The 54601-nt window shown below is 63.3% G+C and carries 61 protein-coding genes and 1 tRNA gene (2 of these 62 cut by a window edge); 46 read left to right on the forward strand and 16 right to left on the reverse strand.

Annotated elements, in window-relative coordinates; all coding sequences use genetic code 11:
- The 7 genes from ACQRA4_RS00760 to hisH form a co-directional block, all read right to left on the reverse strand.
- On the reverse strand, positions 1-924 hold the 5' portion of the coding sequence (locus tag ACQRA4_RS00760) for a L,D-transpeptidase Cds6 family protein (RefSeq protein ID WP_427821164.1). Its footprint begins 1257 nt before the window's first position; 924 of the gene's 2181 nt are visible here — the first part of the coding sequence; its start codon is at positions 922-924; its stop codon lies beyond the left edge, outside the window.
- Complete coding sequence (pyrE, locus tag ACQRA4_RS00765; RefSeq protein WP_427821165.1) at positions 908-1465, reverse strand: orotate phosphoribosyltransferase; 558 nt, start codon at positions 1463-1465, stop codon at positions 908-910. Before pyrE ends, ACQRA4_RS00760 begins: the two co-directional genes overlap by 17 nt.
- Before the next feature lie 16 nt (positions 1466-1481).
- Entirely contained in the window at positions 1482-2792 is a 1311-nt protein-coding gene (gene purB, locus ACQRA4_RS00770; RefSeq protein WP_427821166.1) for an adenylosuccinate lyase, read from the reverse strand.
- A gap of 38 nt (positions 2793-2830) precedes the next feature.
- Positions 2831-3184, reverse strand: a complete 354-nt coding sequence (locus ACQRA4_RS00775; RefSeq protein WP_427821167.1) for an FmdB family zinc ribbon protein — start codon at positions 3182-3184, stop codon at positions 2831-2833.
- A gap of 686 nt (positions 3185-3870) precedes the next feature.
- Positions 3871-4749 carry a PP-loop family protein gene (locus ACQRA4_RS00780; protein ID WP_427821168.1) on the reverse strand — a complete coding sequence of 293 codons (879 nt, stop codon included), beginning with the start codon at positions 4747-4749 and terminating at the stop codon, positions 3871-3873.
- Positions 4743-5522 carry an imidazole glycerol phosphate synthase subunit HisF gene (gene hisF, locus ACQRA4_RS00785; protein ID WP_427821169.1) on the reverse strand — a complete coding sequence of 260 codons (780 nt, stop codon included), beginning with the start codon at positions 5520-5522 and terminating at the stop codon, positions 4743-4745. Before hisF ends, ACQRA4_RS00780 begins: the two co-directional genes overlap by 7 nt.
- On the reverse strand, positions 5512-6153 hold the full coding sequence (hisH, locus tag ACQRA4_RS00790; RefSeq protein ID WP_427821170.1) for an imidazole glycerol phosphate synthase subunit HisH: 642 nt from the start codon (positions 6151-6153) through the stop codon (positions 5512-5514). Before hisH ends, hisF begins: the two co-directional genes overlap by 11 nt.
- 225 nt (positions 6154-6378) lie before the next feature.
- Here hisH and ACQRA4_RS00795 point away from each other — a divergent pair, with 225 nt between their 5' ends.
- The 20 genes from ACQRA4_RS00795 (at position 6379) to ACQRA4_RS00890 (ending at position 21082) form a co-directional block, all read left to right on the forward strand.
- Positions 6379-7278 (forward strand): sulfite exporter TauE/SafE family protein, encoded by a 900-nt coding sequence (locus ACQRA4_RS00795; protein ID WP_427821171.1) that lies wholly within the window; start codon positions 6379-6381, stop codon positions 7276-7278.
- A 41-nt stretch (positions 7279-7319) separates the two neighbouring features.
- Positions 7320-8150 (forward strand): glutamate racemase, encoded by an 831-nt coding sequence (gene murI, locus ACQRA4_RS00800; RefSeq protein ID WP_427821172.1) that lies wholly within the window; start codon positions 7320-7322, stop codon positions 8148-8150.
- Between the two features lie 327 nt (positions 8151-8477).
- On the forward strand, positions 8478-8753 hold the full coding sequence (locus ACQRA4_RS00805) for an HU family DNA-binding protein (protein WP_154513258.1): 276 nt from the start codon (positions 8478-8480) through the stop codon (positions 8751-8753).
- A 116-nt stretch (positions 8754-8869) separates the two neighbouring features.
- Positions 8870-8959: transfer RNA gene (locus ACQRA4_RS00810), tRNA-Ser, on the forward strand.
- A gap of 173 nt (positions 8960-9132) precedes the next feature.
- On the forward strand, positions 9133-10362 hold the full coding sequence (locus ACQRA4_RS00815; protein ID WP_427821173.1) for a tyrosine-type recombinase/integrase: 1230 nt from the start codon (positions 9133-9135) through the stop codon (positions 10360-10362).
- 204 nt (positions 10363-10566) lie between these two features.
- Complete coding sequence (locus tag ACQRA4_RS00820; RefSeq protein WP_427821174.1) at positions 10567-11337, forward strand: hypothetical protein; 771 nt, start codon at positions 10567-10569, stop codon at positions 11335-11337.
- Positions 11338-11486: 149 nt separating this feature from the next.
- Positions 11487-11708 carry a helix-turn-helix transcriptional regulator gene (locus tag ACQRA4_RS00825; RefSeq protein WP_427821175.1) on the forward strand — a complete coding sequence of 74 codons (222 nt, stop codon included), beginning with the start codon at positions 11487-11489 and terminating at the stop codon, positions 11706-11708.
- A 250-nt stretch (positions 11709-11958) separates the two neighbouring features.
- Positions 11959-13248: a DUF927 domain-containing protein gene (locus tag ACQRA4_RS00830; protein WP_427821176.1), complete on the forward strand. Its 1290-nt coding sequence runs from the start codon at positions 11959-11961 to the stop codon at positions 13246-13248.
- A 59-nt stretch (positions 13249-13307) separates the two neighbouring features.
- The gene (locus ACQRA4_RS00835; protein ID WP_427821177.1) at positions 13308-14726 is read left to right on the forward strand and encodes a DUF927 domain-containing protein; all 1419 of its coding nucleotides are present in this window, start codon (positions 13308-13310) and stop codon (positions 14724-14726) included.
- Positions 14727-14832: 106 nt separating this feature from the next.
- A complete protein-coding gene (locus ACQRA4_RS00840; RefSeq protein ID WP_427821178.1) occupies positions 14833-15174 on the forward strand; it encodes a hypothetical protein in 342 nt (113 codons plus the stop codon).
- Entirely contained in the window at positions 15168-15644 is a 477-nt protein-coding gene (locus ACQRA4_RS00845; protein ID WP_427821179.1) for an ERCC4 domain-containing protein, read from the forward strand. The genes ACQRA4_RS00840 and ACQRA4_RS00845 overlap by 7 nt, the downstream gene beginning before the upstream one ends.
- 168 nt (positions 15645-15812) lie before the next feature.
- Positions 15813-16142, forward strand: coding sequence for a hypothetical protein (locus tag ACQRA4_RS00850; protein ID WP_427821180.1), 330 nt, complete (start codon positions 15813-15815; stop codon positions 16140-16142).
- 13 nt (positions 16143-16155) lie between these two features.
- Positions 16156-16623: a DUF5681 domain-containing protein gene (locus tag ACQRA4_RS00855; RefSeq protein ID WP_427821181.1), complete on the forward strand. Its 468-nt coding sequence runs from the start codon at positions 16156-16158 to the stop codon at positions 16621-16623.
- Complete coding sequence (locus tag ACQRA4_RS00860) at positions 16595-16987, forward strand: hypothetical protein (RefSeq protein ID WP_427821182.1); 393 nt, start codon at positions 16595-16597, stop codon at positions 16985-16987. Before ACQRA4_RS00855 ends, ACQRA4_RS00860 begins: the two co-directional genes overlap by 29 nt.
- Before the next feature lie 575 nt (positions 16988-17562).
- Entirely contained in the window at positions 17563-17730 is a 168-nt protein-coding gene (locus ACQRA4_RS00865) for a helix-turn-helix domain-containing protein (protein ID WP_427821312.1), read from the forward strand.
- Positions 17731-17805: 75 nt separating this feature from the next.
- Entirely contained in the window at positions 17806-18492 is a 687-nt protein-coding gene (locus ACQRA4_RS00870; protein ID WP_427821183.1) for a hypothetical protein, read from the forward strand.
- Entirely contained in the window at positions 18485-18751 is a 267-nt protein-coding gene (locus ACQRA4_RS00875; protein WP_427821184.1) for a hypothetical protein, read from the forward strand. The genes ACQRA4_RS00870 and ACQRA4_RS00875 overlap by 8 nt, the downstream gene beginning before the upstream one ends.
- On the forward strand, positions 18744-19016 hold the full coding sequence (locus ACQRA4_RS00880) for a hypothetical protein (RefSeq protein ID WP_427821185.1): 273 nt from the start codon (positions 18744-18746) through the stop codon (positions 19014-19016). The genes ACQRA4_RS00875 and ACQRA4_RS00880 overlap by 8 nt, the downstream gene beginning before the upstream one ends.
- 954 nt (positions 19017-19970) lie before the next feature.
- On the forward strand, positions 19971-20378 hold the full coding sequence (locus ACQRA4_RS00885; RefSeq protein WP_427821186.1) for a thioesterase family protein: 408 nt from the start codon (positions 19971-19973) through the stop codon (positions 20376-20378).
- A gap of 155 nt (positions 20379-20533) precedes the next feature.
- Positions 20534-21082 carry an NADPH-dependent FMN reductase gene (locus tag ACQRA4_RS00890; RefSeq protein ID WP_427821187.1) on the forward strand — a complete coding sequence of 183 codons (549 nt, stop codon included), beginning with the start codon at positions 20534-20536 and terminating at the stop codon, positions 21080-21082.
- 83 nt (positions 21083-21165) lie between these two features.
- Here ACQRA4_RS00890 and ACQRA4_RS00895 read toward each other — a convergent pair whose 3' ends face one another.
- Positions 21166-22086, reverse strand: coding sequence for a DMT family transporter (locus ACQRA4_RS00895; protein WP_427821188.1), 921 nt, complete (start codon positions 22084-22086; stop codon positions 21166-21168).
- Positions 22087-22326: 240 nt separating this feature from the next.
- Between ACQRA4_RS00895 and ACQRA4_RS00900 the strand changes: the two genes are divergently transcribed.
- From ACQRA4_RS00900 to ACQRA4_RS00935, 8 genes are all read left to right on the forward strand, one after another.
- Positions 22327-23154, forward strand: a complete 828-nt coding sequence (locus ACQRA4_RS00900) for a glycosyltransferase family 8 protein (RefSeq protein WP_427821189.1) — start codon at positions 22327-22329, stop codon at positions 23152-23154.
- 83 nt (positions 23155-23237) lie between these two features.
- Positions 23238-23729, forward strand: a complete 492-nt coding sequence (locus ACQRA4_RS00905) for a chemotaxis protein CheW (RefSeq protein WP_427821190.1) — start codon at positions 23238-23240, stop codon at positions 23727-23729.
- Positions 23730-23948: 219 nt separating this feature from the next.
- Positions 23949-25094, forward strand: coding sequence for a DegT/DnrJ/EryC1/StrS family aminotransferase (locus ACQRA4_RS00910; RefSeq protein WP_427821191.1), 1146 nt, complete (start codon positions 23949-23951; stop codon positions 25092-25094).
- Positions 25095-25138: 44 nt separating this feature from the next.
- Positions 25139-26095, forward strand: coding sequence for a glycosyltransferase family 2 protein (locus tag ACQRA4_RS00915; protein ID WP_427821192.1), 957 nt, complete (start codon positions 25139-25141; stop codon positions 26093-26095).
- A complete protein-coding gene (locus ACQRA4_RS00920) occupies positions 26092-26562 on the forward strand; it encodes a GtrA family protein (RefSeq protein WP_427821193.1) in 471 nt (156 codons plus the stop codon). The genes ACQRA4_RS00915 and ACQRA4_RS00920 overlap by 4 nt, the downstream gene beginning before the upstream one ends.
- Positions 26559-27521 (forward strand): glycosyltransferase family 2 protein, encoded by a 963-nt coding sequence (locus tag ACQRA4_RS00925; RefSeq protein WP_427821194.1) that lies wholly within the window; start codon positions 26559-26561, stop codon positions 27519-27521. The genes ACQRA4_RS00920 and ACQRA4_RS00925 overlap by 4 nt, the downstream gene beginning before the upstream one ends.
- Positions 27522-27525: 4 nt before the next feature.
- A complete protein-coding gene (locus ACQRA4_RS00930; protein WP_427821195.1) occupies positions 27526-28812 on the forward strand; it encodes an RsmB/NOP family class I SAM-dependent RNA methyltransferase in 1287 nt (428 codons plus the stop codon).
- Positions 28813-28829: 17 nt separating this feature from the next.
- Positions 28830-29252 carry a winged helix-turn-helix domain-containing protein gene (locus tag ACQRA4_RS00935; RefSeq protein ID WP_427821196.1) on the forward strand — a complete coding sequence of 141 codons (423 nt, stop codon included), beginning with the start codon at positions 28830-28832 and terminating at the stop codon, positions 29250-29252.
- Between the two features lie 269 nt (positions 29253-29521).
- Here the strand turns inward: ACQRA4_RS00935 and ilvD are convergent, their stop codons facing one another.
- Positions 29522-31204, reverse strand: a complete 1683-nt coding sequence (ilvD, locus tag ACQRA4_RS00940) for a dihydroxy-acid dehydratase (protein WP_427821197.1) — start codon at positions 31202-31204, stop codon at positions 29522-29524.
- Positions 31205-31419: 215 nt separating this feature from the next.
- Between ilvD and ACQRA4_RS00945 the strand changes: the two genes are divergently transcribed.
- The 6 genes from ACQRA4_RS00945 (at position 31420) to thiF (ending at position 36531) form a co-directional block, all read left to right on the forward strand.
- Complete coding sequence (locus tag ACQRA4_RS00945) at positions 31420-32970, forward strand: lipopolysaccharide biosynthesis protein (RefSeq protein ID WP_427821198.1); 1551 nt, start codon at positions 31420-31422, stop codon at positions 32968-32970.
- A gap of 259 nt (positions 32971-33229) precedes the next feature.
- The gene (thiS, locus tag ACQRA4_RS00950; RefSeq protein ID WP_427821199.1) at positions 33230-33430 is read left to right on the forward strand and encodes a sulfur carrier protein ThiS; all 201 of its coding nucleotides are present in this window, start codon (positions 33230-33232) and stop codon (positions 33428-33430) included.
- Between the two features lie 188 nt (positions 33431-33618).
- Complete coding sequence (locus ACQRA4_RS00955; protein ID WP_427821200.1) at positions 33619-34389, forward strand: thiazole synthase; 771 nt, start codon at positions 33619-33621, stop codon at positions 34387-34389.
- Between the two features lie 27 nt (positions 34390-34416).
- A complete protein-coding gene (thiH, locus tag ACQRA4_RS00960) occupies positions 34417-35532 on the forward strand; it encodes a 2-iminoacetate synthase ThiH (protein ID WP_427821201.1) in 1116 nt (371 codons plus the stop codon).
- A gap of 84 nt (positions 35533-35616) precedes the next feature.
- Complete coding sequence (locus ACQRA4_RS00965; protein WP_427821202.1) at positions 35617-35877, forward strand: hypothetical protein; 261 nt, start codon at positions 35617-35619, stop codon at positions 35875-35877.
- A gap of 36 nt (positions 35878-35913) precedes the next feature.
- Positions 35914-36531: a sulfur carrier protein ThiS adenylyltransferase ThiF gene (thiF, locus tag ACQRA4_RS00970; RefSeq protein ID WP_427821203.1), complete on the forward strand. Its 618-nt coding sequence runs from the start codon at positions 35914-35916 to the stop codon at positions 36529-36531.
- 17 nt (positions 36532-36548) lie between these two features.
- Here thiF and ACQRA4_RS00975 read toward each other — a convergent pair whose 3' ends face one another.
- The 7 genes from ACQRA4_RS00975 to ACQRA4_RS01005 form a co-directional block, all read right to left on the reverse strand.
- A complete protein-coding gene (locus ACQRA4_RS00975) occupies positions 36549-37004 on the reverse strand; it encodes a (deoxy)nucleoside triphosphate pyrophosphohydrolase (RefSeq protein WP_427821204.1) in 456 nt (151 codons plus the stop codon).
- A gap of 3 nt (positions 37005-37007) precedes the next feature.
- Positions 37008-39011 (reverse strand): ABC-F family ATP-binding cassette domain-containing protein, encoded by a 2004-nt coding sequence (locus ACQRA4_RS00980; RefSeq protein WP_427821205.1) that lies wholly within the window; start codon positions 39009-39011, stop codon positions 37008-37010.
- Positions 39008-40063 carry an NAD-dependent epimerase/dehydratase family protein gene (locus ACQRA4_RS00985; protein ID WP_427821206.1) on the reverse strand — a complete coding sequence of 352 codons (1056 nt, stop codon included), beginning with the start codon at positions 40061-40063 and terminating at the stop codon, positions 39008-39010. Before ACQRA4_RS00985 ends, ACQRA4_RS00980 begins: the two co-directional genes overlap by 4 nt.
- Complete coding sequence (locus ACQRA4_RS00990; protein ID WP_427821207.1) at positions 40060-41190, reverse strand: hypothetical protein; 1131 nt, start codon at positions 41188-41190, stop codon at positions 40060-40062. The genes ACQRA4_RS00985 and ACQRA4_RS00990 overlap by 4 nt, the downstream gene beginning before the upstream one ends.
- 6 nt (positions 41191-41196) lie before the next feature.
- Positions 41197-42123, reverse strand: a complete 927-nt coding sequence (locus ACQRA4_RS00995; protein ID WP_427821208.1) for a dihydroorotate dehydrogenase — start codon at positions 42121-42123, stop codon at positions 41197-41199.
- Positions 42124-42301: 178 nt separating this feature from the next.
- On the reverse strand, positions 42302-43111 hold the full coding sequence (locus ACQRA4_RS01000; RefSeq protein WP_427821209.1) for a dihydroorotate dehydrogenase electron transfer subunit: 810 nt from the start codon (positions 43109-43111) through the stop codon (positions 42302-42304).
- A 275-nt stretch (positions 43112-43386) separates the two neighbouring features.
- Positions 43387-43872, reverse strand: coding sequence for a bacteriohemerythrin (locus tag ACQRA4_RS01005; protein ID WP_427821210.1), 486 nt, complete (start codon positions 43870-43872; stop codon positions 43387-43389).
- 277 nt (positions 43873-44149) lie between these two features.
- Here ACQRA4_RS01005 and ACQRA4_RS01010 point away from each other — a divergent pair, with 277 nt between their 5' ends.
- From ACQRA4_RS01010 to ACQRA4_RS01065, 12 genes are all read left to right on the forward strand, one after another.
- On the forward strand, positions 44150-45223 hold the full coding sequence (locus ACQRA4_RS01010) for an aminopeptidase P family protein (protein WP_427821211.1): 1074 nt from the start codon (positions 44150-44152) through the stop codon (positions 45221-45223).
- 28 nt (positions 45224-45251) lie between these two features.
- A complete protein-coding gene (gene aroL, locus ACQRA4_RS01015; protein ID WP_427821212.1) occupies positions 45252-45788 on the forward strand; it encodes a shikimate kinase AroL in 537 nt (178 codons plus the stop codon).
- Between the two features lie 20 nt (positions 45789-45808).
- The gene (locus tag ACQRA4_RS01020; protein WP_427821213.1) at positions 45809-46849 is read left to right on the forward strand and encodes a glycosyltransferase; all 1041 of its coding nucleotides are present in this window, start codon (positions 45809-45811) and stop codon (positions 46847-46849) included.
- A 208-nt stretch (positions 46850-47057) separates the two neighbouring features.
- The gene (locus ACQRA4_RS01025) at positions 47058-47477 is read left to right on the forward strand and encodes an ATP synthase F0 subunit B (RefSeq protein WP_427821214.1); all 420 of its coding nucleotides are present in this window, start codon (positions 47058-47060) and stop codon (positions 47475-47477) included.
- A 148-nt stretch (positions 47478-47625) separates the two neighbouring features.
- Entirely contained in the window at positions 47626-48198 is a 573-nt protein-coding gene (locus ACQRA4_RS01030; RefSeq protein ID WP_427821215.1) for a F0F1 ATP synthase subunit B, read from the forward strand.
- Entirely contained in the window at positions 48195-48746 is a 552-nt protein-coding gene (gene atpH / locus ACQRA4_RS01035; protein ID WP_427821216.1) for an ATP synthase F1 subunit delta, read from the forward strand. Before ACQRA4_RS01030 ends, atpH begins: the two co-directional genes overlap by 4 nt.
- A 3-nt stretch (positions 48747-48749) precedes the next feature.
- Positions 48750-50258 (forward strand): F0F1 ATP synthase subunit alpha, encoded by a 1509-nt coding sequence (atpA, locus tag ACQRA4_RS01040; protein WP_427821217.1) that lies wholly within the window; start codon positions 48750-48752, stop codon positions 50256-50258.
- A gap of 23 nt (positions 50259-50281) precedes the next feature.
- Positions 50282-51166: a F0F1 ATP synthase subunit gamma gene (locus ACQRA4_RS01045; RefSeq protein ID WP_427821218.1), complete on the forward strand. Its 885-nt coding sequence runs from the start codon at positions 50282-50284 to the stop codon at positions 51164-51166.
- 10 nt (positions 51167-51176) lie between these two features.
- Positions 51177-52598 (forward strand): F0F1 ATP synthase subunit beta, encoded by a 1422-nt coding sequence (gene atpD, locus ACQRA4_RS01050; protein ID WP_427821219.1) that lies wholly within the window; start codon positions 51177-51179, stop codon positions 52596-52598.
- A gap of 34 nt (positions 52599-52632) precedes the next feature.
- Positions 52633-53034: a F0F1 ATP synthase subunit epsilon gene (locus ACQRA4_RS01055; protein ID WP_427821220.1), complete on the forward strand. Its 402-nt coding sequence runs from the start codon at positions 52633-52635 to the stop codon at positions 53032-53034.
- A 273-nt stretch (positions 53035-53307) separates the two neighbouring features.
- Positions 53308-54015 (forward strand): molybdopterin-guanine dinucleotide biosynthesis protein MobB, encoded by a 708-nt coding sequence (locus tag ACQRA4_RS01060; protein ID WP_427821221.1) that lies wholly within the window; start codon positions 53308-53310, stop codon positions 54013-54015.
- Between the two features lie 100 nt (positions 54016-54115).
- A protein-coding gene (locus ACQRA4_RS01065; RefSeq protein ID WP_427821222.1) for a sulfite exporter TauE/SafE family protein crosses the window boundary here: on the forward strand, positions 54116-54601 show its 5' portion. The gene runs 312 nt beyond the window's last position; the window shows 486 of its 798 coding nt (coding positions 1-486); its start codon is at positions 54116-54118; the stop codon falls past the right edge of the window.

Below are 54601 nucleotides of genomic sequence, written 5' to 3' on the forward strand. Positions count from 1 at the left end.
CAGACGACGCACGCCCTCAGTGGAAAGATTGGACGCGGTATAGAACTGCTCGGCCCAGGTCACCCAGTAGCCCGGCCCCTCCAGGGCATGAATTTCGCGGTTGTAAATCTTGATGAAGCCGAGCGATTTGAACAGGCGTTCCTTGTTCTGGCGGAAAGCCGCGAAACTTTCAGTGGCCTTGGAATAGGACTCAGGATCGTAATAGTCGAACATTCTGTGCGAGCGCGCGGCCCAGGCGCTGCTCCAGGCGTGCATCAGGCGACGCAGCTCGCGCGCCGTGCCGTTGTCCGGCAGGGGGGCCTTGCTTTCATCCAGCCGCTCGGCCAGCACCACCGCCGTGCCGGGCGTGAGTCGCGGCCCCACCATGTCTATTTCTTTCAGCCCGATGGCCACGCAGCCGCGGGTGGGCACCAGACCGAAACCCTTGCTGTGAATCCAGATGCCGTGCCCGGTCTTGCCGCGCAGCCGGTCCACGGGGTTGGGATAGTTGAGAGTATAGGCGATGCCGCCGTATTCTTTGAAATCCAGGCCGCTGGCGATTTTGTATTCCACAAAATAAATGCCCTCGGGCGTGCGCAGATCGTTGAGCTCCTGCTTGTCGCCCGCCAGCTGGCCCGTGACGCAGGGGAAGGAGTACTTGAGCTTGAGAGGACTTTTTTTCTCGAAAAAGAGAAAGGTCTGGCGGTTTTTATCCACAGCCACCAGATGGGAGGGCAGACCCTCGTCGTACAGGTTGGCCCGCCAGTTCTCGGCCCGGACGGGAGAGACCGGGGCGCATATGACGGCGACAGCCAGAAGCAGGGCCAGCCCCGCCGAAAGGCCGCCCGCGGACGCGCCGAAAGACGCCGCAACGGCGGCGCGCAAGAGACGCCGCAACCTCGGCGCGCAAAAGACGCCGGTTCCGGCCTCAGCGGGCCAGTTCAACCAGCTCCTTGCGGGTGAAAAGCGCCAGCAGGTCGTACCCCGCTTCACGCAGCTTTTCACGTCCCCCCTCCTCCCTGTCCAGAATGGCGCAGACAGCGGCAATGGACAAACCCGCCGCGCGCACTCTGTCGCAGGCCTTGAGCAGCGAACCGCCGGTGGTCACCACATCCTCCAGCATGGCGACGGAGTCGCCCGCGCTGAAATTGCCGAGCCCTTCCACAAACTGTCCGGTGCCGTGGCCCTTGGCCTCCTTGCGCACCAGCAGGCCGTGCAGCGGCCGCCCCTGCTCGTGTGAAATGACCGTGACGGCCGAAACCAGCGGATCGGCGCCCATGGTCATGCCGCCCACGCCCCTGATGGACAGCTCTTTCAGCATATGATTGAACAGCGTGCCGATGAGCCATGCCCCTTCGGCGTGCAGGGCCGTGACCCTGCAATCAAAATAGTAGTCGCTCCTGCGGCCGGAAGCCAGCACAAAATCCCCCTCCCGGTAGGATTTTTCCACCAGCAGGCGGGCCAGACGACGCTTGAGTTCCAGCATGGCGCTTGCTCCAGGCTCAGTTTTCCGCCGCGTCGGCGCTGAACACGCGCGCGAAAATGGCATCTTCGTATTGCAGATAGTAGGCGGGATCAAACAGTTCCGCCAGAGCCGTCTCGCCCAGGCGGGCGCGCATGTCCGCGTCTTCCCGCACCAGATCGGGGAAGGGGCGGCGCGATTCCCAGCTTTGCATGGCCAGACGCTGCACCGCCTCATAGGCCTGCTGGCGGGGCAAACCGGCGGCAATGAGGCTGGTGAGCACACGCTGTGAAAAATACAGGCCGAAAGAACGCTCCATGTTTTCGCGCATGCGCTCGGGCTTGACCACCAGACCTTGCAGCAGGCGGGCCAGGCGGGTCAGCGCATAGTCGGCCAGAATGGTGGAATCGGGCATGATTACCCGCTCCACCGAAGAGTGGCTGATGTCGCGCTCATGCCAGAGGGCCTGGTTTTCCAGGGCGGCCAGGGCGTTGGAGCGCAGCAGGCGCGCAAGCCCGCTCATGTTTTCGGCGGAAATGGGGTTCTTTTTATGCGGCATGGCCGAAGAGCCCTTCTGCCCCCTGGCGAAGCCCTCTTCCACCTCCAGCACCTCCGTGCGCTGGAGGTGGCGCAGCTCCACGCAGAGTCGATCCACGCCGCCGGCCATGACGGCCAGAGAGGTGAAGAAATGGGCGTAACGGTCGCGCTGGATGATCTGGGTGGAGTGCGGATCCACCTTGAGGCCCAGACGGTCGAGCGCCTTGCGCTCCAGCTCGGGCGAAAGAAAGGCGTAAGTGCCCACCGCGCCGGAAATCTTGCCCACGCGCACGCTTTCCAGCCCGGCTTCCACCCGCTTGAGATGACGCGCAAACTCCGCGTGAAAACCGGCCATCTTCAGGCCGAAGCTGGTGGGCTCGGCGTGGATGCCGTGGGTGCGGCCCATGCAGAGCACGCCCTTGTGGCGGCGGGCCAGGTCTTCCAGGGTTTGCAGCAGGGCGCGCAGATCCTCGAGAATCAGCTCCCCGGCCTGAACCAGCAACAGGGCGTTGGCCGTGTCCACAATGTCTGAAGAGGTGCAGCCCAGATGGATAAAGCGGGCCTCAGGCCCCACCTTTTCCTCCAGCGACGTCAGAAAGGCGATGACGTCGTGGCGCGTGGTCTCCTCTATATTCAGGATGCGCTCCACGTCAATGACCGCCTTGTCGCGGATGGTCTTCACGGCCTCGGCCGGAATGCGGCCCAGTTCGGCCCAGGCCTCGCACACGGCCACTTCCACCGCGAGCCAGGCCCGATAACGGTTTTCCAGGGTCCATATCCGACCCATTTCCGGCCGGGTGTAGCGTTCGATCATGACTTCCTCGCGGGCGTATGACGACTGTTGACGACTGCCTATGACGCCGCCGGGGCGCTTTTGGCCCTGGCGGCCCTGGACGGCGGCGCGGCTTTGGCCGCCGTCTGCTCCGCCGGCGCGGGAGCGGCCTTGGGAGCTTCCGCCGCGCCGGTCTTGTCTTCTCCGGCGGGGGCGGAAGAGGCCGGGGCGCCGTCCTCGCTGATGCCCTTGCGGTAGCCGTAATCGCTTACATACCAGCCGCCGCCCTTGAGCACGAAGGACGTCTGCGAAATGATCCGGGACGAAGGCGTGCCGCAATGGGGGCAGGGCTCCTGCCCGTGCGCTTCCGACGCCTTGACCCATTCCTCAAACACACGCTGACACTTGGGGCATTGGTATTCGTAAATAGGCATGATAACGCCAGCATCAGACCGTCCCGCGCCGGCGGAACAGCCCATATTGATAAAGTGCGCGTCCTTTCGGGCCGGACGCAAAGGCTCACGGCGCGCGCCGTGCGGATATGCGGCCTTCAGATACGGCATTTCCGCCGCGCGTCAAGGGGCCGCCCCGCCAGCGCATGCCCGGACGCGGCACAAACCGGAAAAGCCGCGCGTCTCCACTTAACGCATGTTGCAATTTGAAAATATCCGCCAGCCAGACCCCATGTCCTGACCCGCTGCTTTCGCGCCTTTATCAAGGCGCAACGCCGCAAGCGCATTACGCCTGCTCCGATGTGGCGGCGGCGTCTCGCCCCGCCCGCCTCCCGGAAGCATCGCACGCGCGAAATGCTCTCGCGGGCGGAACGGCGCGAATGCGAAAGCCGGATTCAGACCCCAGCAAAACACCCGCGAGAAACCGGTTTTTCTGCCGACAAGACCAGCGCCGGCCGAAGCCGGACATGCCGCAAGGCCGCGAAAGGCCGCTTTGCGACAGGCGGATCAGTGGGGCCGGACTAGGCCTTGGCGGCCTTGGCTTCGCGCACGCGCTGCTTCAGGCGCTCGGCGCGGCGTTGACGGCGGCGATCCAGTTCTTTTTTCCGTTCAATTTTTTTATGTGCCATGACGCTCCTCCAGCGATCATATATTTTAAGAGCGCAATGTTAAACCCTTTTTGCCATGAAGTCCAGCCCCGGCTCGTTGCCAGAGCGCGCGGCGCACTGCGGCGCGTCAAAAAAGCCGCTGATGTCGTCCGCCCGGCGGATGTCGCAGGGCGCGAACCCATGCGCGGCCAGAAGCGCTTCAACCCGAGGCCGCAATGCCTCGGGCAGGCGCGTGACCTGAAGCAGCGGCGCGGGTCTGAGCCGCAGGCGAAAGTCCCCCAGCGCGGGCCAGCCATCCTCCGGCGCGGGCAGCCGCGCCAGGGCGGCCTCGGCCCGCGCCAGCCGCGCCAGCAGGGCCGCGTCGGGCGAAAGGCCGTAGGCCAGACGGGTCAGCAGACAGGGGCGGGCCTGCTGTTCCGGCCTGTCCAGCCCTGTGGCCGCGGCCAGCGCGCGGATGGCGGGCTTGCCCAGCCCGGCTTCAGCCAGGGGGGAACGCACCCGCGCTTCGGCCAGCGCCCGCAGGCCGGGCCGGAATGCGCGCAGGTCATCGGCATTGCTGCCGTCACAGAGCAGGCGGTCGCGGCTTTCACCCGCGCGCCGCTCCCGCAGAAGCGCGCGCAGGGCGGCAATCAGCTCTTTTTTGCAGCCGTGGCAACGTTCGCGGCTGTTGCGGGCCACTTCCGGCAGAGCCAGCGGATCAAAATCCAGCATCAGCAGCGGCAGACCGACGTCACGGGCCCATTGCGCGGCCTGCGCGCTTTCCTCCGGCGGGATGTGCGGCCCGCGCGCGTGCAGGGCCAGCACATCGCAACCGCAGAGCCGGGCCGCGTGGCAGAGAAAGCGGCTGTCCAGACCGCCGGAAAGGGCCACGGCCAGCGGCGGCAAGGCGCGCAACACCCTGACGAAATCTTCAGGCAGGGCCGCCGGGCCGCCTACCACGTCAGCCTGACCTTGGCCCCGTGCGCGGCCATGTACTCCTTGCACTGGCGGATGCTGTACGCACCGTAATGCACGATGGAGGCGATGAGCGCCGCCGACGCGCCGCCGGCGCTGACCGCCTCGTGCATGTGCCGGGGTTCGCCCGCGCCGCCCGAGGCGATGACAGGAATGGACACGGCGTCGGCGATGGCGCGAGTCAGCCTGAGTTCATAGCCGTCTCTGGTGCCATCGGCGTCAATGGAATTGACGCAGAGCTCGCCCGCGCCCAAAGCCTGGCAACGCCGCGCCCAGGCCAGCGCGTCCAGGCCCATGCGCGTGCGCCCGCCGTGAATCACTATCTCGTAGCCGGAGGGGATGGCTTCGCTCACGGGCGCGGCCAGCACATCCATGCCCACCACAATGGCCTGTGAACCGAAGGCGTCCGCGCCGTCACTGATAATGCGGGGGTTTTTCACCGCCGCCGAGTTGACCGAGACCTTCTCCGCCCCGGCCAGCAGCACGGCGCGCATGTCCGCCACAGTGGAAATGCCGCCGCCCACGCAGAAGGGGATGAAAATCTGCTCGGCCACCCGCTCCACCACATCCAGAAAGATGCCGCGCGCCTCGACCGAGGCCGTGATGTCGTAAAAGACGATCTCATCAGCCCCTTCTTCATAATAGCGGCGGGCGCTGGTCACGGGATCGCCGATATCCTCATTGCCCGCGAATTTCACGCCCTTGGTCAGCCGCCCGTTGCGCACATCCAGACAGGGAATCACCCGTTTACTGAGCATGGCGCGCCTCCCGGCAGTAATCGTAAAAATTGCGCAGCAGGGCCAGACCGGGGCGTCCGCTCTTTTCTGGATGGAACTGGGCGGCCCACAATCCTTCGCGCCCGTAGAGGGAGCAGAACTCCCGCCCGTAGACCGTGGTGGCCAGCACAAGGGCGGGATCCGGCTCCACATAATACCCGTGCACAAAATAAAATTCCGCCGTGGGCTCCACACCCTTCAGCAGACAGCAGGGCGCAACGGCGCGCAGGCTGTTCCAGCCCATGTGCGGCACGGGCGCGGGACTGCCGTCCTCCTGCCGCAGATTGTCCTCAAAACGGCGGCAGACGCCGGGAACCAGCCCCAGGGTGGGCGTGTCGTTTTCTTCGCTGCGCTCCAGCAGAATCTGGCAGCCCAGGCAGATGCCCAGCAGGGGCTGCCCCACGTCCACGGCGCGGCGCAGGGCCGCCGCCTGCCCGGCCTCGCCCAGAGCGCGCATGGCCTGACCGGCTGCGCCCACACCGGGAAAAATAATGCCCTGCGCGCTTTCCAGCAGGGCCGGATCCGCCGTGACGGCACAGGGAATGCCCATATGCTCCAGCGCGCGGCGCACGCTCGTCTGGTTGCCCGCCTTGTAATCCAGAATGGCCAGCATGTATGTTCCTTGGTTGCGGTGCGGCCCGCGCCGGGGCGGGCCTTGCGCGCCGAATATAGCTGTTTCGGCCCCGGCAGGCAATGCGCGCAGGCGGGGCATATGCCGCCGGCTCTGTCAGGGATGACAGGACCAGTAATCACGTTTACAGTAGAACCCGTGACTGTACGACGCGTATTTCCCGGCCTCCACCGGCCATGATCACCCCCAGCCACACGAGAGGCGGCCATGTATTTTCCCACCGCAGGCATTGAGTGCTCTCCCCTTGTTCCCTTTGCCGTGGCTTTGGGCGTTTCCTTTTTCACCTCCATGGGCGGGGTTTCCGGCGCGTTTCTGCTCCTGCCCTTTCAGATGAGCGTGCTGGGCTACACCAACCCCAGCGTCAGCGCCACCAACCAGTTTTTTAACGTGCTGGCCTGCCCCGCCGGGGTCTGGCGCTACTGGCGCGAAGGCCGTCTGCTCTGGCCGCTGACCCTGGTGGTGGCCCTGGGCACGCTGCCCGGCGTGTTCGCGGGTACGCTGATCCGCATCAACCTGCTGCCCGACCCGCGCCACTTCAAAATTTTCGCCGGGCTGGTGCTGCTGTATGTGGCGCTCAGAATGCTGCGCGATCTCACCCGCCGGCGGCAGGCGAAGGCCCCCGCCACAATGCCCCGACAGGAGAGATGGCGCGGCGGCGCGTGCCGGGTGCTGTCCTGGAACAGCCGCCTGCTGGTCTTCTGCTTTCAGGAGCAGGAATACCGCATTGCCTGTCGGGGCATCGCGCTGCTCAGCCTGGTGGTGGGTCTGGTGGGCGGCGTGTACGGCATTGGCGGCGGGGCCATCATGGCCCCCTTTCTGGTTTCCTTTTTCGGCCTGCCGGTGCATGCCGTGGCCGGGGCCTCGCTTTTCGCAACCCTGCTGACCTCCGTGGCCGGAGTCGTTTTTTACAGTCTGCTGGCCCCCCTGTATTCCGGGCTGGCCGTGGCTCCGGACTGGCGGCTGGGGCTTCTGCTGGGCCTGGGCGGCATGCTCGGCATGTATCTGGGCGCGCGCTGCCAGAAGCATGTGCCGGGCACGGTGCTGAAATACGCGCTGGCGGGCATTTTGCTCTTTACAGCGGCACGCTATCTGGGCCAAGCTTTCTGAGCCGCGCGGCGTCACCGCCGCCGTAAAGGACGATCACAAGCATGAAGGACGCTTCTCTGCTGCCCGTGGCCCTGTTTGATTCAGGCGTGGGCGGCCTTACGGTGCTCAAGGCCCTGGCCGCCCGCCTGCCCGCAGAGGATTTGATCTATCTGGGCGATACGGCGCGGCTGCCTTACGGAACCAAGGGCCGTGACACCATCATCCGCTATACCCTGCGGGCCGCACAGACGCTGGTGGACAATGGGGCGAAAATGCTGGTTGTGGCCTGCAATACCGCCACAGCGGCGGCCCTGCCCGCCCTGCGCGAACATTTTGCGCCCCTGCCGGTTCTGGGAGTGGTGGAGCCCGGTTCGCGCGCCGCGGCCCGGACCAGCCGCAACGGCGAAATTGTGGTCATCGCCACCGAAGCCACTATCACCGACGGCGCATATCAGCGGGCCATTGCCCGCATTCGGCCGGAAGCCCATGTGCGGGGCCGGGCCTGCACGCTCTTTGTGCCTATGGCCGAGGAAGGCTGGATGGACGGCCCCCTGGTGGAAGGCGTGGCCAGGCGCTATCTGGAAGACCTCTTCACCCCGGCGGTCACCGCCCCGCGCCCGGACACACTGCTGCTGGGCTGCACGCATTTTCCCCTTCTGCAAGCCGCCCTCCAGAATGTGGTGGGCCCCCAGGTGCGTATTGTGGACTCGGCGGCCACCACGGCCGAAAGCGTGGGCGAGGAGCTGGCGCGCCTGGGCCTGCTGCGCGCGGGGGCGCGCGCGGGCGACCGCCGTTTTATGACCACGGACAATCGGAACCGCTTTGCCCGCACGGGCGGGCTCTTTCTGGGCAGCCCCCTGAAAAGCTCGGATGTCGAACTTGTTGATTTGTAATGTTTACGCAGCGTTAGCACCTTGCCGGGTCTGACGCCGCCCGCGTCATCAGGCTTCGCACAAACGGTTTCTTGCCGGGAAAACAAGAACGGGCGGGCGATTTCCCGCTTTTTCTGTTGACATGCCCCTTGGCATTACTTAGAGAAATCAAAGTTATGGTCGCTGGCGCCGCACGCGGCCAACGTGGAGATTCCAGGGCACGCATGGCGTCTGCCGCCGAGCAAAAGCGCGCTCATTCCGGCCTTTCGCGAGGCGGCCTGCAAAAACCGCAATGCGTTGGCTTGGCACATAACGGGGCAACCCGAAAATCCTGAACGGAGAAACATCATGACTAAAGCTGAGCTTGTTGAAAAAATCCACGCCAAGGCCGGCCTGCCCACCAAAGCCAAAGCCGAGGAAGCCCTGGACGCCGTCGTGGCCTCTCTGCGCGAAGCCCTCGCCGCTGGCGAATCCGTGACCTTCACCGGCTTCGGCAGCTTCAAGGTGGTGGCCCGCGCCGCCCGTAAAGGCCGCAACCCCCGCACGGGCAAGGAAATTACCATCCCCGCCAGCAAGGTCGCCAAATTTACGCCCGGCAAGGGTCTGAAAGACGCCATCAAGTAAGGCACGCTGTCTGCGATTTTTCGGCGGCGTCTTTATTCCGGCAGGGAAAGACGCCGTCTTTGCGTTGCAATCCGCTCGTTCTTGCGCGGAGGGCGGTTGCATGCGCGTTCCCGTGCGGAAGGGTGGCAGAGCGGTTTAATGCGGCGGTCTTGAAAACCGTTGAAGGCGTGAGCCTTCCGGGGGTTCAAATCCCTCCCCTTCCGCCAAATTATTTTCCGTTTATGTTCAAGAAAGTCCGCAAAGCCTTGAGCCAAGCGGACTTTCTCCGTTTTATGTGTTCGCTACTGTTCGCCTAAATTCGTTGACAGCCGCGCAATTTGGGGGCAACAATGGGGGCAAGTCGTGACTGTACAAGTTGCCCCTTTCAGGAGTTGCCCCCATGCCCTTCAAGCTCACAGATACCGCCATCCGGGCGGCCAAGCCGAAGGAAAAGCGCTACAAGCTGGCGGACGGCGAAGGCCTGTATATCGAGGTTGCCCCCAGTGGGGGCAAGTGGTGGCGTATCAAGTACCGCTTTGGGAGCAAGGAGAAGCGGCTTTCCCTGGGCGTTTACCCTGCCGTGGGTCTGAAGGAGGCCCGCAGCAGGGCCGGGGAAATCAAAGACCTGTTGCGGCGCGGCATCGACCCCGGCGAAGAGCGGAAGGCAGCCAAGGCGGAAGCGGCGGCGGTGGAGATCGCCAAGGGCCAGACCTTTGAGGCCGTGGCGCGGGAATGGCACAGCAAGAAAAGCCCCGGCTGGACGCCCCGCTACGCTCGGCAGGTGATGGGAAGGCTTGAAGCGAGCATCTTCCCGGAGCTTGGCCCCCGCCCCATTGCAGAGCTGGGCGCGCCTGACTTCCTTGCGGTGATCCACCAGACAGAGGCGCGGGGGTGCATTGAAATGGCGCACCGGCTGGCGCAACTCTGCGGGCAGGTGACGCGCTATGCCCGCCTTGCCGGTATCGTCCAGGCGGATGCCGCCAGCGGGCTCACAGAAGCGCTTGCCCCGGCCCCTGTTCGCCACCATGCCACCATCACCAGCCCGAAAGAGATCGGAGCGCTCCTGCGGGCAATCGATGCCTACCCCGGCGAAGTGGTGACGCGCTACGCCCTGAAAATTCTCCCGTACGTCTTTGTCCGCAGTGGGGAACTACGGGCCGCGCCTTGGGCGGAAATCGACCTTGACGCCGCCACTTGGCTCATTCCTGCCGCGCGGATGAAGAAGCGCCGCCCCCATGTGGTGCCGCTTGCCCCGCAGGTGGTGCGCCTCTTTCGCGAGCTTAGGGAGTTCACCGGCCACGGGCCGCTTGCCTTCCCCTCCACCTTTTCCGCCACGCGCTGCCTTACGGATGTGGGCCTGCTCAATGCGCTGCGGCGCATGGGCTACGATAAAGAGACCATGTCCATTCATGGCTTCCGGGGGCTGGCATCCACGCTGCTCAACGAACAAGGCTACCGGCCGGACGTGATAGAGGCACAGCTTGCCCACGGCGAGAAGAATGCGGTGCGGGCCGCGTATAATCATGCCGATTATCTCCCGGAGCGCCGCGCCATGATGGAGGCCTGGGCGGACTACCTGGACGGCTTGAGAGAATCCGCCGGCCATTCGGCTGCCGAAGGTCAGCCATAGCCCACTATACCTTGCCGGGGGCAAGGTGTGGGCAAGCGTGCCGCGTAAAAAGGCATAGACGCCCGCGCGAATGCTGCGGAGGACAGGACACGGATTTCAGATTTCCCCGGCTAGGCATGGCGTCATGAACCATGTCGAAAAGGCGGATACCCTTGCCGCCCTGCCGGGGGATACTTCAAGGAATTGCCTACAAGGAGGCAAAATATGCAAAGCCATGATAATTGTACCTCCATAAGAAGATATGTCACTATCCGTTCTATTCAAGAATTTGCGGCTTTGTGGTGTGGGGCAACGGAAGAGGAATTACCAACAATATTAAATACCTCATTTTGTTGCGGTGGTTCAACAGCTATGGGCAGCCTTATTATAAGGAATGATGCATTTCCATGCCTTGAGCCTCGAATAAGATTTATTATTGATGCAATAAACGACAACCGAGTAGAAGTATGCGACGAGCTAGGAAATTTTAGAGGAAATGAAAATATTGCATGGAGCCGTAAATGTTTGCGTCTTGATAAGGCTAAAGAATGGTTAGAAAATTCTGCACTACCTCGCAATGAACTTCCAGATTTTTTGTTTCAAAGCCAAACAGAGGGTATACCTCAAACAATTGCCGGTCTTGAAGAAGCACTAGAAAAAATAAGAAAACTTGAAGAAACCATTAAAGAAAAGGATACTCGCATTGCTGAACTGGAGCAGCAAACAATCAATATTGATACGGAAGGTCCAATAAATTCTCAACGCTGGCAGCATTCATGCCGTGCCCTTGCAAAAACCTTTGCTACATACATAACCATGTCATACCCAACACCTATTACTAAAAACGATTTTTTGCGGTTTATGCAAAATCGTGTCGAAGGGTTTAGAAATCCCCTTGGCGTTGTGGAGAATATCGCTTGGCAAGAATTCCCTTCGCATCTAAAAAGCGGGCCGGGGAGACCCAAAAAACAAGATGATGAATTGGTGCCGTTTTAATACCGTTAAAATTCACCATATTGAGGGTTTTTAATAGTTTTCCGGGGAAACTGTTTAGGGTTTCCCCTCTTTTTTTGCACTTCCCGTTGTGTATCCTTCCTTCAAAGTTCGCGAACGTCCGTACTGAGCAACAGAACTTTGGAGGATATATGTCACAACACATTCCCGTCTTGCCGGAAACCGGCTTCATGCGCCTGAGTGATGTATTGAAGTTCATCCCCATAAAGAAAACACGGTGGTATAAGGGGGTAAATTCCGGAGAGTTCCCCCGGCCCATAGCCTTCAGTTCTCGCGTCAAGGTGTACCGTGCCGAAGACATCCGCGCCCTGATTGAGCGCATGGGTTCCCAAGCCACCAAGGGGGCGGAGTAATGGCCGCCCCTCAGAAAAACCGAAACCGCCCGGCGGGGGACCGGGCGGCAAATAGGGGGAAGGAAAAAACGAATTTCCCTGACGTCCATTCTGCCGGAATCCGCCCCGGCGCGCAACCTGCTTCCTGCCGTTCCTGCATCTATTTTCATGAAGTCCGTCTGCCTTCCGGCGGGCTGCGGCGGTTATGCCGCTTCACCGGGGAAAAGCGGCCCTCACCCTGCCGGGAGTTCCATAGCGTGGAGGTGCTGCCATGACCACCGGCTTTCTGCAAGAAATCATGGCGCGCATGGTGAAGGATGGCCTTGCGCCCGGCGACTCGCTTCAGGCGGACGGCGCTTTGCACCGCTGCGGCGTGTCCGGCAAGGAGCGGGGCAAGGATGGCGCGTACAGTGTCCATCTTGACGGGCCGGCTTCCGCATGGTGGCGCAACTGGCGCAGCGGCGCGGAGGGCACATATTGCGGCAAGGCGGACAATGAACTGACCGCCGCCGAACGCAAAGCCCTGCGGGAACGCATTGACGCTAACAAGGCCGCCCGGCAGGCGGAGCAGGAAAGGCACCATGCCGCCGCCGCAAGGCTGGCCCGCTCCATCTGGAACGCCGCGCCTCCGGCCACGGATGCCCACCCATACGCCCAGCGCAAGGAAGTGCCCGCCCTTGGGCTGCGCCTGACCAGAGACGGGCGGCTGATTGTCCCGGTGCGGGACGCTGCGGGGAAGATTGTCAGTCTACAATTCATCCTGCCGGAAAAGCCAGCCAGCGGCCCGGACAAGCTCTTTCTGAAGGGCGGCGGGACGGCGGGCGGCTTCTTCAGCATCCCGGCCAGTGACGGCGGCAAGGACGGCCCCCTGCTCATTGCCGAGGGCTACGCCACCGCCGCAAGCCTGCATCTGTCCACCGGCCATGCCTGTCTTGTGGCCTTCAACTGTGGCAATCTGGAAGCCGTGGCGCGCATGGCCCGCGCGCGGTATCCGGAGCGGGAAATCATGCTTTGCGCGGACAACGACTGCGAAACCGTCAAACCCGATGGTACGCCGTGGAATCCCGGCATAGAGGCGGCCACCGCCGCCGCGCGGGCCGTGGGCGGCAAGCTGGCCGTCTGCCCGGCGCATGACGGCAAGGCAACGGACTTCAACGACCTGCACCGCCTGCGCTCTCTTGAGGCCGTCCGGACTGTGGTGGAGGCGGCGTTGGAAGCAGGTTCGCCAGTTCCGGAAGACAAATTGCCATCTGGCTTCAGTATCCGCAAGGGCGGCTCACTGCCGGGCCTCTGGCATGTGGAGACAAAGGAAGAAGGCGACCCCGTGGAAACATGGGTCGGCGGTCTGCTGTCCGTGCTTGGGGCTACAAGGGATGAAAACGGCAATGCCTGGGGGCTGCTGCTGGAGTGGCCGGATGATGACGGCAACCTGCACACTTGGGCCATGCCCAAGGCCATGCTGGCCGGGCGTGACAGTTCCGCCGTGCTGGCCCGCCTAGCTGATGAGGTTGGCGTTTTGCGTCAGGCCAAAGGACGCGCAATCTCTTCTATAGATTCCTGACCGAATACCGAACAACGCGCCGGGCACGGTGTGTTCCACGCACGGGCTGGCATCGGGGCGTGTTCGTCTTTCCCGACGCTATTGTCCAGAATTTTGCTGGACGTGCTGGACATGCTGGACAAGCCTATGGGCATAAGGATTTCCAGTCGTCCAGCAACGATGCTGGCCTGCTGGACATGCTGGACAACGAGCGGATTGTTTTGCAGGTGCAGGCCGCGCACAATCCCTTCCGCATGGCGGGTTCTCTGGAGGGCTGGCGCTCCACCATAGGAGAATGGACGCGGGGTAACAGCCGACTTATGCTGGCCGTATGTGCCTCTCTGGCCGCGCCACTTCTGGAGACAACCGGGCAGGAATCCGGGGGCTTCAACTGGATGGGGCAAAGCTCCACAGGCAAAACAACCGCCCTTGTGTCCGCAGGCAGTGTATGGGGCAAGGGCACGTCTGCGGGCGGCTATGTGCAGAACTGGAGATCCACGGCTAACGGGCTTGAAGGTTTGGCGGCGCTCCATTCCGACACCGCCTTGTGTCTTGATGAAATCGGGCAAGCCCCTGGCCGTACCATTCAGGAGGCGGCCTACATGCTGGCAAACGGTATGGGCAAGGCCAGAGCCAGCCAGGACGGAAGCGCGCGGGCTGTCAGGTCGTGGCGGTGCATGATTTTGTCCACTGGCGAAAAAGGGCTTGCCGAAAAAATCGCCGAAGAAGGCGGGCGCGTTCAGGCGGGTCAGATGGTGCGCCTGATTGACGTACCTGCTGATGCGGGCGCGGGCATGGGCATCTTTGAAGACCTGCACGGGCACGAATCCCCCCGCGCCTTTGCCGATGCCCTCAGACACGCCGCCGCCACGGATTACGGCCATGCAGCACGATTCTTCATCAGCAAGATTCTAGAAACTCCCGATACCGCCGCCCAACTGCATGCCGCCCTGGATGCCGGCCTCTCCATTCTCTGCCCTGCGGAGGCATCCGGACAGGTCCAGCGAGTGGCGCGGCGTTTCCTGCTCTGTGCCGTGGCGGGGGAAATGGCTACTGATTGGAAACTGCTCCCCTGGGGCAACGGTGAAGCGCTGCAAGCCGTAAAAGCCTGCTTTGATGCGTGGCTTGCCGTGCGTGGCGGTTCCGGAGCGGCGGAGGATGACGCCATCATTGCTCAAGTGAACTTATTCATAGAACAGCACGGGGCAAGCCGCTTTCAGGACGTGGACAATCCAGACGCCACCTGCATTAACCGAGTGGGCTTCCGCCGCAACGTCGGGGCCGGCATAGAGCTCTATATCCTGCCTGAGAGCTTCAGGGCGGAAGTCTGCAAAGGGGTCAACCACAGGCGGGCCGCTTCAGTTTTGTTGGACAGGGGGATGCTCTTGTCTGGGGACAGCCGCAGCTATACGCGCAGGCCCCCTTTTGATTTGCCAGGCTTCGGGCGCAAACGCTGCTATGTCCTCTTCTTTGGAGGTGGCTTTGATGTCATGGATTGATGTTTTCACCTCACCGGCAGAGATCCGTCCAGCATGTCCAGCAAGCAACAAAATTGCTGGACGGCTGCAAAGCGTTGCGGCTGTAGGCTTGTCCAGCACGTCCAGCATGTCCAGCATAAAAAAGCGCAAATGCGGCGGCATTTCCGCCGGCCATGTCTTCCCCATTCCCGGCAGGCCGAAACCCTGGCCCACGCTCTGGCATCTGGTGGAGCATTTCAATTGCAATCCGCTGGTGCTGGATGAGTGGCCCGCGTCCGTGGTGCTGTGCTTCGCACCGGGCGTGCCAGCCAGTGAGAAGCAAGCGGCCCTGCGCTATGCCGTGGGCCATTGGCAGGCCCTGCTGGCGGATATGGCCCTGCCCGCTGACGGAAGTATCAGGCACTGCTGGGTTGAGGGATACGAATATTTTTGCCGCCCCGGCAATGTGAAGGAGGCCGCCGCATGCTGATACTTGTGGACAGTAGGGAACAGCGCCCCTTTGCCTTCGCTGGGCCGCGCTATGAGGGCGTGGAGGTGGAAGCCGGGGCGCTGACCGTGGGGGATTACTCCCTTGCCGGACTGGCCGACCGCGTGGCGGTGGAGCGCAAGGAGCTGTCAGACTTGGTGCAGTGCCTTGGCCGGGAGCGGGAGCGCTTTGAACGGGAGTTGCAGCGGGGCGCGGCGCTGGACGCCTTCGCCGTGGTGGTTGAAGCGGCCTGGGTCGATTTGGCCGGCGGCAGATACCGCAGCCGCCTTAATCCGCATGCGGCATGTCAGAGCGTGGCTGCCTTCATGGCCCGCTATCGTGCGCCCTTCCTCTTTGCCGGAAGCCGGGCCGCCGCCGAATATGTGACCTGGAGTTTCTTGCGGCAATATCTGGAGGGGGCGCGGCGGCGGTGGCGCTCCATTGTCAGGGCGCACGGGGAGGCTGTGGCATGACCGTCGCCACGAATACCGAAAAACGGGCCGGAAAGGCCCATAGGAGGCGTGAAATCCAGCGCCATAGCCAAGGGCTCACAGCAAGGGAACAAGCCGCGCTTGAGCGCATATGCAGATGGTTTTCGAAACTGGAAAGGACACAAATTGCAAGCCAAAAGGAGCTGCAAAATGAACGTAAAGGAAGTTTTGGATAGACTGTTTGACCTGTATGGTGGCATTTCTAACGATAAAAGGCGGCGCTGCGCATTCGCAATGGAGGCAATAGCAACCACGATTGAGAATATCAAGGTAGTGCCTGCTTTTAGCTATGAATCGAAAAAGACCCCTGAAGGTGATTTTTTTACTGCTATGGGGACTCCGATAACAATCATTATCAATGAGGCGTCGGGCAAAAGCATCACGCTCCCGCAACATCTGTTTCCCATGAACACCTACAGTTATGAGGAAATTGATGCCTTGCTTTGTGAAGTGGACGACGCGCTTGACGAGCTTTTATGAGGCGCAATGAGTCATGCCACCTGAAAAAACAGGTAAAAAACAGGGAACGACCCAATTCCGACCCGGCCAGTCCGGCAATCCAAAGGGACGCCCCACGGGGGCACTGAATCGGGCCACAATCGCCGCACAGGCGCTTCTGGACGGTGAAGCCGAGGCATTGACCAGGGCTGCGGTGGAACTGGCGCTACAAGGCAATGTGCAAGCTCTCAAGCTCTGTCTGGAGAGAATATGCCCGGCAAGGAAGGAGCGGCCTCTTTCCCTTGCCCTGCCGGAAGTGGAAGGGGCCGCCGATCTTTCGCGTCTCACCGCCGCCATTCTTGGGGCTGTGGCGCGTGGGGAGCTGGAAACGGGACAGGCCGCCGCGCTGGCGTCTCTTGTGACGGCGCACGGCAAGGCGCTTGAGCTTACGGAACTTGAACAGCGCATCAGCGCACTGGAGAAGCAGAATGAGCATGCAGAACGGATTGACCAAACGCATTGAGGCATTGGAAGCCCGGCAGGGAGGGCGCGACGGGAAAACTCCGCTGGAGGGTGTCATAGCGGCGATGGCTGTAGACGAGTTGCGGGATGTCCTGGATGCAGACCAGTTCAGCCACCTTGTCGGGGAAGTGTTCGACAAGCGCGAGCGTGGCGAACTGTACGGGACAGTCTGCGCCAAGCTGGAGGAGTGGCGCGCCGTGTTCGAGCGTTGCGGCTCCAAACTTACGGACGCCCAGCTGGAGGCGTTGACGAAAGGCTATTACGGGCCTGCGAAGGATGCTCACCATGCGGCAAAGATGGCCCTCGCTGTCGCCATGCGGGAAGCTTCCCTTCCCTTGCCGGGATTTCTGGCATCTCTGGCATGACCGCCGCCACGTTCAGGCGTATTTCACCCTTTGCCGGGCATCGTCCCGGCTTTTTTATTTTCGTGGCCCTGAAGGGCATTTCCGGGGCAAATTGGCTGACCTGAAACAAATTCCCGGTCAGGTGACCAGTACGCGCGCAAGGAATGGAAAAGGGTCAGAACTGTTCTGACCCCCGACCAGTACCCCGCAGAGCAAAAGAAAGGCCGCCCGGAGAAAGCGGCCATTGGTCTGGTGGAGGCGGCACGCTGTCCATGCCGGGGCCATCCTCTTGCCGGGCAAAATGTTTCACGGAATGCGAATAGCACTCTGCGATAACATCGTGTCACGATAATTTTTTGTGCGCGGCGTGTTTTGTGAAACAGGCGGAACCATTGAACATTTTTTGGAGGACATGACTCATAAGGGGTGTTATGTAAACTTATTCATACTTATTTATTATTTTTCATTTTTATTGGTATTTTTATTGACTTGTCAACCCCAAAAGATTAGTTTGGTTGCGTCTGGATGGAGCTAAATAAGGAGGATAAGATTTGACACCATTAACAGACGAAGAACGGGCCGCTCGCCCTTTGAACTTGGAAGAGGTCATGGAATACCTGCGGATAGGGAGAAATGCTGCTTTGAAGCTGTTCCAAAGTGGCGCCATAGGTGGCCGCAAGGCTGGTCGAGAATGGCGTACCACGCGCGGAGCCATAGACGAATGGCTTGCAGGTGGAGGCAAAGCAGACGACGAAACCGAATAACTCAAACAGCCCGGCAGGAGAAAGGCCATTCCCTTGCCGGGCCTAACCACCCAAGCGCCAGTGGAGGACGCAAGTATGGCTCACACGATTGAACACAACGTCCCGGCCCACGTCAACAGCGAAACCCTTTCCCAAAACCAGCGCGCCGCCATCCGCGCCCTGATCGAAGCCCGTCTTGACGGCCTCAAGGGCAAAGAGCGGAACCGCCGCCGCAACGAGCTCCTTCACCAATTGCCCAAAGCCCTGGGCGTGGAAGGCATCAAGGGCATTACCCCGGCGCTCTACCCTTCCGCCGTGGCCTGGCTGACCGGGCAGGCGCAAGCGCATACTCCGGAACAGACCAGGGAACGCCTGCTATCCCTGATGGAACAGCTCAGCGACAAGCTGGAACCGGAACCCGCTCCCCTGCCGGAAACGGTCAAACCCGGATGCTTGCAGTATCTGCCCCCGCTGTATGCGCGCCGCACCGCCGTGGACAAGGCCGCCGAAAATCTCTGGAAGGCCGTCAGTGAATTGAAATACGCGATGAAGCCGCTTCGGGCGGAAATTCCGGCGGCGTCCAATGTGCGGGCATGGGCGGTCGCTATGGACCACATGGAACAGGTTTTGGACAGCATGTGTCAGTCCGTGCAAAACGGCGTGGACGCCATTGCCCGGCAAGCCCTGCTCATGGCCCAGCTTCTTGTCCTCGCCGCCAATGGGGAAGTTGAACTGCCGGAAGGGATGGACGACTGCGAAGACGTGGAGGCGGGCAATGAATAACACCACCCGCAACGCGGCTCAGACCCGCCCCACTGTGAATTATCTGGCCTATGACGGCTACCACGTCACCATGCCCGTACTGAGGTCAAACCTTGCGGGCATCGTGGATACACTGCTGGACTGCCAGAGCAAGGCATACAGCGCCGGACATGAAGAGTTCTCTGATGTGTTCGCCGAAGCCGTGGACACCATCATGGAAATCATGCCCGCCGCCACGCCCGAAGCAAGCGGGAAGCAAGCGGAGGCGGACAATGTGTAGCGCGCTTTGCCTTGACGCCAGGGAGAAGAAGGCGAAAGCCTATCATGACGGATTTACCCGCATGCAGGGCGTTCTGGATTCCTTTATCGCCCTGCGGGAATTGCTGGAAAAGGCAGGAGACGACGCCTCCCTTTCAGCGGATGGGCTTGCCGGCCTTGCCCATCTTCTTGATATTCTGAATCGTGCCGGATGGGATGCGCTTGAAAAAATGCCCTTCGCCTATGAGTTCCGCAAACTCATAGGCTTGCCCCCCGGCAAGGAATAGGCCCCTCACTGCCCACCACAACCAAGCCCCTGCCCTTTGCGGCGGGGGCTGTTTTTTGGCCCGTAATGGCCCCTGTGGGCGTCGTTCCCGCCGGGGAATGGTCAATGATTACAGGGGCGTTGAAATGACGGCCACGACAGGGGAAGCACCCTCCCCTTTTGCCGGGCCTACGTCAAAGCGGGACAAGCGGGACACTTGGGGGGAAGGGAAAGGTCGTAATTAGATTATGACCCCGGTGAGGAAGCCCTCCACCTTTGCCGGGTATTCCCCCCGCCGCCACGCCCCAAAAATGGAGTGACCCCGCCAGTGGAGCAGCGTAAAAAATTGGGGGCAACTTTGGGGGCAACAGGAAAAGCACAATTTTTAAATATATATTAATATCAATGAATTATATTTATAGTTCGGCTGTCTCCCCGGCAGTTGGTCAGGGGTATTGCTGGTTGTGTTCCGCCACAGTGGTCCGTCAAAAACGGCTTTTTTGGCGCTGGCCGCGCCACTGTGCGATTTTTGTAGGTCATGCGCATGAGTTACACTCTCTCCAGAAATCGCCCATTCCCTTCCCGGCGCAAAAAGATTCCCGTTTTTTTTTGAATTCTTGTGGCGACAGCCCCGCGCCGCGCTTCGGGCGGCGAGCGCAGGTATCTCCCTTTACCGACAAGCAAAATCCATAACGTATCTTTTAATGAGCCCTGAGCCTGATGAAGACGCGCATTGCCGGGCATGACGCTCCGGCGGTGCGACGTCTTTTTTTATGCGCCCGCCGGCAGCGAAAGCTGGCCGTCGCAAGGCGCAAGCATCGCCTGCCACTATGCCAGGCCACGGCAGAGACGCGCCTCTGAGATTCTGTTGCGGAAGGGCGGCCCCCCGGTCTGGGGCTTTGCTCTTGACAGGATGCCTCCCGCCGGACAAGAACACAAACTCTGACATAAACAGTTTCACCCAGAGAGGAAACGGATGAAAACAGCGCTACAGGTGGGTTTGAAAGGCCAGTCGGAAATCACCGTCAGCAAGGAGCTTCTTGCCAGCGAGGTGGGCAGCGGGCTGGTCAGTGTGTATTCCACAGCCATGATGATCGGAGGCATGGAGGGCGCCGCCGTGGCCTCGGTGCAGGATTTGCTGGAAGAAGGTCAGACCACGGTGGGCACCCGCGTCAATGTTTCGCATCTGGCGGCCACGCCGTGCGGCATGAAGGTTCGCTTTGTCACGGAGCTGACCGCGGTTTCGCCCAACGGCAAAGGTTTGACCTTCTCCGTGGCGGCCTACGATGAAGTGGGGCTCATTGGAGAGGGCGTGCACGAACGGGTGGTGGTCAACAAGAAAAAGTTTGAGGACAAAACCCGGGACAAGGGGCAGCGGGCCTGAGCGCCCACGGCGGGTTTCGCCCTGCCGGGCATGGCCGCCGCAAGTCGGTATGCTTTCTCAGAAAAATCAGGTAGTCTTCAAGGCCGCAAGCGGATTGTCCGCCCAGGTATGGCCGGGCGCATGAGCCGCATATCATATAGCCAAGGAGCAAGCTGATGAAAGACCTTACCTTTGTCGGCATGACAGGCAGCCTGCGCCGCGCCTCGCGCAACAAGGGTCTGCTGCGCTGTTGCGCGTCGCGCTTGCCGGAAGGCGTGCGCATGGAAATTGCGGATATTGCCGCCCTGCCGTTTTATAATGAGGACCTGGAAAAACCCCGGGCGGTTCATGAACTGGTCGCGCAGGTCACGGCGGCCGACGCTCTGGTGCTGGCCTGCCCGGAATACAATTATTCCATGGCGCCTGCCCTGAAAAACGCGCTGGACTGGCTCTCGCGCGAACCCGATCTGGCCCCGCTCAGCGGCAAGCCCGCCTGCCTGCTGGGCGCGGGTGGCGGCATGGGCACGGCGCGCAGCCAGTACCATATGCGCCAGATCTGCGTTTACCTGAACCTGCGCCCGCTGAACAGGCCGGAATTCTTTTCCAACGCTTTTTCACCGTCTTTTAACGCCGACGGCGACCTCATCGACGAGGGCCTCGCCAGGCAGGTGAGCACGCTGATGCGGGCGCTGGCCGACTGGACGCGCCTGCTGAAACAGGCCTGACCTCCGGCCCGCCCCTGACGGGCAGCATCCCGGGCAAGCCGCGGCGCGCATGCTTCGGCTTGCCTCTTTTTCGCCATCCGGCGCTATGTCGCCCGCTCCGCCGCAAGCTCCCGCCACTGACTGAGCAGCACCCCGGCAATGATCAGGGCCGAAGCCAGATACTGCGAAGGCAAAAAAACCTCATGCAGCAGACCCACCCCGAAGAGCAGCGTAAATACCGGAATCAGATTGGTATAGGCGGCGGCCTGTCCGGCGCAAAGACGGCTGACCCCGAAATTATACAATCCGTACCCGCCGAAGGTCACGCAGCCGCCAAGATACAGCACGGCGGCCCAGGGCGCCCAGTCGGGCAGCGCCAGGCCCAGGGAAACGGGGAGATCGCTCTCCGGCAGAAAAAGCAGGAGCAGGCAGAAAAAAATCATGCCCAGGCCGGATTGCGCGGCCGTGATCTGCATGGGAGTATAGAGCGGGGAAAGCCGCCGGGCGATGACCGTGTAAAAGGCGGCGCAGAGCATGGCCAGAGCCTCCAGCGCATTGCCCAGCAGAGGGTTTGCGGCATTGTCCGCCGGCGAGGCGGCCAGCGAAAGCCAGACCACCCCGCCCACGGCCAGCCCGAAGCCCAGCCAGACCCGCCCGCCGACTCTTTCGCCCAGCATGACCCAGGCCACGCCGGCCACGATCAGGGGCAGCAGGCTGACCATCATGCCCGCCTGTGAGGCTGTGGTCAGCCGCAGCGCGTGGGTTTCAAACAAAAAGTAGCAGCAGGGTTCGCAAAAGCCCATCAGCAGCAAGGCTCCCCAATGGCCCTGTCGGCGCAGATCGAGGAACAGGCGCGGCCAGAGCGGCAGAAAAACCAGGCTGGCCGCCAGCATGCGGCCGGACATGGCCTGAAGGGGCGTCAGGCCCGAAAGCGCGACGCGCAGGGCCACATAGGAGGTGCTCCAGACGCACATGGCCGCGAGCAGGGCCAGATGCGGAACACAGCGGGAGAAGGAAACGGGCATGGCGTCACCGTGCCCGGCGTGAACCGGGGCCCACCGCCGCTTGCGGCGATGGTTTGGAAGATGATTTTTTCGGCAGCCTATGGTACTCAGCCAAAGACATCAAGAAGGCCGCCGGGAGCGCGTCATGGCGGTCGGGAGACAGTGTATGATGGTGCGAACCAGTGTCAAGGCGTCCGGCCTGGCGCGGTCTGGCGCGCCGGGGTGTTGCGCCGCGGCTTCATCAGCCGGGCGGGGACGCGGATGAAAGTCGTCTTTTGCATTGATGACAACCCGCGTTATCTGCTGCTGCTCAAGGTGGCCGCGCGTTCGTTGCGCGCCCTGCACGGCGGCGCTGTTCCCTGCCTTTGCGTGTACGCGGGGGACAAGGCCGAGGTGCTGGAGGGGCTGGCGCGCGAAAAGGTGCCGCTGGCCCGTTACCGGCCCCGCCTCAGCCGCCAGGCGCTGCCGCCCGAAACCCATCGCAACATCGGCTGCTTTCTCAAGCTGGAGCTGGCGCTGGTGCCGGAACTGGCCTCTGACGAAACCGTGCTCTACTGTGATTCGGACGTGCTGTTTCACCGCCCCCTGGACGAACTTTTCAGCGGGCCGCCGCCTCCGTACATGGGTATGGCGCGTGAACACACGGCCCCTTTTTACCACGAGCATGAAACGCTTTCCTACACATTTCGCGAACGGCGCTACACCGTGCCCATGCCTTTTCCCATCTGGACCTTTTCCAGCGGCGTGGCCCTGTTCAATCTGGCGCGGCTGCGCCGGCGCGGCCTGATCGACCACTTTCTGGCCTTTTCCCTCCAGAATGTGTGCAGCATCGGCAATCTGGACCAGTCCCTGCTGAATTATTTTTTCGGCAAGCGCATCACCCGCCTGGAGGGCCGCTGGAACCTGCCCCCGTATCAGCCTGATTGCGCGGATGCGGCGCACATCGTGCATTTTCACGGCCCCAAGCCCTGGGATACGAAAAGCGCCTGGGCCAGCGATTTGCGCATCAACCATTTTGAAACCATGCGCCGGCTCTGGCTGGATTATCTGGAGCCGGACGAGCGCGCCCTGGCGGAAAGCTGGGGCTGAACGCGCTCTCAAGTCTTTTGCGTTGCGGTCGATAGAGAAGGATACACGCGGCGTGTCCGGGCCGCGCTTGAGGAGGTTTTGCCATGAGTCAGGCTATGGACGGCGTGAAACGCCAGGGGCATGACGAGCACGACGGCGATTTGATCCAACTGGTCACCTTCCGCATCGGCGAGGAAGAATTCGGTGTGGACATTCTGGCTGTTCAGGAGATCATCCGCCTGATGCAGATCACCATGGTGCCGCATGCGCCGGCCTTTATTGAAGGGGTCATCAATCTGCGCGGCAAGGTGATTCCGGTCATCAACATGCGAACCCGCTTCAACATGCCCGCCCGTGAGCACGACAGCAGCACCCGCATCGTTGTCATGGAGCTGGAACAGAAAATCGTGGGCTTTCTGGTGGACGGCGTTTCCGAAGTGCTGCGCATTCCGGCCAGCACGGTGGAGGATCCGCCGCCGGTGGTGGCCGGCATCGGTTCCGAATACATCCGCGGCATCGGCAAGCTGAATGACCGGCTGCTGATTCTGCTGGAGCTGGACAATCTGCTCTGCGACATTGACCTGAGCGGCGCATAGCCCACGCCCGAGCGGCCGCGCGCGCAACGCGCCCGCGCCGAAAGCCGCTTTTCGGGCGAGGGTTTCTCCCATTCCGGCCCGAACCGCTCGACGTCGGGGAACGCGCCGTGGCCGCCGCCGGCCCGGCGCTTGCTCCTGCCGGCGATAGAGGATATCCTGAGGGTTCTCCGGGGGCATGCCGCCGCCGGAGAACCTTTGCAATTCGCGGGAGTGGCCGCCATGACTTTGCGTCTTTCGCGTTCCATTGTGGGTGAAGCCGAAGCCCGCGCCGTCAGCCGGGTGATTCTTGAAGACGGCTATCTGGGCATGGGCAATGAAACCCGCTTGTTTGAAGAAGAGCTGGCCGCCTATCTCGGCGTGGCGCCACAGCAGATCGTTACCACCAATACAGGCACGGCGGCGCTGCATCTGGCTGTGGACGCCGTGGCCGCCCAGAGCCGCGTCACGGGCGGCCCGGCTGAAGTGCTGGTGCCGTCGCTGACGTTTGTGGCCTCTTTCCAGGCGGTGACGGCGGCGGGCTGCGTGCCCGTGGCCTGCGACGTGCTGCCCGAAACCGGCACCCTGGACATCAGGGACGCGGAAAAGCGCCTCACCCCCCGCACCATCGCCGTCATGCCCGTGGACTACGCCAGCAATCCCTGGCGCCTGGACGAGGTTTACGACTTTGCCCGGCGCAAGGGGCTGCGCGTGGTGGAGGATGCGGCCCACGCCTTCGGCTGCCGCCACCACGGGCGCAAAATCGGCAGTTTCGGAGATATGGTCTGCTTCAGTTTTGACGGCATCAAAAACATCACCTCCGGCGAGGGGGGCTGCCTGGTGGCCTTTGACGCCGAGGCGGCGCGCCTGGCCTCGGACGCGCGCCTGCTCTCGGTGGAAAATGACGCGCGGCAGCGTTTCGCCGGCGCGCGCTCCTGGAATCCCGACGTCAAGCGCCAGGGCTGGCGGTATCATATGAGCAATCTCATGGCCGCCATCGGCAGGGTGCAGCTTTCCCGGCTGGAGAGCGAATTCATTCCGGCCCGGCGCGCTCTGGCCGCCCTCTACGCCGAACGTCTGGGCCATCTGCCGGGCGTGTCCCTGCTGCGCGCCGACCCGGAAGACTTCATCGTGCCGCACATTCTGCCCGTGCGCATCCTCAACGGACGCAAGGACGCGGTCAAGGAGGCCCTGAGCCGGGAGGGCGTCCCCACGGGCGTGCACTACAAGCCCAACCATCTGCTGAGCTTTTTTGGCGGCGGCGCCGTGAATCTGCCGGTCGCCGAGCGGCTTTATGCGGAACTGGCGACCCTGCCCCTGCACCCCGGCCTGAGCCCGGAAGATGCGGAAAAGGTCTGCGCGGCTCTGGCCCGCGCCGTGTCGGCATAAGGGCTTCCGCCCAGGTCTGTTCCGCCATTTCTGAAGGAGTCGTCATGCCCGCCCGCCCCGCCCCTCTGCTGGCTCTGATCATCCCCTGCTACAATGAGGAGGAAACCCTGCCGCGCACGTTGAGCGCCCTGGCGGCGCTGCTGGAGCGTTGCAAGGCGCAGGGCCTGATCCGGCCCGAAAGCTATGCCCTGTATGTGGATGACGGCAGCCGCGACCGAACCTGGCAATTGCTTGAAGAACGCCACCGCCAGGATATTTTCTGCCGGGGCGTCAGTTTCGCGGCCAACGCGGGGCATCAGAACGCGGTCTGGGCCGGCATGGACACGGCCCGCCAATGGGGCGCGGACTGCATCATCAGCCTGGACGCCGACCTTCAGGACGACATTGGCGTTATCCCGGACATGCTGGCCCGCTATGCGGAAGGTTGCGACATTGTTTACGGCGTGCGCAACGACCGCAGCGCGGATACCGCCTTCAAGCGGGGAACGGCGCATTTTTTTTACCGGCTCATGGGCTGGCTGAACGTGCGCCTGATTCCGGACCATGCGGACTACCGCCTGGTATCCCGCCCCGTGCTGGAGGCCCTGCGGGGCTTTGAGGAGCAGACGCTTTTTCTGCGCGGGCTCTTCCCCACGCTGGGCTTCAGAACCGACAAGGTCTATTATTCCCGGCTTTCGCGGCAGGCCGGAGAAAGCAAATATCCCCTGCTGAAAATGCTGTCCTTCGCCTGGAAGGGCATCACCTCCTGCAGCGCGGCGCCCCTGCGCCTGGCGGGCTTTATGAGCCTGCTTTGCATGCTCGCGGCCCTGATCTGCTGCGTGTTTTCGTTTTTCAGATATCTGGAGGGCGAGGTCATCCAGGGCTGGACGTCCCTGATGATCGTGGCGCTGCTGCTGGGTTCGGTGCAATTGTTCTGCCTTTCCGTCATGGGCGAATACATTGCCAAAATTTTTACCGAAGTGCGGCGTCGGCCCCGCTATATTGTGGAAAAGACCCTATGACCGGCCTTGTTCCCGCCTGGGAGGATTTGCGGCGTTTCGCGCGGAACCTGCTGGCCCGGCGCTGGATACGCTTTGGCCTGGTGGGCGGCGCGGCGACCCTGTGCTACGCCCTTCTGGGCCTGCTTTTCGTAAACGCCTGGGCCATGCCCCTGCTGGCGGGCAACGCTCTGGCCTACCTGATCAGCTTTGCCGTTTCCTATCTGGGGCAGAGCCTCTGGACCTTCCAGGCCAGGGGCGGCCACCGGGCCATGCTGCCGCGCTTCGCCGCCACCCAGGCCATGGGCCTGGGCTGCAACTCCTGCATTATCTGGCTGCTGGTTCGTTTGGGCCTGGGCTATGAACTGGCCATGCCCGCGGCGGTGGTTCTGACGCCGGTTTTTGTCTATCTGCTCTGCAAATACTGGGTCTTTCGCCGGGCGCGGAGCCTGGGCGTTTCCGCCAACGCTTCGGAGGACATCAGGGCATGAGTGTTCCCACCGTTTCCGTAATCATGAATTGCCTGAACAGCGCGCGGGACCTGCGCGCGGCTCTGGACAGCCTCATGGCCCAGAGCTTTGGGGATTTTGAAGTCATTTTCTGGGACAACGGCTCCACGGACGACAGCCCGGCCATCGCCCAAAGCCGCGGCCCCAGGCTGCGTTATTTCCGCGGAGAAAAAACCGTGCCCCTGGGCGCGGCGCGCAATCTGGCCCTGGCGCGGGCGCGCGGCCGCTATCTGGCCTTTCTGGATTGCGACGATCTCTGGCGCCCGCAAAAGCTGGAAAAACAGGTGGCCCTGTTTGAGGCCAACGCGCGGGTGGGGCTGGTCTGTACGGATACGGAGATTTTTGACGGCAGACGCACGCTCAAGCGCCTTTTCGCCGAGGCCCGGCCCGCGCGCGGCATGGTTTTCGGCGCGCTCATGGAGCGGCAGTGGATTTCCATGTCCTCGGCCATGATCCGGCGTGAGGCTCTGGACAGCCTGGCGGCGGAGGCCGGGGGACAGGCGGGCGGCTGGTTTGACGAAAGCCTCAACGTCTGTGAGGAGGCCGATGTTTTTTACCGCATCGCCCATGACTGGGAGCTGGATTATGTGGACGAGCCCCTGACCCTCTGGCGGGTGCACGGAGCCAACACCACATTCCGCAAGTTCGGTCAGTTCGCGGATGAAACCTTGCGCATTCTGGACAAGCACCGCCGCATCTATCCCGGCTATGATACGGAACACGCCGAACTGGCGGCCCTGCTGACGCGGCGCGCGGCCTTTCAGAAGGCCGTGGCCCTCTGGCGCGAGGGCCGCAACGCCGAGGCGCGCGCCGTTATGGCCCCCTGGCGCGGGCTGTCGCGCAAGTACCGCCTGTTCTGGTGGGCCAGTTTTCTGCCCGGCTCCCTTTTCGACCTGGCGGCGCGGGCCTATTTCGCCCTGCCCGCCGGCCTGCGCCGTTAGAGCCATGCCCAGACAGCATTCCCGCTCCTTCCGCCTGGTCTGCGAAGACCGGCTCATCCCCCTGGTGGAGGCCCTGTTGCGCGCTCAGGGCTATGCGTTCGAGCCCGAGCCCTTTTCTCCCCTCTGCCGCCGTCTCTGTTGCGAGCCCCGGCCTCTGGGCGCTTCTCTGGCGGCATTTTTCGGCTATATTTATATTCAGGATCGCTCCTCCATGCTGCCGCCGCTGGCCCTGGCCCCGCAGCCGGGCGAAGCCGTGCTGGACGTCTGCGCCAGCCCGGGCAGCAAAAGCGGTTTTCTGGCCCAACTGACAGGCCCCTCCGGCTTTGTGCTGGCCAACGAGCCCACGCCCGCGCGCCTGAGCACCCTGCGGGCCAATCTGCATCAGTGCAATCTGCTTCAGGCCGCCACATGCTCCCACAACGGCGAAAATCTTCCTCTGTTTCCGGCCTCCTGGAGCGCCATCCAGCTGGACCCGCCCTGCTCCGGCTGGGGCACGGCCGAAAAACATCCCCGCGTGCTCAGGCTCTGGCAGGGCGACAAGCTGAACAGCCTGACCGGCCTGCAACAGCGCCTGCTGCGCCGCGCCGCCTCCCTGCTCGCGCCGGGCGGGCGGCTGGTCTACTCCACCTGCACCACCAACGAGGCGGAAAACGAGGCGCAGGTTCATTTTGCTGAAGAAGAACTGGGCCTTGCGCGCGAAACGCTGTCGCCCTTTCCCGGCTTTGTCTGGGAAGAACGCTCCGGCGGCGCGGGCACCTTGCGGGTGGACGGCGAAAAATCCCAGGCTCAGGGTTTTTATCTGGCCCTGTTGCGTAAAAAGGCGGATCGCGGGGCCGCCAGCGCCGCGTCGCGCGCCGCGGACGCCCTCCGCAAAGGACGCGGCGGGAAGGACAGCGGCCGCCCCCTGGCCCCGGAACGCCTGGCCGGCCCCTGCTGCGACCCCGCGCTGCTGCCGCCGGGCCGGGCGGCGCTGTACGGCGAACACGTCCGCTTCATTCCCGACCTGGCAAGGGAACTGCTGCCGCCGGAGTTCATCTGGCAGGGCGCTTTACTGGGACGGCTGAACGGCGGGCGGCTGAGCCCGGCCCCGCGTCTGCGCCGCCTGCTGCCGCAGCCGCCCCGGCCCGACGCGTCTCTGGTGCTGGACGACATAGCGGATGTGACCGCCCTGCTTTCCGGCCAGAGCCGCCAGACCGGGCTTGCGGGCCGGGAGGCCGCGCTCTGGTGGCGCGACCTGCCGCTGGGGCGGGTGGCCCTGAAACAGGGCCGGGCCGTGGCCACATTCAAGTAAACGCCAGGGAGGCCGCCATGCCCGTGAAGGCGCGCATGCATCTGAAAATATGGCTGACCCGCGCCGACGGCGACCCCGCCGGCAAGAACGGTCAGGAGATGGTTGGCCAGGGCCGCATAGAGCTTCTGCGCCGCATGGCCGAATTGGGCTCGCTGAAAAAGGCCGCCGAAAGCATGAATATGTCCTACCGGCTGGCCTGGGGCAGACTGAAAAAGATGGAGGAAGCTCTGGGCCGCCCCCTGGTGGAAAGCAGCGACAACCGCCGCGGCGGCCATCGCCTTACGCCCGCCGGTGCGGAACTGATCAGAGAGTTCCGCCAGTGGGAAGCCAGGGTGCGCCGCTTCGCCCTGGCGCACGCCCCCCGATTGTGCGATCTCAGGCTGGTGGACGACACGGAGGAAAATGCCGACGCGGACACACGCGGGCGGCATGCATATTGATATGAAGCGAAAAGCGTCGCTCGCTCCGCGCGAAGCGCAACGGACAGCCCGCGCCGGGAGCAAGCCCAAAACCGGGATGTACCGTCTGCCCCGGTTTTGATGTCTGGAAACCGTTTCATAATTCGGCCAAGGGCGGAACTATGAAGATCGTTCGCCAAGAAACGTGATTTTCTGCTCAGTTGCGGCGCTTTCCGCGCGCGGCAAGCGCCCGCCTTGCGCGCATCCGCAAGACGGGCGTCTGCCCATTGCCGCGCTCCGAAAGGAGCGTTTCAGATTTCCTTATAACGTCCGCCGTTGGCCGCCGAGCTGACCAGAGCGGCGTAACGCCGCAGCACCGGATAGGGGCAGTCCTTCCCGGGCTGAACCAGCGCGGCCCGGCGTTTTTCCAGCTCCGCCCCGTCCACCAGCAAATCCAGCCCGCGGCCCGGAATATCAATGCGAATCATGTCGCCCTCGCGCACCAGGGCTATTACCCCGCCGTCAGCGGCTTCCGGCGAGATGTGACCGATGGCCGCGCCGTTGGTGCCGCCGGAAAAACGGCCGTCAGTGAGCAGGGCCACATCCTTGCCCAGGCCCATGCCGGTAATGGCCGCGGTGGGCGAAAGCATTTCGCGCATGCCCGGTCCGCCGCGCGGGCCCTCATAGCGTATGACCACGCCGTCGCCGGGCTGAATCTTGCCGTCCAGAATGGCGTGCATGGCGTCCTCTTCAGACTCGAAAACTCTGGCGCGCACATCGCGGCGCATCATTTCCGGAGCCACGGCGGACTGCTTGACCACCGCGCCGTCCGGCGCGAGGCTGCCGCGCAGAATGGCGATGCCGCCCTGTTTGGAATAGGCCTGCCCGATGGGGTGGATCACGTCCGTATCTTCAATGCGGGCGTTGAGCGCCTTGAGGTTTTCCCCCACGGTTTTGCCGGTGACGGTGAGACACTCTTTGTGAATCAGGCCCAGCTTGTCCAGCTCGCTCATCACCGCCGGGATGCCCCCGGCATTATCCAGATCAACCATGAAATGCCTGCCCGCCGGGGAAAGCTTGCAAAGGTTGGGGCTTTTGCGGCTGACTTCGTCAAAAACCTCCAGCCCCATGTCCAGTCCCGCCTCGCCGAACACGGCGGGCAGATGCAGCACCGTATTGGTGGAACAGCCCAGGGCCATGTCCACCGCCACGGCATTGGCCACGGATTCGGGCGTCACGATGTCCAGGGGGCGGATGTTGTTTTTGAGCAGCTCCATGACCCGCATGCCCGCGGTCTTGGCCAGGCGCGCGCGGGCCGCGCTCACCGCCGGGATGGTGCCGTTGCCGGGCAGGGCCACGCCGATGGTTTCGGCCAGGCAATTCATGGAATTGGCCGTGAACATGCCCGCGCAGGCCCCGCAGCCGGGGCAGACGCGCTCGGCCATGCGCTCCAGCTCATCCTCGCTCAGAGTGCCGCTGCGCACCCGGCCCACGGCCTCAAAAACCGTGATCAGGTCGCCGCGCGTGTGCGGCCCCAGATTGCCGGGCAGCATGGGCCCGCCGGAAACCAGCACCGAAGGCAGGTTCAGGCGCATCATGGCCATGAGCATGCCTGGCACGCATTTGTCGCAGTTGGGAATGAAAACCAGGGCGTCAAAGGCGTGGGCCCTGGCCATGATTTCAATGGAATCCGCGATGTATTCACGCGACGGCAGGGAGAAGCGCATGCCCTCATGGTTCATGGCGATGCCGTCGCACACGGCAATGGCCGGAAATTCCAGGGGCGTGCCGCCGGCCAGGCGCACCCCGGCCTTGACGGCCGAGGCCAGAGTGTTCAGGTGCATGTGGCCGGGCACCACCTCGCTGGCGGCGTTGACCACGCCCACCAGGGGGCGTTCCATTTCTTCCCTGGTCAGGCCCAGGGCGTAGAGCAGGGAACGGTGCGGCGCTTTTTCCAGCCCGCTCTTCATCTTTTTGCTGCGTGCATCATCCATGACGGCAATCCTTTAGGGTAAAAAACACACGACCCCGCGCAATCGCGGCGCAACGGGCAACGTCTTGTCATACGGCAAAAGCCCGAACCCGTAAACACGCGCGGCGACGGGCCGCCCCGGCGGCGGAATCAAGTAAAAAATCCAGTAAAATCATTATCATCAAAGAGCTTGCGAAAGTCCTTTAGGCTTTGCGCGAAAATGTGTAAATTGCCCGCATGCAAAGCTCCACGCCCACTCTGGCCCGCCGTTATGCCTTCAAGCTGCTGGCCAATGTGGCCTCCGTGCCGGTGTACCTGGTCATGGAGGCCATTCTGCCGCGCGCTCTGGGCCCGCGCATGTACGGCGACTACAGCTTTGCCACCAATCTTTTTCAGCAGCTTTCCGGCTTTCTGGACATGGGCACCTCCACCTGTTTTTACAATGCCCTGTCACGCCGACAGAAAGAAACCGGCCTGCTGGGCTTTTACCTGCGGGTCAGCCTGCTGGTGGCCCTTATCAGCCTGCTGGCCGCGCTCTGCATGCAGATTCCGCCGGTGGGCGCGGCGCTTATGCCGGATGTGCCGCTCTGGCTGGCCCCCCTGGCCGCGCTCTGGGCCTTTCTGACCTGGTGGGGCCGGGTGCTGCGCTCCATGAATGACGCCGTGGGGGCCACGGTGCCTTCGGAAATGGCGCGCACCACTGTTTCCCTGCTGGCTGTGGCGCTGCTGGGCGCGTTGTTCTGGGGCGACCGGCTGAACATATACAGTCTCTTCGCCCAGCAGTATCTGATGCTCGGCGCCACGGCCCTGGGCTACTGGCTGGTCACGCGCCGCCACTGGCGGCAACAGAATGTGCGGCTGCATTTTCGCCTGGACAGGGAGCGCAAGCGCGCCTACCGCCGCGAATTTTTCGACTACAGCCACCCCCTTTTCGTCCAGGCCCTGCTCTCCTTTCTGCTGCTCGCCGCCGAGCGCTGGCTGCTGCAATGGTTTGACGGCAGCGCGGAACAGGGCTTTTTCGCCCTGTCCCAAAAGGTCAGCATGGCCTGCTTTCTTTTTGTCTCGGCCATGACGCCCCTGATCATGCGCGAGCTTTCCATCGCCTGGGGCCGGCAGGACCGCGCGGGCATGGCCCGCCTGCTGACCCGCTTCGCGCCCCTGCTCTATGTGGTGGCGGCCTATTTTTCCTGTTTCACCCTGGCCGAAGGCCCGGCCCTGGTGAACATTTTCGGCGGCGCGCAATTTGCGGCGGCCATTCTGCCCGTGCAGATCATGGCGCTCTATCCCCTGCATCAGGCTTACGGCCAGCTGGCGGGATCAGTCTTTCACGCCACGGGACGCACTCGCGTGCTGCGCAATATGGCGGCCCTGGAATGCGTCTACGGCTTTGCCGCAGCCTGGTTTCTGCTGGCCCCGCCGGAACTGCTGGGCCTCAACCTGGGCGCCGTGGGCCTGGCGCTGAAAACCGTGTGCGCGCAGTGCCTGACAGTCAATCTTTATCTCTGGCTGGCTTCGCGCTTCATTCCCCTGAACTTCTGGCGCAATCTCGCCCACCAGATATGGAGCCTGGCGGCTCTGGCCCTGCTGGCCTTCGCCTGCCGCCAGCTGACCATTGAGCTGGGCTTCGGCGATCTGGATTCTTTCGGGCGCTTCTTCATCTCCGGCGTGCTGTACAGTCTGCTCTGCCTGGCCCTCTGCCTGGCCGCGCCCCAGATGCTGGGCCTCTCCCGCCGGGAATTGCGCGAGCTGTTCATCCGCCTGAAAAAATCGCGCAGCGCAGCGGCATAGGGCGGCCGGCTTTGCCCCGGCCCCGCGCAAGAGCCCTTGCATTCTTGCCGCGCCGGGACTATCGTTTTGCATCCGGCTGGGGGAGCCCATCATGGCTGAGAAAGGGTGTACGCGCCCTGACCCCTAGAACCGCGCATGCGCGCGGCTCTGCACCTGACGCAGATAGTGCTGACGAAGGGAAGCCGACCTGCCGACGCAGGTTCCGCTTGCCCGCAGACGTTCCGGTTTGCGGGCTTTTTTGTTCTCTGGAGGGTTGGGCATGGATGTAATCGTCAACGGCGAAACCGAAACCTGTGCCGAGGCCGTCAGCGTGGAGGAACTGCTGCACGCGCGCGGGCATGATCCCAAAACCGTGGTGGTGGAGCGTAACGGCGGTGTCGTGCCCGCCGCCGCGTTCGCGGATACGCGGCTGCGCAGCGGCGACAGGCTTGAAATTGTGCAGTTTGTGGGCGGCGGCTAGCGTTTTCACACGAAAAACGGACGCGCCTGAAAAGCGCTTTTTTCAGGAGTCTGCCCCGCTCCGCGGGGAAATGCGGCGCCGCTTTGGAAATTGCATATTTCAAAAGCGAAACGCTCCAAGGTTGATTCGCTCAGGAGACCGCGTCGTCTTTTTTTCGGCAAGTTCAACACTATCTGGCGGAGACAGCTATGAATGATCCCTTTGTGGTCGGCGGCGTGACCCTGAAAAGCCGCCTGTTTATCGGCACAGGCAAATACAGCTCCGACAGTCTGATTCCGGCCGTGGCCGAAGCCTGCGGGGCGGAGGTCATCACCGTGGCCATGCGCCGGGTGGAGAAAGGCCAGCAGGGCATTACGGCCCACATTCCCCGGAGCATGCGCCTGTTGCCCAACACCTCCGGCGCGCGCACGGCGGACGAGGCCGCGCGCCTGGCCCGTCTGGCCCGCGCCGCGGGCTGCGGCGACTGGATCAAAATCGAAGTCATCTCCGACGCCCGCCATCTTCTGCCCGACGGCTATGAAACCGCTAGAGCCACGGAACTGCTGGTCAAGGAAGGCTTTACCGTCCTGCCCTACATCAATCCCGACCTGTATGTGGCCCGCGCCTGCGCGGAGGCCGGAGCCGCGGCCGTCATGCCGCTGGGCGCGCCCATCGGCACCAACCGGGGCCTGCGCACCAAGGAAATGATCGCCATTCTCATTGATGAACTGGAACTGCCCGTGGTGGTGGACGCGGGCATCGGCCGCCCCTCCCAGGCCTGCGAGGCCATGGAAATGGGCGCGGCGGCCTGCCTGGTGAACACGGCCATCGCCTCCGCCGACGATCCCGTGCGCATGGCCGCGGCCTTCAAAGCCGCCGTGGAGGCCGGGCGCAACGCCTGGCTGGCGGGCGCGGGCGCGGTCAGGGCGCGGGGCGCGGGCGCGGAAGCCTCCTCGCCGCTGACGGGCTTTTTGCGATAGGGCATTTTCTTCACAAGGACCACACAGATGGAAAATTTCCAGCAATTTCTGCAGTCCTGGCCCGCTGAACGCAGAAGCCAAGGCGTGGCCCAGGCCACTTCGGACAGGGTATTGGCCGCGCTGCGCAAAGACACGCTGCAACCCGCCGATTTTCTGACCCTTCTCTCGCCCGCCGCCGCGGAGCATCTCGAGGCCATGGCCCGCAAGGCGCATGAACTGACCCTGCGTTATTTCGGGCGGGCCGTGAATATCTTCACCCCGCTGTACATTTCGGATGTCTGCGCCAACCAGTGCCGCTACTGCGGCTTCAACGCCAGGAACAAGCAGGCCCGCCGCCACCTCAGCGTGGACGAGGCCTGCGCCGAGGCCAGGGCCATCGCCGACATGGGCTTTCAGCATGTGCTGCTGCTCACCGGCGACGCGCCCAGGCTGTCCTCGCCGGAGTATATCGCTTCGGTGGCGCGGCGCATCAAGCCTCTTTTCGCCTCCGTGGGCGTGGAGGTCTACTCGCTCACCGAAGCGGAATACAGCCTGCTGATCCAGGCGGGCGTGGACTCCATGACCATGTTTCAGGAGACGTACAATCCCGAACTCTATGCCTGGTTGCACCCCGTGGGGCCCAAGCGCGACTACGGCTTCCGTCTCAACGCGCCGGAGCGCGCGGCGCGCGCGGGCATGCGCTCTCTGGGCCTGGGCGCGCTGCTGGGGCTGGAGGCTTTTGAGCAGGACGCGTTCTGCACGGGCCTGCACGCCTGGTGGCTGCAACGCCACTTCCCCGGCGTGGAGGTGAGCGTGTCCATTCCGCGCATCTGCCCGCATGAAGGCGAATTTGACGTTCAGCATGCCGTGGACGACCGGCGTCTGGCGCAGTACGTCACGGCAATACGCTGTTTTTTGCCGCGCGCGGGCATCACCTGCTCCAGCCGCGAAAGCGCCTTCATGCGCGACCATCTGGTGCCGCTGGGCGTCACCCGCGTGTCCGCGGGCGTGTCCACGGCTGTGGGCGGCAGAGCCACGGAAGACAGGCGCAACCCCGGCCAGTTTGAAATCACCGACCGCCGCAGCCTTGCGGAGATGACCGCCGCCCTGGCGGCCAACGGCTATCAGGCCGTGCTCAAGGACTGGGAAGACCCGGCGGCCTGACGCCACAGGCGACGTTTCGCGGGCGCTGGCGGGCACCCGCTTTCGGCCGCCAGGCAGAAGGATGGCGTCTATGCGAATGACGGATTGTGGAGCGGTTGCCACACCGGTGCTCCCAGGGCCTGGGGGCGGCCCGCGCCCGCCCGGACCGTCACGGTCTGCGGCAGTCTGTGCACTGCCATGGATACTGTGGCCCGCGACATCCCCCTGGAAAACGCCGTGACAGGCAACCTGCTGTTTTTTGAAAACGCGGGAGCCTATGCCGCCGCGCTGAGCCCGCACGGCTTTGCCGGCCAGCCCGGCGCAAAAGAAATTCTGTGGGCCGGGGGAGCGTCGCATCCCGAATAACGGCCCGCACAGCCGCATGACGCCAAAGGAACGTATATGAGCAACAGCCTGCGCGAGGGCCTGCGTCGCTATTTTTCGCCGGAACAACTGGACAGGCTGCGCGCCGCGCGCGTGGGCCTGGCCGGGGCCGGGGGCCTGGGATCCAACGCGGCGCTTATGCTGGCGCGCTGCGGGATAGAAGACATGCTGCTGGTGGACGACGATGTGGTGGAAGCCTCCAACCTCAACCGCCAGCAGTACTGGCCGCGCCATCTGGGCAGGCCCAAGGTGGAAGCCCTGGCGGAACTGCTGCGCGAACTGAATCCAGACATGCGGGTGGAGGTACAGCGCCTGCGCCTGTGCCCGGCCAATCTGCCCGACATCCTGCCCGGCCGCCCCATCTGGGTGGAAGCCCTGGACGACGCCGAAGCAAAAACCATGCTGGTGGAATACGCCCTGCTGAACGGCCACATGGTGGCCAGCGCCTCAGGCATGGGCGGCTACGGCGGCCCGGCCATGCAGAAGCGCCGCCTGGGGCGCATGACCCTGGTGGGAGATTTCAGCACGGACATTCTTGCGTCGCCGCCCCTGGCCCCGCGCGTGACCGAGGCCGCCGCCCTGCTGGCCGACGCCGTGCTGGAATTTGTGCTGGGGGCGAACGGGCAGAGTCAGTGAGCCCTGGCTCTTCAGGGTCAGCCCTCGCTTGCCGGCGGGGCTTCAGGCGGGCTTCCCGCTCCTTCCGCCCGCAGCTGTTCCAGCACGCTGGCGTCAGCGGGCAAAAAACCCAATTCCAGAGCCTCGAAGGGCGTCACCCAGCGCAGATTCTGGCCTTCCGCCGGGCAGGGTTCGCCGCTGAAACGGGTGACGTGAAAAAAATGCAGGCGCACCCGGAAGCCGCGCTCGGCGTAGCTGTGTTCCAGGCTTTGCCAGAACCGACATTCGCGCGCGCCGATGCCCAGCTCTTCGGCCAGTTCGCGGGCCAGGGCCTCGGACGGGCTCTCGCCCGCTTCCAGCTTGCCGCCGGGAAACTCCCAGTAGCCTTCCAGGGGCTTGTCCGTGGGACGCTGCGCGGCCAGAAAGCGCCCGCCGCGCCAGATGACGCCCGCGGCCACTTCAACAAGCCGCAGATTCTCGCCATGTTCCGCCATGTTTCACTCGCTTTCGGCCCATTTGCTCCTGATTTCGGCCATCTTTTCTTCCAGCCCCGTCATTTCCTCAAGAATGTCCTCACCGCGCCGCCTGCACTCCTCAAAGCGTCTGAGCAGTTCGCCGGAACGGCTGTGGTCAGCGTACACCTGCGGATCGGCCAGTTGCGTTTCCACCGCGCCCTGTTCGTCCAGCACGCGGGACAATTCCCCTTCCAGAGCCGCGTATCCGCTTTCCAGGGGCTTGAGTTTCTTGTGCAGGGCATTGCGCTTTTCGGCCTGTTCGCGCCTGAGGCGCTTCTGCTCTTCCCGCGAGAGCGCGGGCGCGGCCTCTCCCGCTGTCTCGGTTTTGAACTTCGGCGGGCCCGCCGCGTTCAGAGGCGCGCCGCCCTTGCCTTCCACCCCCGCGAGGCGCGCCCGGCGCTCCGCGTCATAGGCCGCGAAATCGGCGTGCGGCGTGAGACCGCGCTCGTTCAGTTCCCAGGCTTCGGCCCTCACCTGCGAAAGCAGCCAGCGGTCATGGGCCACCATCAGCAGGGCGCCGGTGAATTTTTGCAGGGCCGCCACCAGCGCCTCACGGCTTTCCAGGTCCAGATGGTTGGTGGGCTCGTCCAGCAGCAGAAAATTGCAGCGTTTCAGAAACAGGCTGGCCAGAACCAGGCGGCTTTTTTCGCCGCCGGACAGCGCGCCGACCTGGCGGTCAAAATACTCCTGCCCCAGCAGAAAAAGACCCAGCACGCTCATGAGTTCCTCTTCCGTGGTGCGCGGGTCAGAAAGGCGGCGAATTTCGCCCAGCACCGTGGTGTCCGGCCGCAGCGTGTCCATCTGGTGCTGCGTGTAATAGCCCAGGCGCATCTGGGATGCGGTGACAATATTGCCGCCGCAGCGCTCCAGCTGCCCGGCCAGCAGTTTGAGCAGGGTGGATTTGCCGCAGCCGTTGTGCCCCACCAGGGCGATGCGCCCGCCCCGGTAGAGGGTGAAAGTCAGCGGCGGCCACATGCTTTTGCCGTCGGGAAAGTGAAAGGCCAGATCAGCGGCGGCCAGCATGATCTTTTCCGAGTGCGGCGCCTCGGGCCAGGAAAAGGCAAGCTCCCGGCGTCTGGGCTCGGGCCGGTAATCCTCCAGCTCCTTTTCCAGCTTTTTGGCCATCTTCTGGCGTGAGCCGGCCTGGCGGGCCTTGGTGGCCTTGGCCCGAAAACGCTCCACAAAAGCCATCTTGCGGTTGAGCTCGTCCTGAAGGGCGCGGGCCTCGCGCTCGCGCTGGGTATTGTATTCCTCCTGCAAGACCAGAAACTGACTGTAGCTGGCCTTGCGGAACACCGGCCGGGACAGGCCCAGATAGAGCACATGCGTGCCCACATTGTCCATGAACATGCGGTCGTGGGCCACAAAAACCAGCGCGCCCCTGAAGTCCAGCAAAAAGGATTCCAGCCATTCCACGGCTTCCATGTCCAGATGGTTGGTGGGCTCGTCCAGCAAAAGCACATCGGCCCCGGCCGTGAGCACGCGGGCCAGCTTGGCCCGTTCGCGCCAGCCGCCGGAGAGCTGGCGCAGGGCGCGCCCCCACTTGGCCTCGGAGAAGCCCAGGCCGGACAGCACGGCCTTGGCCCGGTGTTCGGGGTTGTAGCCGTATATGGCCTCCAGTTCGCTCTGGCGGCGCATCAGCGCACTGAGCCGGCCTTCGTCGCCGGATTCGGCGGCCTGCGCCCATTCGGCCCAGAAATCGTTCCAGTCGTGCAGCACATCCAGCACAAAGCTCAGCAGGGGCGTATCCAAAGCCTGTTCGGAGAGTTCCTGCTCCACAAAACCCAGGCGGCAGCCCCTGGGCAGCAGCACCCGGCCCCCGTCCGGCGATTCCACCCCGGCCAGCAGGCGCAACAGGGTGGACTTGCCCGTGCCGTTGGGCCCGCAGACGCAAAGGCGCACGCCGGAATCCACCTCCAGCGAGAAATTGCTGAAAATATCCCGGCCGCCGAATGATTTGGAAAGTTCCTGAATAGTTATCTTCACAGCCAGCCCTCACGCCGGTAGCCTTCCACGGCCTCGGCCATGCCTTCGGCCAGGCTGACCCGCGGCTCGTAGCCCAGCTCGCGCCGGATGCGGGAGGCGTCGCAAAGCCAGCCCGCCTGCCGGGCCTCGCGGTATTTGTCCAGATTCCAGTTGGGCGCGCGCGCCGGGGCTCGGCCCGTGAAAGCCCGCGCCAGACGCGCCCGAAGCAGGCCGCCGCAGGAGGACAGCCCGGCCGTGACGGCCATCAGCGGCAGAGGCGGGCGCAGCACGCGCAGGCGGTCGCGCCCCAGAGCCTTGCCCATGACCCGGCAGAAGCCGGACATGTCATGCACGCCGCCGTCATTGACGTGGTACACGCCGCGCGCCGCCTCCCCGCAGCAGAGCAGCACGGCCTGGGCCATGTCCCTCGCATGCACGACGGAAACGGGGAACTCGCGGAATGCGCCGGGGCTGACGGCAAAGCCCCTGGCCGCGCCCTTGAACACGGGCAGCAGCCCCCTGTCGCCGGAGCCGTAAATAATGGGCGGGCGCAGCGTTACCAGCCTCTCCCCCAGAGCGCGGCCCAGTATCTGTTCCACCAGCAGCTTGGACCAGCCGTAGGCGGAAACCGGCGCGGGCAAAACATTGTCCGGCACGCCGGGCGGGCTGGCCGAAGGGCCGCTGGCCGCCAGGCTGGACACCAGCACGAAGCGCGCCGGGCCGCCCCCCTCCAGCCTGGCCAGCGCGTTCACGATGACGCGCGCGGCCAGGGCGTTGGCGCGCAGATAGTCCTGCCAGCCCAGGCCGAACAGCAGAGCCGCCATGTGGATGACCACATCCTGCCCGGCCAGCGCCTCGGCGAGACCGTGCCCCGTGCCCAGATCCGCCCGCGCCACGCGCACATCCGCGGGCAGATGCCCAGTGCGCGAAGCCGCGCGGGTCAGGCAGGTGACGCGCGCGCCGCTTTCCAGCAGAAGCGGCAGAAGATGACGGCCCACAAAACCCGTGCCGCCGGTGACCAGCGCCCTTTTGCCGCTCAGGCGGGGAAAAGCCTGGCCCGCGCTTCCGCTCATACGGCGATTTCCCGGCGGTAAATGCGATAGCGCTTGGTGATGCGGCCCGAAAAATCTTCAATAAGGTCATCCACGGCCACATTGTCCTCCAGCACCCAGGAGCCTTCCACCCACTGGAAGTCCGGCTTGCTGCGGGCTTTCTCCAGCATGAAGTCCAGCAGCAGCAGGGGCAGGCCCAGCAGGCGGAACTCCTCCCTGATGCCGAAGAGCATGATGCGGTAGCCGCCCCGGATTTCCGCGCGCGCCTGCCACCAGTGCCAGAGCGCGGACAGGCCCAGCTTGCCGTTGAGGCGTTTGAGCAGAGGGTTCATGTCCGGCAGGGCCACCATGCCGGCGGCGGGCTCGTCGTTGTGAAAAAAGAGCACAAAAAATTCCGGATCCAGCACGCTTTTGAGCTCTTTGACATGGTGTTCGGCCTCACCGTCGGACAAGGGCGAAAAACCCCAGTTTTTGGCCCAGGATTCGCGGTAGATATCCAGCATGGTTCGGATGTCGGCGGCCAGCGTGGCCTTGCCGGAGGTGCGGCAGCTGAAGCGGGCCTCGGCCTTGAGGCGGTTCACCTCCTGGCGCAGCCAGTCCGGCGGCGCGAGGCGCTCGCGTTCGATAAGATAGGCGAAAAGATCCTGCTCCTTGCGCAGATGCCAGCCTTCCAGCAACTCCGCATAATAGGGCGGGTTCCACGGCATCATGATCACCGGCGGCAACTCAAAGCCATCCACCAGCAGGCCGCAGGTGTAATTGGCGGAGGGGTTCAGTGGCCCGCGCATGAAGCGCATGCCCTGGCCAGCCAGCCAGCTGCGGGCCTTGTCCAGCAAGGCGTGGGCGGCTTCGGCATCATTCAGGCACTCAAAAAAGCCGAAAGCGCCGCAGGCTTCGCCGGCATAGGCGTTGTACTTTTCATCCACTATGGCCGCGATGCGGCCCACGGCCCGCCCGTCGCGCAGGGCCAGAAAAAGTTCGCGCCGGGCCGATTCCCAGAAAGGATGCGCGCCGGGCGTGAGCAGTTCACGGTCCTGGTTTTTGATGGTCGGAACCCAGAGGGGCTGATCCGCGTGGACAGCCCAGGGCAAATCCACGAAGCTGGTCAGTTCCTGTTCGGAACGAACCGGAATGACACTGACGGCCATACGCCCTTAATCCGTAAGCAGCGCGCCGCGCAATTGGGCCGGTGAAGCCGCGCCCAGCCTTTTGCACGCCGCGGGCAGTTCCGCCGCCAGGGCAAAGGCGCTGTCCGGCCGCATGAAGTTGGCCGTGCCCACCTGCACGGCGGCGGCGCCCGCCAGAATGAATTCCAGCGCGTCCTCGGCGCTGACAATGCCGCCCATGCCCACCACGGGAATTTTCACCGCGCGCGCCACCTGCCAGACGCAACGCAGGGCCACGGGCTTGATGGCCGGGCCGGACAGCCCGCCCACCACATTGGCCAGGGAGGGACGCCGCGAGCGCAGATCCACAGCCATGCCCAGCAGGGTGTTGATGCAGGAAACGCTGTCCGCGCCCGCATCCTCCACACTGCGCGCCATGAGCGCGATATCCGTGACATTGGGCGAAAGCTTGACCATCACATGCTTGTGCGGCGCGCGTTCGCGCACGGCGGCGGTGACGGCGGCGGCCAGTTTGGGGTCCTGCCCGAAGAGCGCGCCGCCTTCCCTGACGTTGGGGCAGGAGACGTTGACCTCCAGCGCGGCCACGCCTTCTTCTCCGTCCAGACGCGCGGCCAGTTCCCCGAATTCCGCCGGAGATGTGGCGTACATATTCACGATGACAGGCGTTTCGCGCCAGGGCAGCCGGGGCAGTTTGTCCCGGCAGAAGGCCTCCACACCGTCATTTTGCAGGCCCACGGCATTGAGCATGCCCGCCGTGGTTTCCACAATGCGCGGGCAGGGATTGCCCTCGCGCGGCCGCAGCGACAGGCCCTTGACCACAATGCCGCCCAGGGCCCTCAAATCGCCGTAGGGCGCGAACTCCACGCCGTAACCGAAAGTGCCCGATGCCGTGAGCACCGGATTTTTCAATTTGAGATCGTGGCTTTGCCCTTTCAGGGTGACGGAAAGATCCATGCTGTTTCCCGATGGTGTAATCAACATTCATTCAACGGAACAGAGCCGCCGCGCCTCAGCGCCCGGCACGGACGGTCGCCGGCGGAGAAAGCGGGCCTTTTTGCGGGAGAGCGCTTTTTCCGCGCCCGGCGGAACAAAGAGCGGCCCTCTTACGCCAGCGACCCAAAAGCCGTCGCGTCTACAGCTCGATATGATGCGACCAGAACACCGGGCCATGATTGCACACCTGAATCAAACCGCCGCGCCCGGCGGGCGCCGGCCAGGCGTCAGTGGTGCGAACCACGCAGCCCAGGCAGGCCCCCACGCCGCAGCCCATGCGGTTTTCCAGCGAAAGCTGGGTGCGCACCCCCAGCTCGGCGGCAAATTTCTGCACGGTGCGCAGGAAGGGCAGCGGCCCGCAGGCCAGCACCAGGCCGTTCTGCTCCGCGTATTCGCGCATGCGCTCCTGCAGCGAAAAAATGAAATTGTCCAGATCGCCGGGCGTATGCTCGCGCAGGCTGTCCAGGGGCACATGCTCGTTGATGCTGTCCACCGGGTAGCAGCTGATGGGCTCCCGGTGTCCGAAGAGCATGGTGACGTTCCAGGGCTTGGGGTGTTCATTGACGTAGCCCACAAAGGGCACAATGCCCATGCCCCCCGCCAGAAGCAGGGTGGGCGTGTCCGGCTCGACGGCGAAGCCGTTGCCCAGCGGCCCCCAGACCCGCACCGTGTCGCCGGCCTTGACCTCGGCCATGCGCCGGGTGCCGCGCCCCTGAACCTGAAAAAAGCAAATCAGGTGGCGGGCTGTCATGTGGCAGACGCCCAGAGGCCGGGCCCAGGGAATCTCCAGGCCGAAAGACGTGGGCCGAACCATGACAAACTGGCCGGGACGCCACTGCTCCCATTCGGGACGGCTCAGGCGCAGGGCGAAAAAACGGCTTTCCTGGCCGGTCTGGCCAAAAGGCACCAGATCCAGCACCGTAAGCAATGAAGAGCGCGGTTGAGACATGCCCTGATCTATAAACCCACTTGCCGGGGCGGTCAACCGACTGTCCGCGCGGAGGCATTCACGTTTCTAATGAAAGCCGCATTTCAATTATCTGAAATTCAAAATGAATTTTTTAGAAAATCATCGAAAAGGCGAATGTCTCCCCGCACGGGCAGCAGTCCGGCCCTTTATGCTAAGGCTCTGTACCGGCAAAATCAGCAGTTCAGCAAAACATCAGCGCGGGCGTGCGCTCTCGCGTCCGCCGGAGCCAATGCCTTTTTCAAAGGCAATTCGCTCTAAAACCATGAAGCTCCGCTGCCATACCTGCTCATCATCGGGCCGGAATGGTTTTTTACCTCAAAACAATTGGGAATTTGCGTGGCTCTAAAATAATTATCAATATTTTTATCATCTTTCATAATATATCTTATCCAGTGATCAATAACTTCAACAAAATTTTTTATCGAGTATATATTATAGTCATTTGATATCAAATCATCTTCCAATGATTTCAATTGAATAAATCTGAACTCATCATGTATTGCCTTATGATTTTCGTAATCAGGATAGTTAATAGAGAGCATGTAATTTTCTTCATCATCAAAATGCTTCAGCACATAGGCATTTAAATATAAAATGCCTTGCTTGGCCGTCCAGTGATGGCATGCGCCGGATGAGAGCAGATTATAAATCCTGTTGGCGACAGTAAATATTTCCTGATGCGCCTTATCAAGGCTATGAACTCCAAGAAGATAACAGTTTTCCCAAATGAACCTTTTCACCTTGGCACTCCATTCCTGTTTTCTGCAGAACAGCCCAGACATTGGTCATGTATTGCGATTTTCACGCGGCAACTTCGCATACGCCGTTCCTGAAGATACTCTGCATCCGAAGCCATCAGCAAAGAGTCAGCGTGTACGATACGGCTGACGGAAAAACGCGTGCTGACGACCCGCCGTATTTTCAGAGGGCCATAAGGCAGGGACAGGGCTTTTCATGCACGGCCCGACACTGTAGCATAAACGTGCCCCCCGACCGGGGAGGCGGGAGACAAGAACCATGCAAGCAAACTACGCCGCACGCCGCGACCGGCTGCGCCGGGCCATGCGCGCCAGGGGCCTGGATGCCCTGCTGATCAGCCGGGCCGCCAACCGTTTTTACCTTTCAGGCTTTGAGCTGCACGATCCGCAGTGCAATGAAAGCGCGGGCCGCCTGGTGGTCACGGCCGACGGGCGGGACTGGCTGGCCACGGATGCCCGCTATCTTGACGCCGCCGCACGCCTTTGGAACAGGGACAGCATTTTCATTTACGGCGCTGACGCCGCCGGCGATCTGCGCGGCCTGCTGCGGCGCTGCGGCGAGCGCGTCGGGCTGGAGGCGCGGGGCGTCAGCCTGGTCTTTGCCCGCGCTCTGGGGCGCTCCGGCCCCGGCCCGCGCCTGGAGGCCGCCGACGGTCTGGTGGAAGACCTGCGACGGATCAAGGAACCCTGCGAAATCGCGGCGCTGGAGCATTCTTTCGCGCTCAACCACAAGCTTTTGCGCTGGGTGGAGGGCCAATTGACGCCCGGCAAGACGGAAAGGGAGCTGAGCTGGGCCATTGAGCGTTTCTTTCGCGAGAACGGCGCCACGGAGCTGGCCTTTGCCAATATCGTGGCCGTGGGCCGCAACGCGGCTCTGCCCCACGCCATTCCCGGCGAAGACGCCGTCACGGAGAACTGCCCCGTGCTTGTGGACGTGGGCTGCCGGGTGGACGGCTACTGCTCTGACCAGACCCGCACCTTCTGGGTGGGCGACGCGCCCGCGCCGGAATTCAGGCGCGCCATGTCTCTGGTGCGCGAGGCGCAGGAGGCGGCCCTGAAAAAGATGCGGCCCGGCCTGCCCCTGGCGCGGGCCTATGCGGAGGCCCGCGCGGTCTTTGAAAAAGCCGGCGTGGCGGATGCCTTCACGCACGGGCTGGGGCACGGCGTCGGCCTGGAAACCCACGAAGCCCCCAGCCTGTCCCCGCGCGCCGAAGGCCGGCTGGAACCGGGCATGACGGTCACGGTGGAGCCGGGCCTGTATTATCCGGCCTGGGGCGGCGTGCGCTGGGAGTATACCGTTCTGGTCGAAGAGGACGGCGCGCGCGTCTTATAGACCACATACCGCGATACAAGGAGCCCGCATGGCGGCGATCTTTCTGGTGGGGGCCCGCGCGGCGGGCAAAACCACGGTGGGGCTGGAGCTGGCCCGTCTGCTGGACTGCCCGTTCACGGACACGGATCAGCATCTGTGCCGCCGCCTGGGCCGCACTGTGGCCGAGGTGGTGGCCGACGAGGGCTGGCCGGGCTTCAGGGCGCGCGAAAGCGAAGCCCTGCGCGAAGTGACTGGCTCGCCCGCCTCCGACCGAAAGGTCGTGGCCACGGGCGGCGGCATGGTTCTGGACCCGGCAAACCGCAGCTTCATGCGCGAGCGCGGCACGGTCTTTTATCTGGCCGCCCCGGCCGAGGCCCTGGCCCGGCGGCTGCGCCGCGACCCGCTGGCGGCGCAGCGCCCTTCGCTGACCGGCCTGGACATGGTTGAGGAAGTGCGGCAGGTGCTGGCCGAACGGCATCCTCTCTACGAAGAGGCCGCGCACCACATCCTGGACGCCACGGCGCAACCCGCCGAAATTTGCGCGGCGGCCCTGCGCCTGCTGGGCATGCCGCCCTCCCGGGCCTGATGCCGAAGCCGGATTGACGCATGCCCGGCGCCCCCTCGCCCGTTATCTCCGTCATCATGCCCGTATACAACGCCGCCCCCGGTCTGACGGCCGCCCTGGACGGCCTGTGGGCCCAACGCTCAGCGCCGGACGCGCCCCTGCCCCCCTTTGAAGTGATTGTGGTGGACGACGGCTCCACCGATGCCGGCCCGGCCATGCTGGAGGCCGCGGCCGCGCGGGAAGCCCGGCTGCGCGTGCTCCACCGCCCCCATCAGGGTATCGCCAGGGCGCTCAATGCCGGTCTGGCCGTCGCGCGCGGCGTCTATCTGGCGCGCATGGACGCCGACGACACGCTTCACCCGGAACGGCTGGCGCGGCAGGCCGCGCACCTGAACTCCGCCCCGGCCCTGCACCTTTCGGCCACCCGCGTGCGCTTCGGCGGCGACGCGCTCAAGGCCCGCGGCTTCGCCCACTTCGTGAACTGGCAAAACGGCCTGTGCGCGCCCGAGGCCATCGCCCGGCAGCGTTTTCGTGATACGCCCGTCTGCCATCCCTCGGTCATGTTCCGGCGCGAAGCCGTGGAGCGCTGGGGCGGCTATGCCGACGGAGACTTTCCCGAAGACTGGGAGCTCTGGCTGCGCTGGCTGGACGCGGGCGCGCGCATGGAAAAGCTGCCCCTGTACCTGCTGAGCTGGAACGACTCGCCGGCGCGGGCCACACGCGCCGACGCCCGCTACCGCGCGACCGCCTGCAACGAACTGCGCGCCCTCTGGCTGGCCCGCGCCCTGGCCCGCGCCAACCCCTTTCATCCCCACGTCTGGGTGCTGGGCGCGGGGCGCATGGCCCGGCGGCGCCTGGCCCCGCTCTGGCGGCGCGGCATACGGCCCGCGGCCTATATTGATATTGACCCGCGCAAGATCGGCAACCGTGTAAACAATGCGCCTGTGCTGCCCCGCGCGGCCCTGCCGAAACCGGGGCGCTGCCGCATCCTCAATGCCCTTACGGCCCACGGCGCGGCGGAAGAGGCGGCCCGCTGGCTCCAGAGCGCGGGCTACGGCCCGGATGACTGGCTGCTGGCTTGAGCGCCACTCGTTCCTTTTGACACCACTGGCGAAAAATCCGCGCATGACGCCGGCTTTACGTTTTTCGGCCCTGTCCTTGCGCAAACTTTTTTGTAAAGTTTGCGAAATTTGTCACCAATACCCTTTGACATAACGGACTTGCAGGGTTATGCTGCAAGGGCTTTATGCATCAAAGCCTTCACATTGCCATTTCTTAGGGAGGATGGGCATGCTGGACCTTAATATCACGCTGCTTTTTCAGCTGGTGAATTTTTTCATCGCCATTTTTGTGCTCAATATCCTCCTGATTCGCCCCATCCGCGACATCATAAAAAAACGCAACGGCGTCATGGACAACCTTGCCGGCGAAGCCGACAACTTTGAATCCCAGGCCGCCGAACGTCTCGCCAGCTACGAGGCCGAACTGGCCCGCGCCCGGCAGGATGCGGGCCTCGCCCGTGAAGAGGGCCGTAACGCCGGCCTGACGGAACAGCAGGGCATCGTGGGCGAGGCGCAGAAGAGCGCCCGCGACATTCTGGCTGACACCCGTCGCAATCTGCGGGAACAGGCCGACGCCACGCTCAACGAGTTGCGCAATCAGGTGGGCGAATACTCCTCTCGCCTGGCGGATCGCCTTATCAAAAGCTGAGCTCCGGTTTCATGGCGCTTTTCGCCGCGTTGCGCCGCGCGATCCGCCGTCGTCTGCCGCGCAGGGCGACGAACCGCGACCGCAAATACAGACATTGCAGGCGCCTGGCGCTCCGCAAGATCATTTCTCAGACCGTAGGGGGTGTGCTTTGAGCAAATGGAAACACTTCGGGCTTGTCCTGCCGCTGGCGCTGTTCATGGCGGCAATCGCCACTGAAGCCGCCGCGGAAGCCGGGCACGCCGCGCCGCGCTGGGGCGATTTCGGCTGGCGCGTGCTCAACTTCGTGGTCTTTGCGGGCATCCTCTGGCACTTTGTGGGCGGGCTGGCCAAAAAATTCTTCAGGGGCCGCCGCCAGACCATCCGGGAGAACCTGGATACGCTGGAAGAACGCCGCGCCAAAGCCAAGGAACGCCTGGCCGCCGTGGAGACGCGCATCGCCCGTCTGGATGAAGAGCGCAAGGCCATTCTGGAGGAAAGCCGGGTTCAGGCCGAACAGCTCAGGCAAGGCATTGTGGAAGAAGCGCGCCGCCAGGCCCGGCAAATTGTGGAGCAGGCCCGGCTTACCGCTGAAAATGAAGGGCGCGCCGTGCTGGCTGAAGTGCGCGCCGTTCTCGCCGACGAAATCGTGGACGCGGCCGAAAAAGCCTTGCGCGGCAAGCTGAACGCCGACGCGCACGACAAACTTATCGCCAAATCCCTTAACAAGGTGGTGCTCCATTGACTGACACCGTGGTTGCACGCAGATACGCCAACGCCATTTTTGCGTTGGGCCGGAAGGAAGGGGACGACGCCCTCACCCGGCGCGGGGCATGCCTCGCTGCGCTGGGTGAAATGATCGCCGCCGCGCCAAGGCTGGACATGACGCTGAAAAGTCCGGTCATCAGCGTGAATGAAAAAAAGGCGGTCATGGGCAAATTGCTGGACAAGCTCAAAGCCGACCAGATCATGCGCAACTTCTGCTTCCTGCTGGCTGACAAGGAGCGCCTGGCCTTCCTGCGCGAGATCGCCAGATGGTATGGCAAGCTGCTGGACGAGGCCAAAGGCGTGATCCGCGGACGGCTGACCACCGCCGTGAAACTTTCCACCGCCAGGCAGGACAAGCTCAGGGAGGCCCTGCGGGAAAAAAGCGGGGCCGACATCGAGCTGACCTTCGCTGTGGACAAAGACATTCTTGGGGGTATGGTGCTCAAAATGGGAGACCGGGTGCTGGACGCAAGTCTGCGCGCGCAATTGGGGATCCTGCGGGAGACTTTCAAGAGGGGTGAATAGCACATGCAGATCAAAGCGGAAGAGATAAGCAAGATCATTGAGGATCAAATCCAGAACTACGAGCAGCGCGTGGAAATGAGCGAAACCGGCACCGTACTCTACGTTGGTGACGGCATCGCCCGCGTCCACGGCGTGCAGAACGCCATGTCCATGGAACTGCTGGAATTCCCCGGCGGCGTCATGGGCATGGTGCTCAACCTTGAAGAGGACAACGTGGGCGTGGCCCTGCTCGGTTCGGACGTGGGCATCAAGGAGGGCGACCCGGTCAGGCGCACCGGCAAAATCTTCTCCGTGCCCGTGGGCGACAAGGTCATGGGCCGCGTGCTCAACCCCCTGGGTGAGCCCATCGACGGCCTTGGCCCCATCGAATCCACCGAGGTGCGCCCCGTGGAAATCAAGGCCCCCGGCATCATCGCCCGCAAAAGCGTGCATGAGCCCATGCCCACGGGCCTGAAGGCCATTGACGCCATGACGCCCATCGGGCGCGGCCAGCGCGAGCTGATCATCGGCGACCGCCAGACCGGCAAGACCGCCGTATGCGTTGACGCCATCCTGGCCCAGAAAGAAACCGACATCCACTGCTTCTATGTGGCCATCGGTCAGAAGAAGGCTTCAGTGGCCCTGGTGGCCGACACCCTGCGCAAGTACGGCGCGCTGGAGTACACCACCATCATTTCGGCCACGGCCTCCGACCCGGCGCCCTTGCAGTACATCGCGGCCTACACCGGCTGCACCATGGCCGAATACTACCGCGACAGCGGCAAGCACGCCCTGATCGTCTACGACGACCTTTCCAAACAGGCCGTGGCCTACCGCCAGATGTCCCTGCTGCTCCGCCGCCCCCCGGGACGTGAAGCTTTCCCCGGCGACGTCTTCTACCTGCACTCGCGTCTGCTGGAACGCGCGGCCAAGGTCAACGACAGCCTGGGCGCCGGTTCCCTGACGGCCCTGCCCATCATTGAAACCCAGGCCGGCGACGTCTCCGCGTACATTCCGACCAACGTGATTTCCATCACTGACGGTCAGGTTTATCTGGAGCCGAACCTGTTCAACGCCGGTGTGCGCCCGGCCATCAACGTGGGCCTTTCCGTGTCCCGCGTGGGCGGCGCGGCCCAGATCAAGGCCATGAAACAGGTGGCGGGCACCATGCGTCTGGACCTGGCGCAGTACCGCGAGCTGGCGGCTTTCGCCCAGTTTGGTTCGGATCTGGACAAGGGCACCAAGGCCAAGCTGGATCGCGGCGCGCGGCTGGTGGAACTGCTCAAGCAGCCCCAGTACCGGCCCATGCCCGCGCAGGAGCAGGTGGCCTCCATCTGGGCGGCCACGCGCGGCCATATGGACGATGTGCCCGTGGATCAGATTCGCCGTTTTGAAACCGAAATGCTGACCTTCCTGCGCGACACCAGGAAGGATGTGCTGGACGCCATCAAGGATAAAAAGGTCATTGACGAGGCTGTGGAAAGCGCGCTCACCGAGGCCGTTGCCGCCTTCAAGCAGGGCTGGCGGGCCTGAGGCCGCCAAACGGGAGACCTAGCATGCCTTCACTCAAAGACGTCAAGATGAAGATCGTAGGGGTCGGCAAGACCAAGCAGATCACCAAGGCCATGAACATGGTGGCCTCGGCCAAGCTGCGCGGCGCCCAGGCCCGTATCGAGCGCTTCAGACCCTACGCGGCCAAATACCGCCAGGTGCTCGCCGAACTGTCGCGCAAGGTGGAGGGCAATGCCCACCCCCTGCTGGCCGAGCACGAGGAAAAGAAAAACTGCGCCATTATCATGATCACTTCGGATCGCGGCCTGTGCGGCAGCTTCAACGGCAGCATCATCAACGCCGCCCTGAAGCTTGCCGAAGAAAAAAAACAGGCCGGCATGCAGGTCAGCTTTACCTGCGTGGGCCGCAAGGGCCGCGATGTGGCGCGCAAAAGCGAGTACGCCATGCTCACCGCCTATGGCGACCGCATGGGCAGCATAGACTTTCCCCTGGCCAGTTCCGTGGCTCAGGAAGTCATTCATGGCTATGAAAGTCTGGCTTTTGACGAAGTATGGCTGGTCTACGGCGAGTTTGTGTCCATGGGGCATCAGCCGCCGCGCGCTCTCCGTCTGCTGCCGCTGAAAACCCCGGAGGCCGAGGAAACGGCTGAAGAAGCCGGGGAAGCCCGTTGCGAGTATGTGTACGAGCCGGATGAGGAAAAGCTGCTGGCGGAACTTCTGCCACGCTACGTCAAGGTGCAGGTCTATCGCGGCCTTCTGGACACCTCGGCCAGTGAGCACGCCGCCCGCATGGCCGCTATGGACAACGCCACGCGCAACTGCAACGAAATGATCAACATGCTGACCCTGCTTTATAACAAGACGCGGCAGGCTTCCATTACCAGCGAACTCATCGACATCGTCGGCGGCGCGGAAGCGCTGAACGGTTAAGGAGCCAAACATGAGCAAAAACATCGGTAAAGTCGTTCAGGTTATCGGCGCCGTGGTGGACGTTGAGTTCAGCGACGGCAACCTGCCGAATATCTTCACCGCCCTGGAGATAAAAAACCCGAACAACAGCGACGCTCCGGAGCTGATCTGTGAAGTGGCGCAACATCTGGGCGACAATGTGGTTCGCACCATCGCCATGGACGCCACCGAAGGTCTGGTGCGCGGCATGGAAGTGGTGGATACGGGCCAGCCCATCATGGTGCCTGTGGGCAAGGCCGCGGTGGGCCGCATCCTGAACGTCATTGGCCGTCCCGTGGATGAACTGGGGCCGGTCAACGCCGAAAAATACTACCCCATTCACCGCCCCGCGCCCGAGTTTACCGAGCAGAACACCAAGGTTGAACTGCTGGAAACCGGCATCAAGGTTGTGGATCTGCTTGTGCCCTTCCCCAAGGGCGGCAAGATGGGGCTCTTCGGCGGCGCGGGCGTGGGCAAGACCGTTATCCTCATGGAGATGATCAACAATATCGCCAAACAGCACGGCGGCTCCTCGGTGTTCGCCGGCGTGGGCGAACGCACCCGTGAGGGCAACGACCTGTATCACGAACTCAAGGAAGCCGGCGTTCTGGAGCGCGCCACGCTTGTCTACGGTCAGATGAACGAACCTCCGGGAGCCCGCGCGCGCGTGGCCCTCACCGCTCTGGCCTGCGCCGAATACTTCCGCGACGAAGAGCATCAGGACGTGCTGCTGTTCATCGACAACATCTTCCGCTTTACCCAGGCCGGTTCGGAAGTGTCGGCCCTGCTCGGCCGCATGCCTTCGGCCGTGGGCTATCAGCCCACCCTGGGCACTGACCTGGGCGCGCTGCAGGAACGCATCACCTCCACCAATGCCGGCTCGATCACCTCGGTGCAGGCCGTATATGTGCCTGCCGACGACCTGACCGACCCGGCCCCGGCCACGACTTTCTCGCATCTGGACGGCACCCTGGTGCTTTCCCGCCAGATCGCGGAACTGGGCATTTACCCGGCCGTGGACCCGCTGGACTCCACCTCGCGCATTCTCGCCCCCGATGTGGTGGGCGAAGAGCATTACAGCGTGGCCCGGCGGGTGCAGATGGTGCTGCAGAAATACAAGGAACTGCAGGACATCATCGCCATTCTGGGTATGGACGAACTCTCGGACGAGGACAAGCTCACCGTGGCCCGCGCCCGTCGCATCCAGCGCTTCCTCTCCCAGCCCTTCCATGTGGCCGAAACCTTCACGGGCACGCCCGGCCAGTATGTGAAGCTGGAAGACACCATCAAGGGCTTCAAGGGCATTCTGGACGGCGAGTACGACCACCTGGCCGAAGGCGACTTCTACATGCTCGGCGGCATTGAGCAGGCCGTGGCCAAGTATGAGCAGCGCAAGCTGCAGGAAGAAAACTAGCCCCGTCGCGAGTCAGGGAAGCTAAGGAGTGAGTATGGGCACGCTGCAACTGGAAGTGGTGACGCCGGATAAAACCGTGGTCAGCGCCGAGGTGGAAATGGTTGTCTGCCCCGGGGTGGAAGGCGAATTCGGTGTGTTGCCGCAGCACGTCTCGTTGCTCTCGGCCCTGAAAATCGGCGACCTGCGTTACCGGGTCAACGGCAAGGATGAGAACGTCTTCATTTCCGGCGGCTTTGCCGATGTGAACAATAACGTGCTGAGCGTGCTTGCCGAATCCGCCGAACTGGCCGGTGAAATTGACACCGCCAGAGCCCAGGCCGCCAAGGAGCGGGCTGAAAAACGCCTCGCCGCTCATGACGAGAGCGTGGATCAGACGCGGGCCGAAGCCGCCCTGCAACGCGCCGTCACGCGCCTGCAGGTGGCGCAGTTGCGCTGACGGCGACGGCGTGCGATAAACATGACAGGAGCCGGGGGCATTGCCTCCGGCTCTTTCTCCATGCGACGCCAGTTGACGCGGCACAGGGCTTTGTCTAGAAGTCATTTCATAATCGCATGAAATGACTTCCAGGGCGGTACAAGCCCGACGCGACGCGAAAACGCCATGAACGAAGCGACATCGGTTTGTTGAATCCGGCCGGCGCTGCCGGCGCACCCGCCAGGCGAAACACAGCGACGACAGCCCTCGACCCAGCCTCATCGGAGAAAAGCCATGCGCGCCATCGCCATCAGCGGCTTCAAAAATTCCGGCAAGACCACGCTCACGGCTCTGCTGGCCGCGGCTCTGGAAAATCTGGGCCGCAGGGTTGCCGTCATCAAACGCGTTCATCACGCTCTGGATCTGCCGCGGAGCGATACCGGCAAGCTCAGGGCTGCGGATCGCGCGGTGGCCGCGCTGGGCGACAACGAGGCCGCCATTTTCTGGTCCGGCAAGGTCGGCTTCATGGACATTTTCACCCGCCTTTCGGCGGACATCGTGCTGGTGGAAGGCGGCAAAAGCCTTGCCTTTCTGCCGCGCGTGCTCTGCCTGCACCATGAGCGGGAAGCGCCCGACCTGGCTCCGAACCTGGCTGTGGCCACATACGGCGCCGTTGCTCTGCCGCCCTTGCCCGCCTTTGACCAGAACTCGCTGACGGAACTGGCCCGCCTGGTTGACGAAAAAGCGTTTCTGCTGGGCGGGCTGGATTGCGGCCTTTGCGGACGGAAAAACTGCGCCGGGCTGACCGGGGATATTGTCCGCGGCGCGGCCGCGCCGGAGGATTGTCCTGCCCTGACGCCACCCTCTTTCAGCCTGAAGGTCAACGGGCGCGAAGTGCCGCTCAACGATTTCACGGCCCGCATTCTGGAAGGCGCGTTGCGCGGCATGCTTGCGCCCCTCAAGGGCATGGCCGCCGGGCGGGTGGAGATAGTCCTGAAATAACATTTTTCAACAGCGGCAATGCCGCAAGCCGCCAGACGAGCGCTTGCGGGGGCGCGGGGCGTCTGTTTGCGGCATTGCGCAATTTTGCAGGAGATTACGCATGCTTCTTTCTCTCTTGGCCTATCTTTGCTGTGGGGCCGTGGCCGGCGTGCTGGCCGGTCTGCTGGGCGTGGGCGGCGGCATTGTCATTGTGCCCATGCTGGTGACCATTTTTCCCTGGCAGGGCGTGCCGCCCGAATATGTGCAGCAGATGGCGCTGGGCACGTCGCTGGCCAGCATCGTGATCACCTCCATTTCCAGCGCGCGGGCCCATAACGCGCGCGGGGCGGTGCACTGGGACATCTTTCGCAATATCACGCCCGGCCTTCTGATCGGCACGTTTGCGGGCGGTCTGCTGGCCACGCACTTGTCCACCATGTTCCTGAAAATATTTTTCATCTGCTTTTTGCTGGCGGTCGCCGCGCAGATGCTTTCCAACTACCGGCCCCCGGCCAGCCGCGACATGCCCGGAGCCTTGGGCACAGCGGGCGTGGGCGGCGTTATCGGCCTGGTTTCCAGCTTTGTGGGCATTGGCGGCGGTTCTCTC

Source organism: Desulfovibrio sp. SGI.169, from assembly GCF_050313595.1.
In the GTDB taxonomy this organism is placed as follows: domain Bacteria; phylum Desulfobacterota; class Desulfovibrionia; order Desulfovibrionales; family Desulfovibrionaceae; genus Desulfovibrio.

Coding starts and splice junctions, on each gene's coding strand:
- ACQRA4_RS00905 (WP_427821190.1), top strand. CDS start 23,238: ATGAGTCAGGCTATGGACGGCGTGAAACGCCAGGGGCATGACGAGCAC.
- ACQRA4_RS00870 (WP_427821183.1), top strand. CDS start 17,806: ATGGCTCACACGATTGAACACAACGTCCCGGCCCACGTCAACAGCGAA.
- ACQRA4_RS00985 (WP_427821206.1), bottom strand. CDS start 40,063: ATGAGCGGAAGCGCGGGCCAGGCTTTTCCCCGCCTGAGCGGCAAAAGG.
- pyrE (WP_427821165.1), bottom strand. CDS start 1,465: ATGCTGGAACTCAAGCGTCGTCTGGCCCGCCTGCTGGTGGAAAAATCC.
- ACQRA4_RS00775 (WP_427821167.1), bottom strand. CDS start 3,184: ATGCCTATTTACGAATACCAATGCCCCAAGTGTCAGCGTGTGTTTGAG.
- ACQRA4_RS00925 (WP_427821194.1), top strand. CDS start 26,559: ATGAGTGTTCCCACCGTTTCCGTAATCATGAATTGCCTGAACAGCGCG.
- ACQRA4_RS00805 (WP_154513258.1), top strand. CDS start 8,478: ATGACTAAAGCTGAGCTTGTTGAAAAAATCCACGCCAAGGCCGGCCTG.
- ACQRA4_RS00845 (WP_427821179.1), top strand. CDS start 15,168: ATGCTGATACTTGTGGACAGTAGGGAACAGCGCCCCTTTGCCTTCGCT.
- ACQRA4_RS00910 (WP_427821191.1), top strand. CDS start 23,949: ATGACTTTGCGTCTTTCGCGTTCCATTGTGGGTGAAGCCGAAGCCCGC.
- ACQRA4_RS01000 (WP_427821209.1), bottom strand. CDS start 43,111: ATGTCTCAACCGCGCTCTTCATTGCTTACGGTGCTGGATCTGGTGCCT.
- ACQRA4_RS00820 (WP_427821174.1), top strand. CDS start 10,567: ATGCAAAGCCATGATAATTGTACCTCCATAAGAAGATATGTCACTATC.
- ACQRA4_RS00815 (WP_427821173.1), top strand. CDS start 9,133: ATGCCCTTCAAGCTCACAGATACCGCCATCCGGGCGGCCAAGCCGAAG.
- ACQRA4_RS00880 (WP_427821185.1), top strand. CDS start 18,744: ATGTGTAGCGCGCTTTGCCTTGACGCCAGGGAGAAGAAGGCGAAAGCC.
- ACQRA4_RS00825 (WP_427821175.1), top strand. CDS start 11,487: ATGTCACAACACATTCCCGTCTTGCCGGAAACCGGCTTCATGCGCCTG.
- ACQRA4_RS00955 (WP_427821200.1), top strand. CDS start 33,619: ATGAATGATCCCTTTGTGGTCGGCGGCGTGACCCTGAAAAGCCGCCTG.
- ACQRA4_RS00850 (WP_427821180.1), top strand. CDS start 15,813: ATGAACGTAAAGGAAGTTTTGGATAGACTGTTTGACCTGTATGGTGGC.
- ACQRA4_RS00920 (WP_427821193.1), top strand. CDS start 26,092: ATGACCGGCCTTGTTCCCGCCTGGGAGGATTTGCGGCGTTTCGCGCGG.
- ACQRA4_RS00795 (WP_427821171.1), top strand. CDS start 6,379: ATGTATTTTCCCACCGCAGGCATTGAGTGCTCTCCCCTTGTTCCCTTT.
- atpD (WP_427821219.1), top strand. CDS start 51,177: ATGAGCAAAAACATCGGTAAAGTCGTTCAGGTTATCGGCGCCGTGGTG.
- thiS (WP_427821199.1), top strand. CDS start 33,230: ATGGATGTAATCGTCAACGGCGAAACCGAAACCTGTGCCGAGGCCGTC.
- hisH (WP_427821170.1), bottom strand. CDS start 6,153: ATGCTGGCCATTCTGGATTACAAGGCGGGCAACCAGACGAGCGTGCGC.
- ACQRA4_RS00990 (WP_427821207.1), bottom strand. CDS start 41,190: ATGGCCGTCAGTGTCATTCCGGTTCGTTCCGAACAGGAACTGACCAGC.
- atpA (WP_427821217.1), top strand. CDS start 48,750: ATGCAGATCAAAGCGGAAGAGATAAGCAAGATCATTGAGGATCAAATC.
- ACQRA4_RS00895 (WP_427821188.1), bottom strand. CDS start 22,086: ATGCCCGTTTCCTTCTCCCGCTGTGTTCCGCATCTGGCCCTGCTCGCG.
- ACQRA4_RS00900 (WP_427821189.1), top strand. CDS start 22,327: ATGAAAGTCGTCTTTTGCATTGATGACAACCCGCGTTATCTGCTGCTG.
- ACQRA4_RS01020 (WP_427821213.1), top strand. CDS start 45,809: ATGCCCGGCGCCCCCTCGCCCGTTATCTCCGTCATCATGCCCGTATAC.
- ACQRA4_RS00930 (WP_427821195.1), top strand. CDS start 27,526: ATGCCCAGACAGCATTCCCGCTCCTTCCGCCTGGTCTGCGAAGACCGG.
- ACQRA4_RS00830 (WP_427821176.1), top strand. CDS start 11,959: ATGACCACCGGCTTTCTGCAAGAAATCATGGCGCGCATGGTGAAGGAT.
- ACQRA4_RS00935 (WP_427821196.1), top strand. CDS start 28,830: ATGCCCGTGAAGGCGCGCATGCATCTGAAAATATGGCTGACCCGCGCC.
- thiF (WP_427821203.1), top strand. CDS start 35,914: ATGAGCAACAGCCTGCGCGAGGGCCTGCGTCGCTATTTTTCGCCGGAA.
- ACQRA4_RS00875 (WP_427821184.1), top strand. CDS start 18,485: ATGAATAACACCACCCGCAACGCGGCTCAGACCCGCCCCACTGTGAAT.
- hisF (WP_427821169.1), bottom strand. CDS start 5,522: ATGCTCAGTAAACGGGTGATTCCCTGTCTGGATGTGCGCAACGGGCGG.
- ACQRA4_RS01045 (WP_427821218.1), top strand. CDS start 50,282: ATGCCTTCACTCAAAGACGTCAAGATGAAGATCGTAGGGGTCGGCAAG.
- ACQRA4_RS00860 (WP_427821182.1), top strand. CDS start 16,595: ATGCAGAACGGATTGACCAAACGCATTGAGGCATTGGAAGCCCGGCAG.
- ACQRA4_RS00840 (WP_427821178.1), top strand. CDS start 14,833: ATGTCCAGCATAAAAAAGCGCAAATGCGGCGGCATTTCCGCCGGCCAT.
- ACQRA4_RS00945 (WP_427821198.1), top strand. CDS start 31,420: ATGCAAAGCTCCACGCCCACTCTGGCCCGCCGTTATGCCTTCAAGCTG.
- ACQRA4_RS00915 (WP_427821192.1), top strand. CDS start 25,139: ATGCCCGCCCGCCCCGCCCCTCTGCTGGCTCTGATCATCCCCTGCTAC.
- ACQRA4_RS01010 (WP_427821211.1), top strand. CDS start 44,150: ATGCAAGCAAACTACGCCGCACGCCGCGACCGGCTGCGCCGGGCCATG.
- murI (WP_427821172.1), top strand. CDS start 7,320: ATGAAGGACGCTTCTCTGCTGCCCGTGGCCCTGTTTGATTCAGGCGTG.
- ACQRA4_RS00975 (WP_427821204.1), bottom strand. CDS start 37,004: ATGGCGGAACATGGCGAGAATCTGCGGCTTGTTGAAGTGGCCGCGGGC.
- ACQRA4_RS01055 (WP_427821220.1), top strand. CDS start 52,633: ATGGGCACGCTGCAACTGGAAGTGGTGACGCCGGATAAAACCGTGGTC.
- ACQRA4_RS00890 (WP_427821187.1), top strand. CDS start 20,534: ATGAAAGACCTTACCTTTGTCGGCATGACAGGCAGCCTGCGCCGCGCC.
- ACQRA4_RS01060 (WP_427821221.1), top strand. CDS start 53,308: ATGCGCGCCATCGCCATCAGCGGCTTCAAAAATTCCGGCAAGACCACG.
- ACQRA4_RS01025 (WP_427821214.1), top strand. CDS start 47,058: ATGCTGGACCTTAATATCACGCTGCTTTTTCAGCTGGTGAATTTTTTC.
- ACQRA4_RS00855 (WP_427821181.1), top strand. CDS start 16,156: ATGCCACCTGAAAAAACAGGTAAAAAACAGGGAACGACCCAATTCCGA.
- aroL (WP_427821212.1), top strand. CDS start 45,252: ATGGCGGCGATCTTTCTGGTGGGGGCCCGCGCGGCGGGCAAAACCACG.
- thiH (WP_427821201.1), top strand. CDS start 34,417: ATGGAAAATTTCCAGCAATTTCTGCAGTCCTGGCCCGCTGAACGCAGA.
- purB (WP_427821166.1), bottom strand. CDS start 2,792: ATGATCGAACGCTACACCCGGCCGGAAATGGGTCGGATATGGACCCTG.
- ilvD (WP_427821197.1), bottom strand. CDS start 31,204: ATGGATGATGCACGCAGCAAAAAGATGAAGAGCGGGCTGGAAAAAGCG.
- ACQRA4_RS00885 (WP_427821186.1), top strand. CDS start 19,971: ATGAAAACAGCGCTACAGGTGGGTTTGAAAGGCCAGTCGGAAATCACC.
- ACQRA4_RS00995 (WP_427821208.1), bottom strand. CDS start 42,123: ATGGATCTTTCCGTCACCCTGAAAGGGCAAAGCCACGATCTCAAATTG.